This window comes from Streptomyces sp. NPDC014801, from assembly GCF_043082085.1.
GTDB lineage: Bacteria > Actinomycetota > Actinomycetes > Streptomycetales > Streptomycetaceae > Streptomyces.
This window is the reverse complement of the sequence record NZ_JBIBXG010000004.1, coordinates 398,518-454,842: the sequence shown is the minus strand read 5'-3', so window position 1 is coordinate 454,842 and position 56,325 is coordinate 398,518. Positions and strand designations below refer to the sequence as shown.

Here is a 56,325-nt window from a genome sequence, read left to right as displayed (position 1 = left end):
CCCGCGTCACCTGCCGAGCGCCGTGAGCGCCTTGCGCAGCAGCGCCGCCCGGCCGGCCGCCGAGGGCACGTGCTCCAGGCCGAAGCCGAGCAGCACGGTGTCGTCCGTCGTGACCGCGCCGTAGGTCCTGAAGAGCGTCCCGGTCCGGGCCCAGTCCTTCAGCACGGCCGGGCTGCCCGCAGGCGGCCCCGCGACCCGCCAGGCGCCGAGCGACGTCTCGAAGCCCTCGGTCTCCTGTACCCCGCCCTTGGCGACGAGCTGCACGTCGTCGGCGAGGACGCCGTGGCCGCCGGTGCCGGGGTCGGTGACGTAGGCGAGCGAGATCTCGACCTGCTTCCCGGCGTAGCGGGAGAGGTCGAACGTCACCTGCTGCCAGCCGCTGGAGGAGCCGGTGAGGCTGTTCCACGCGCCGGAGGTGCCGGTCGCGGTGCAGCCGTTCGCCGTGAGGGTCAGGTAGTGGCGCAGCCACGGGTGCTCGTTGACGTAGAACCCGGCCCCGCACTCCTCCGGCACGGCCGTGCCGGTCGCGCCGCCGGCCTCGGGGAGCGTCGTCCAGTCGTCGGCGCCGGCGGTGTGCGCCTCGACGAGTGCGTGGTCGTAGCCCGGCTCGGTGTCCCACAGCAGCCTCAGGCGCAGCGCCGGCTGGTCGGCCGCGGTGACACCGGTGAGGTCGACGGTGCGGGTGAGCCGCTTGTAGGCGTCGTCGGTGTGCACGGCGGCCGCCATGGAGGCGCCCGCGTACGGTCCGTACGGGTTGACGGTCCCGTCGAAGCGGCCCGCCCCGGCGCTGCGGAACTGCGGGTAGGTGGCGACCGGCAGTTCCTCGGAGGTCACGCCGTAGGTCCCCGCCTTGTCGAGCGGGTTGCCGGGCGCGCCGGCCAGGGCACCGGCGAAGCCGTCCAGCGCGCCGGACCCGGTGAAGCCGGTGGCGCCGGGCGTGGAGGTGCGGGAGTAGGCGCCCAGGTAGTACTGGCTGAAGTCGTCGGACAGGGTGCCGCCGCCGAGGTCGACGCTGCCGCCGGCCCGTTCGCCGGCCTCGATCAGCCTGCCGCCCTCGTTGAGGTAGGCGCGCAGCTGCAGCTGGGTGGCGTTGCCGGGCAGGGAGGCGCCCGTGTAGTGCACGACCGTGCGGAAGTGCTTCAGCACGCCCAGCGCGTCGGGCGCGCCCTGGGTGGCCACGTCCCACACGGCGGCCCGGTGCCCGGCGGCCTGGAGCGCGTCCACGTACGTCTGCGTCAGGGCGGCCGGGGCACCCTCCTCGGCGACGACGAGGGTGTCGGCCCGGGGCCGCTCGGCGACGGTGTAGGTGAAGTGCGCGCTGGAGAGCTTGCGTCCGCGCCTGCCGTCGGCGGACTCACCGGTGAACCACACCTCGACCCGGTCGCCGGGGCCGCCGTCCCGAACCGTGGCCCGGTACTCGTCGAAGTACAGGTGGTCGGCGCCGCCGTAGCGCTCGCCGCCCTTCCAGGGCCGCAGGGCCACGGTGTGCACCCGGCCGCCGTCGACGCGGTACTTCAGCTCCTTGTGCCGCACCGCCTTGCGGACGACGACGGAGACCTCCTGGTCCGCGCCGCGCGAGTACGACGTGGTGAACGGCGCCGGCGTGAAGTCGGCGGCGCTCAGGCCCACGGAGGACGACGGGCGGTCGGGGTGCGCGGCCGTCTCGGCGACGGACAGCGCGAAGGGGACGTTCTTGGCGAACTCCTGCTGGATCAGCTTCTCGTCGTCGGGGAAGGTGAACACCGAGCGGCAGTCGGCCGCGTTCCAGGCGTCGTCCGGGTCGGCGTTCGAGGCGGTCTGGCAGGTCGACATCTCCGGGGTGAACATCGCCGTGCCGTTGACGTTGCCCGCGTGGCCGTCGGCCTCGCCGTTGGTGGTGTACAGCTCCGAGGAGACCTGCGGGTGGTAGCCGGGGATCGCGGAGTGCTCCGGTGTGCCCGCGAGCGCCTTGTAGAGCACGTCGTCCGGGGTCGGGGTGGCGACCTGCCAGCCGACGCCGTAGAGCAGCAGCTCGGCGGCGGAGTGGTAGTTGATCGCGTAGCGGAAGCCGACGCGCTTCTCGAAGGCGTCCAGCGCCCGGGTCTCGGGCTCGGAGGCCGGGGCGGGGCCGCGGTAGGTCTCGCTGGTCGGGTTCGGGGACGAGCCCTCGTCGTCGTAGCCCCACTTGTAGGGGAAGTTGCGGTTGAGGTCGACGCCGTCGCCGGTGGAGATGACGCCGTCGCCGTTGACGTCCCGCAGGTTCTTGCGCCACAGGCGCGTGCTGGCGTCCTTGAAGGTGTAGTCGTAGCCGTCGGGGTTGGCGGAGACCAGGAACCACAGCTCGGTGGTGTCGACGATCCTGCGGACGCGCCGGTCGGTGCCGTAGTGGTCGAGGTAGTAGTGGAGCAGCCGCCGGGTCATCTCGGGCGTGATCCACTCGCGCGCGTGCTGGTTGGACATGTAGAGCACGGAGGGCTTGGAACCGTCCCTGCTCCGCTGCGCGTTCCTGGTGAGCTTGAGCGCGAGGATGTCCTGGCCCTCGACCGTCCTGCCGATCGAGACCACCTTGGTCAGCCCCGGGTGCTGCCGGGCGGTCCGCAGGATCTCCTCCTGCAGGCCGCCGGCCCCGCTGTACGGCCGGAAGACCCCCTGGGCGGCCTTCTCGACGCGTTGCTCGGAGCGGGCGGACAGGTCGTGCTCGGTGAGGGAGACGCCCTGCGCGCGCAGCTTCTTGGCCTGCTCGCCGGTGAGGTACACCTCGACGGCGGTCCTGCCCTTCTTCGCGGTGCGCGTGCCGAGTTCGTGGGCGTCCTGCCCGGCCGCCAGCAGCAGGGGTACCTGCTCCTGGGTGACCTCGGCGTGGAAGACCCTGACCTCGTCCGGGTCGTGTCCGGGTGAGGGCTGTGCCTGGGCGATGGGTGCGAGGCCCGCTCCGCCGAGCAGGAGCGCGCCGACAGCGAGGATCGATCTCGCTCTGGGTCTCATGAACCCCCCTAGCAGTGGTTCGCCACAGCGACGAATGGTTGCCAGGCTCATGTCACTGCATGATCGAGTCAAGAGCGCCTCAAAGACACCGAAACGCCGGTGGCTTGGACCTGAACGGCCCAAGCCACCGGCGTCGGTGAGGGTGTGTCAGCCCGCCAGGTTGTCGGCCAGCTCCTCGCTGAGGTTGGCCTCCGTGCCCGGGATGCCGAGGTCGGAGGCGCGCTTGTCGGCCATGGCGAGCAGCCGGCGGATACGGCCCGCCACGGCGTCCTTGGTCAGCGGCGGGTCGGCGAGCGCGCCCAGCTCCTCCAGGGAGGCCTGCTTGTGCTCCATGCGCAGCCGGCCGGCGGCCGCGAGGTGCTCGGGCACGTCGTCGCCGAGGATCTCCAGGGCGCGCTGCACCCGGGCCCCGGCGGCGACCGCGGCGCGGGCGGAGCGGCGCAGATTGGCGTCGTCGAAGTTGGCCAGCCGGTTGGCCGTGGCGCGCACCTCGCGGCGCATCCGGCGCTCCTCCCAGGCCAGCACCGACTCGTGCGCGCCGAGCCGGGTCAGCAGCGCGCCGATCGCGTCGCCGTCGCGGACCACGACCCGGTCGACGCCGCGCACCTCGCGGGCCTTCGCCGCGATCGACAGCCGGCGCGCGGCGCCGACCAGGGCGAGCGCGGCCTCGGGGCCCGGGCAGGTCACCTCCAGGGAGGAGGAGCGGCCGGGCTCGGTGAGCGAGCCGTGCGCGAGGAAGGCGCCGCGCCAGGCCGCCTCGGCGTCGCAGGTGGCGCCGGAGACGACCTGCGGGGGCAGCCCGCGGATCGGGCGGCCCCGTCCGTCCACCAGGCCGGTCTGGCGGGCCAGCTGGTCACCGCCCGCGACGACCCGCACCACGTAGCGCGAGCCGCGGCGCAGCCCGCCCGGGGCCATCACGATCAGCTCCGAGCTGTGGCCGAAGATCTCCAGGATGTCCCGCTTGAGCCGGCGCGCCGCCATCGCGGTGTCCAGCTCGGCCTCGATCACAATGCGCCCGCTCACCAGGTGGAGGCCGCCGGCGAACCGCAGAATGGCGGAGACCTCCGCCTTCCTGCAGCAGGTCCGGGTGACGGGAAGCCGGGAGATCTCGTCCTTCACCGCTGCCGTCATCGCCATGGGCCGATCCTTCCATGCATCCGAAAAATACGGTCGTACGCGGCGGCCAGCAGCTCGGGGTCGTGCCGGGGAGTTCCGTCCGTCCGCGCGACCGGCGCCAGCTCGACCGCGGCACCCAGCCGCTTGGCGGCCTCGGTGAGCGAGTCGCGGTCGGGCACGGCGGCCTCGTCGGCCAGCACCACGTCGAGGGCGAGTTTAGGGGCGTGTCGCCCCAAAACCTCCAAATGACGCTGCGGGGAGAAGCCTTCGGTTTCGCCGGGCTGGGGCGCGAGGTTCAGCGACAGCACCCGGCGCGCCTTGGTCTGGGTGAGCGCGTCCAGCAGTTCGGGCACGAGCAGGTGCGGGATGACCGAGGAGAACCACGAGCCGGGACCGAGGACCACCCAGTCCGCGTCCAGGACCGCCTCGACGGCCTCCGGCACGGCCGGCGGGTCGTGCGGCACCAGGTGCACCGACTGCACCTCGCCCGGCGTCAGCGCCACCGTGGCCTGCCCGCGCACCGTGTCCACGGCGTCGGGACGCTCCGGATCGTGCCCCTTGACCAGCGCCTGCAGCTCCAGCGGGACGGCGGACATGGGCAGCACCCGCCCGTGCGCGCCGAGCAGCCGGCCGACCAGGTCGAGCGCCTTGACGTGGTCGCCGAGCTGCTCCCACAGGGCGACGATCAGCAGGTTGCCGACCGCGTGCTCGTGCAGCTCGCCGCGGGACTGGAAGCGGTGCTGGATGACCCGGGCCCAGGTCTGCCCCCACTCGTCGTCCCCGCACAGCGCGGCCAGCGCCTTGCGCAGGTCACCCGGCGGCAGCACGCCCAGCTCGTCGCGCAGGCGCCCGCTGGAGCCGCCGTCGTCGGCGACGGTGACGACGGCCGTGAGGTCGCCGGTGATCCGGCGCAGGGCGGCGAGCGAAGCCGACAGGCCCATGCCGCCGCCGAGGGCGACGACCTTGGGCTGGGCGCCGCGGCGGCGCGGCCGGGCGCCGCGGGCCTCGACGGGCCGGCTCGCACGCCCTTCCGGCACGACCCGGCGCAGCCGGCTCAGCCGGGGAGTACGTCGCGTCATTCCCGTCCCATGTCCCGGTGGACGACCACCGTCTCCACACCCTCGGCTGCGAGCCGCGCGGCGAGCTTCTCCGACATGGCGACCGAGCGGTGCTTGCCGCCCGTGCAGCCGACCGCGATGGTCACATAGCGCTTGCCCTCGCGCCGGTAGCCGGCGGCGACCAGCTGCAGCAGCTCGGTGTAGCGGTCCAGGAACTCCTTGGCGCCGGGCTGGTTGAAGACGTACCCGGCGACCTCCTCGTTCAGCCCGGTGTACGGCCGCAGCTCCGGCACCCAGTGCGGGTTGGGCAGGAACCGCATGTCGACGACCAGGTCGGCGTCGACCGGCAGGCCGTACTTGAAGCCGAACGACATCACGGTGGCCCGCAGCTCCGGCTCCTCCTCGCCGGCGAACTGGGCGTCCATCTTGGCGCGCAGCTCGTGGACGTTGAGGCTGGAGGTGTCGATCACCAGGTCGGCGTCGCCACGCAGCTCGCGCAGCAGCTCCCGCTCGGCGGCGATGCCGTCCACGATCCGCCCGTCGCCCTGCAGCGGGTGCGGGCGGCGCACCGACTCGAAGCGGCGCACCAGCGCCTCGTCGGAGGACTCCAGGAAGACGATCCGCCGGGTGACGCCCTTGCTGTCGAGGTCGGCGAGCGACTCGCGCAGATTGTCGAAGAACCGCCGGCCGCGGACGTCGACGACGACGGCGATCCGCGCGACGTTGCCCTGCGAGCGCGCGCCGAGCTCCACCATCGTGGGGATCAGCGCGGGCGGCAGGTTGTCCACGACGAACCAGCCGAGGTCCTCCAGACACTTGGCCGCGGTGGAGCGGCCCGCTCCGGACATGCCGGAGATGATCACCAGCTCGGGGATGGCCGCGTCGGGAACCCCGGGCGTCTCGCTGCTCGTGCCCGTACTCACCTGTGCTCCGTCTCCGCCTTGGCCCTGTTGCCCGTCGTGCTTGTTCACGCTCATGTCTCCTGCCCCCGTCGTTCGTGCGGGGCCCCCGTCGTCACGGGTTCCCCATCGGAACCCATCGTGCCGGGTTCCTCCTCCTCCATGATCTCTCCGGTCGCCGTGTTGACGGCGGGTGCGGCCGGGGACGCCTGCGCGAGGGCCACGGCGACCGTCTCGGCCGTCTTGCGGCCTATGCCGGGGACCTCGCAGATCTGGTCGATGGTGGCGGCGCGCAGCTTCTTCAGCGAACCGAAGTGCTTCAGCAGCGCCTGCTTGCGCGTCTCGCCGAGGCCCGGCACGTCGTCCAGGGGGCTGGCGCGGAAGCGCTTGGCGCGCTTGGTGCGCTGATAGGTGATCGCGAAGCGGTGCGCCTCGTCGCGGACGCGCTGCAGCAGGTACAGGCCCTCGCTGGTACGGGGCAGGACCACCGGGTCGTCGTCCTCCGGCAGCCACACCTCCTCCAGGCGCTTGGCGAGGCCGCACACGGCGACGTCGTCGATGCCGAGCTCGTCGAGGGCCTTCTTGGCGGCCGCGACCTGCGGCTGCCCGCCGTCCACGACGACGAGCTGGGGCGGGTAGGCGAACTTCTTGGGGCGGCCTTCCTCGTCCTTGAGGCCGTTCGCCTCACCGGGACTCTCGGGCAGGCCGTCCCCGAGCACCCCGTCGGGCGGGCCGGCGCCGTCCTCGCCGGCCCACTCGCCGGTGCGCTCCTTCTCGGCGAGGTAGCGCCGGAAGCGGCGGGTGATCACCTCGTGCATGGACCGGACGTCGTCCTGGCCCTCGAAGCCCTTGATCTGGAAGCGGCGGTACTCGCTCTTGCGGGCCAGGCCGTCCTCGAAGACCACCATGGACGCGACGACGTCCTGTCCCTGCAGGTGGGAGATGTCGTAGCACTCGATCCGCAGCGGGGCACTGTCCAGGTCCAGCGCGTCGGCGATCTCCTCCAGGGCGCGCGAGCGCGTGGTGAGGTCGGAGGCGCGCTTGGTCTTGTGCAGCACGAGCGCCTGCTGCGCGTTGCGCTGCACCGTCTCCATCAGCGCCTTCTTGTCACCGCGCTGGGGGATGCGCAGCGAGACGTTCGCCCCGCGGCGCCCGGTCAGCCACTCCTGCACCGGCTCCACCGGGTCGGGCAGCGCCGGGACGAGGACCTCCTTGGGCACGGCGTCCCCGCTCTCCTCGCCGTACAGCTGCTGCAGGGCGTGCTCGACCAGGGCACCGGTGGTGATCTCCTCCACCTTGTCGGTGACCCAGCCGCGCTGGCCGCGCACCCGGCCGCCGCGCACGTGGAAGATCTGCACGGCCGCCTCCAGTTCGTCCTCGGCGACGGCGATGAGGTCGGCGTCGGTCGCGTCGGCGAGCACGACGGCGTTCTTCTCCATGGCCTTCTTCAAGGCCCCTATGTCGTCGCGCAGGCGGGCGGCCCGCTCGTACTCCATCTCCTCGGCCGCCTCCATCATCTGCTTCTCCAGACGACGCAGGTAGGTGCCGGTGCGGCCGGCCATGAAGTCGCAGAACTCCTCGGCCAGCTCCGCGTGGTCCTCGGCGGTGATCCGGCCGACGCAGGGGGCGGAGCACTTGCCGATGTAGCCGAGCAGGCAGGGGCGGCCGGTGCGGGCGGCGTTCTTGAACACACCGGCCGAGCAGGTGCGCACCGGGAAGACGCGCAGCAGCAGGTCGACGGTGTCGCGGATGGCCCACGCGTGCGCGTACGGCCCGAAGTACCGCACGCCCTTCTTCTTGTGACCGCGCATCACCTGGACGCGCGGGAACTCCTCGTTCATCGTCACCGCGAGGTAGGGGTAACTCTTGTCGTCGCGGTACTTCACGTTGAAGCGCGGGTCGTACTCCTTGATCCAGGAGTACTCCAGCTGCAGCGCCTCGACCTCCGTGGACACCACCGTCCACTCCACGGACGCGGCCGTGGTCACCATGGAACGGGTGCGCGGGTGCAGGTTCGCCAGGTCCTGGAAGTAGTTCGCCAGGCGCTGGCGCAGGCTTTTCGCCTTTCCGACGTAGATCACCCGGCGGTGCTCGTCGCGGAACCGGTACACCCCCGGGGAGTCCGGGATCTCACCCGGCCTGGGGCGGTAGCTGGAGGGGTCGGCCATGTCTCACACCCTACTGGCGCCCGCTGACAGCGCGGCGCGGCTGTGGACGACGGCGGGCGGGTGTCCCGGGCGGCTCAGGCGGAGGGGACGGGCGGAAGGGGCCCGAGGCCTCATGCGGTGGGAACGGGCGGAAGGGGCCCGCGGCCTCAGGCGATCGGGTGCGGGAGGCTCACGCGGACCCGTTCGCCACGATCCGGCCGTTCTTGACCTGGACCGGCAGCTCCTTGAGCGGCTCGGTGGCCGGGGAGCGCAGCACCTTGCCCGTGGTGGCGTCGAACTGGCTGCCGTGGCAGTTGCAGGTCAGTCTGGTGCCCTCCAGCTGGGCGATGGGGCACCCCGCGTGCGTGCAGATCGTGCTGAAGGCCTTGAGCGTGCCGGCCGTATCCCGGCTCACCACCACATTGTTCTTGCGGTCCAGCTTCGCCCCGCCCTTGGGCACTTCGCCCTCGGGGCCCACGTCGACGGGGCCGGAGGACCCGGAATCCCCGGAGGAACACGCCGCGAGGCCGAGCCCGGCGGCCGGGACGGCGGCGGCGCCCTTCAGAAGCGTGCGGCGACTGGGGACCTGGCTGCCGGACATGACGTGCTCCACGGGTGCGAAAGGGGCTGCGTGCGGCACGATACCGCCCCCGATCACACCGTTCCGCACCGGCTTCCGGTCCGCTCCCGGTCCGCTCGCGGTCCACTCCCGGTCCGCTCCCGGTCCGCTCCCGGTCCGCTCCCGGGGACGTAAACGCTTGCGCAAGCGTTTACGTCCGGCCCGGAATGGGATAGCTTCCGGCCGGGGCCGCCCGGCCAGTACCGGACGCGGACCCGTTCCACCCGTCCGGAAGGGGGACCGCCCGCATGCCCACCATGGCCGACGTCGCGCGCTCGGCCGGTGTGTCCGTCGCGACCGTCTCGCACGTCCTGAACGGCACCCGGCCGGTGCTCCCGCACACCCGCCAGGCCGTCCTCGACGCCGTCGACGAGCTGGGCTACACCCCGAACACCCTGGCCCGCTCCCTGGTGACCTCACGCACCCGGTCCATCGGGCTGGCGGTCTCCGCGATCAGCAACCCCTACTTCACCGAGATTCTCCAGGGCGTCGAGGCGGCCGCCCGGGAGGAGGGCTACGGCCTGCTGATCGCCGATCCGCACGACGACCCCGTCCACGAGCAGCGGGTGGTGCGGCTGCTGCACGAGCGCCGGGTCGACGGCGTGATCGTCGCCCCGTCCGCCCACCCGGAGGACCTGGTCGCCTACCTCACCCGCCACGCCGTCCCCACCGTCCTGCTGGACCGTGCGGTCGACACCACGGCGGGCACCACCCCCCGCTTCGACCAGGTGTGCGCCGAGAACGCGGACCCGACCGCCCGGCTCGTCACCCACCTCGCCGAGCTCGGCCACCGCCGCATCGGACTGGTCGCCGGGCTGCCCGGACTCAGCACCACCGGCGAGCGGATCAACGGTTACCGGTACGGTCTCGCGGCCGCCGGCCTGCCGTACGACGAACGGCTCGTCGTGCACGGCGACTCCGACGCCGGCGGCGCCGAGCGGGCCACCGCGCGCCTGCTGTCGCTCGCCGCGCCGCCCACCGCGCTGGTCAGCGCCAACAACGCGATGACCATCGGCGCGCTGCGCACCCTGCGCTCCCGCGGCCTGACCGTGCCCGGCGACATCGCGCTGTGCTGCTTCGACGACTTCGCCTGGGCGGACCTGTTCTCGCCCCGGCTCACCGCCGTCGCCCAGCCCAGCAGGGAGCTGGGCGCCACCGCCGTCCGCGTGCTGCTGGAGCGGCTGGCCGAGCCCGAGCGGCCCGCGCGGACCCTGCGGCTGCCCTGTTCGTTCGTCCACCGCACCTCCTGCGGCTGCCCCGAAGAGCCCGAGAAAGGAACCGTCGCATGATCGTCGTCGCCGGTGAGGCCCTGATCGACCTGGTACCGCAGGGCACGGGAGCCCTCGCCGCCCTCCGGCCGGCGCTGGGCGGCGGCCCGTACAACACGGCGGTCGCGCTCGGGCGCCTCGGCTCCCCCACCGCGTTCTGCTCCCGGGTGTCGCGGGACGCGTTCGGCGAGGCGCTGCTCGACGGGCTGCGCGCGGCCGGGGTGGACGTCTCGGCCGTCCAGCGCGGGCCCGAGCCGACCACGCTCGCCGTCGCCACGATCGACCCGGGCGGCTCGGCCGCCTACTCCTTCTACGTGGACGGCACGGCCGACCGGCTCTTCTCCGCGCCGGCCGTACTGCCCGCCGGGACGACGGCGGTGTCCTTCGGCACGTGCTCGCTGGTGCTGGAGCCCGGGGCGAGCGCCTACGAGGAGCTGATGCGCACTGCGGCCGCGCAGGGCGTGTTCACCGCCCTGGACCCGAACATCCGGCCCGGGCTGATCGCCGACGCGGACGCCTACCGGGCGCGCTTCAAGAGCTGGCTGCCGTCGGTGACGCTGCTGAAGCTGTCCGAGGAGGACGCGCTGTGGCTCGGCGGCACCCCGCAGGAGTGGCTGGCCGCAGGTCCCTCGGCCGTGGTGATCACCCAAGGCGGTGACGGTCTGACCGCGTTCACCGCGGACGGCGCGGTGCACTCCGTGCCCGGCGAGCCGGTGGATGTCGTGGACACGATCGGCGCGGGCGACACGGTGAACGCGGCCCTGCTGCACGGCCTGGCCACCCGCGGCGCCCTCTCCCCCACCGCGCTGACGGCCCTGGGCCCCGCCGGCTGGCAGGACCTGCTGCGCTTCGCGGCCCGCGCGGCGGCACTCACCTGCTCCCGCGCCGGCGCGGAACCGCCGTACGCCCGGGAACTGGAGGCCTGACCGCGGCATCCCGCCGGGCGCGGGGCGCGGGGCCCCTGCCGGGGCGGCCGGGGGGCGAGGCGGCACGCGCGCGTGGCGTGCGGGGCTCAGCCGAAGCCGGCCACCACGCGCGCGTGGCGTGCGGGGCTCAGCCGATGCTGGCCACCCCCCGGAGGCTCAGCCTGTGTCGGCCACCGCGCGCAGGGCGCCTGGGCGGCGGCCGGTCAGGCGGTCCAGGGCCGTCGCTGTGGCCTCGTCGGCGGGCAGGTGGACCACCAGCCGCTGACCGTCCTCCGGCAGCGCCAGCGTCTCGTACAGCAGCCTCAGCGGCCCCGCCTCCGGGTGGGTGACGCGGCGCGAGCCGACCCGGCGCGGGGTCGCCCCCAGGTCGGCGAAGCGGTCGGCGAACTCCGCGCCCGCGGTGACCGTCAGCTCCTCGGCGAGCTCGGCGACGTACGGGTCGCGCAGCGGGACCTCGTGCCGCAGCTGGGCGACCAGTTCGTCGGCCTCGCGCTCCCAGTCGGGGTAGGCCTCGCGGGCCCGCGGGTCGGTGAACAGATGGCGCACCAGGTTCGGCGCGTCGCCGTCGAGGACGCCGAGCGGCCCGAAGAGCTGCGCGTAGCCGTGGGTGTGGGCGATCACGTCGCCGACCCAGTTGACCACCACGGCGGGCGTCGGCTCCAGGCGGTCCAGTACGGCCCGCACGGTGGGCCGCGCGGTGCGGCTGAGCGGCGGTGCCGCGGCGCACACCAGCGGGTCCCCGTCGGGTGCCTCCTTGGTCAGGCGGCGCAGCAGCAGCCGGTCGTGCAGGGTCAGCTGCAGCGCGTCGGCGAGCGCGCCCAGCACCTGCGCGGACGGGTTGCGGTCCCGGCCCTGCTCCAGCCGGGTCAGGTACTCGACGCTGATGCCGGCGAGGGTCGCGAGCTCGGCGCGCCGCAGTCCCGGTGTGCGCCGGCGAAGGCCCGCCGGCAGCCCGGCCTGCTCGGGGCCGACCGCTTCGCGCCGCCCCCGCAGGAACCTGCCCAGCTCGTTGTCGCTCACGTTCGCGAACGTACCAACGCCGGGCCCCGAAAGGGTGGCCCTGCCACTACCAGGCTTCGGCCGGTCTCCCTCCCCGGCCGCGCGCCGCGCAGGGTGGGGGCATGACGAACGAGACCGCCACCACCGCCACCGCTCTGCCGCTCGCCCCCGGAAACTGGGCGCTCGACCCGCTGCACTCCGCCGTGAACTTCACCATCCGCCACCTTGGCATCGCGAAGGTGCGGGGCCGCTTCAACGGGGTGCGGGCCGAGCTGTACGTCGGCGAGCGCGTCGAGGACGTCCGGGTGTCCGCGACCATCGACCTCGCGACGATCGACACCGGCAACCCGGACCGGGACGCACATGTGCGCGCGTCCGACCTGCTGGACGTCGCACAGCGCCCGACCATGGATTTCCGCTCCACCCGGATCGCCGGCGAGGGCGAGGACTGGACGATGGAGGGCGAGCTGACCATCGGGGAGGTGACCCGCCCGGTGACGCTGGCCGTGGAGTTCGGCGGCCTGGTGGACGTGCCGGTCGACGGCAGCCGGCATGCCGGGTTCGAGGCCACCGGGGAGATCCGGCGCGGCGACTTCGGGCTGGACTTCGCCCCCGGGCTGCTCGGCGAGGTCGTGAAGATCCAGCTGGACATGCAGTTCGTGGAGCCGAAGGGCGCCTGAGCACCCGTCGAGCCGTGTCGCCCGCCAGGGCGGCGACGCGAAGAGCCGTGCCCTGATGAGGGCACGGCTCTTCGTGGGTACGGCGCGGGGTCAGGCCTTGCGCGCCCGCGTCGTCTTCTTCGCGGCCGTCGTCTTGCCCGTGGCCTTCTTCGCGGCGGCGCCGTCGACCGCCCTGGTGGCCGTCTTGCGGGTGCCGGACGCGGCCGCCACGGCCTTCGCCGGGGACTTGCGGCGCGCCGCGGGCACGGTGGCGTCGCTGATCCGGTCGGCGCCGAGGATCTCCCGCAGGAACTTGCCGGTATGGCTGGCCGGGACCGCGGCGACCTCCTCGGGCGTGCCCTCGGCGACCACCAGACCGCCGCCGGCACCGCCCTCGGGGCCCATGTCGACGATCCAGTCGGCGGTCTTGATCACATCGAGGTTGTGCTCGATGACGATGACCGTGTTGCCCTTCTCCACCAGGCCGGAGAGCACCTTCAGCAGCTTGCTGATGTCCTCGAAGTGCAGACCGGTGGTCGGCTCGTCCAGGACGTAGACCGTGCGGCCGGTGGAGCGCTTCTGCAGCTCGCTGGCGAGCTTGACGCGCTGCGCCTCACCGCCGGACAGGGTGGTCGCGGACTGGCCGAGGCGGACGTAGCCGAGGCCGACGTCGTTGAGCGTCTTGAGGTGACGGTTGATCGCCGGGACCGCCTCGAAGAAGTGCATGGCCTCCTCGATCGGCATGTTCAGGACCTCGGCGATGGACTTGCCCTTGTAGTGGACCTCCAGGGTCTCCCGGTTGTACCGGGCGCCGTGGCAGACCTCGCACGGGACATAGACGTCCGGGAGGAAGTTCATCTCGATCTTGATCGTGCCGTCGCCGGCGCAGTTCTCGCAGCGGCCGCCCTTGACGTTGAAGGAGAACCGTCCGGGCAGGTAGCCGCGGACCTTCGCCTCGGTGGTCTCGGCGAACAGCCTGCGGATGTGGTCGAAGACGCCGGTGTACGTCGCCGGGTTCGAGCGCGGGGTGCGGCCGATCGGCGACTGGTCGACGTGCACGACCTTGTCGACGAGGTCGTCGCCCTCCACGCGCGTGTGCCGCCCGGGGACGTTCCGCGCGCCGTTCAGCTCGCGCGCCAGGTGCGTGTACAGGATGTCGTTGACCAGCGTCGACTTGCCGGAGCCGGAGACCCCGGTGACCGCCGTGAACAGCCCCAGCGGGAAGGACACGTCGATGTCCTGGAGGTTGTTCTCGCGGGCACCGTGCACGGTGAGCTGCCGGGACGGGTCGCGGGGGCGGCGCACGTCGGGCAGCGGGATCGCCTTGCGGCCGGACAGGTACTGACCGGTCTGCGACTCCTCGTTGGCGAGCAGCTCCTTCAGGGAGCCGCTGTGCACCACCTTGCCGCCGTGCTCGCCGGCGCCGGGGCCGATGTCGACGATCCAGTCGGCGACCTTGATGGTGTCCTCGTCGTGCTCGACGACGATGAGCGTGTTGCCCATGTCGCGCAGCCGGACCAGGGTCTCGATGAGGCGGTGGTTGTCGCGCTGGTGCAGGCCGATGGACGGCTCGTCGAGGACGTACAGGACGCCGACGAGGCCGGAGCCGATCTGCGTGGCCAGGCGGATGCGCTGGGCCTCGCCGCCGGAGAGGGTGCCGGCCGCGCGGTTGAGCGAGAGGTAGTCCAGGCCGACGTCGACCAGGAACCGCAGCCGCTCGTTGACCTCCTTCAGCACCCGCTCGGCGATCTTCTTGTCGCGGGCGGTCAGCTTGAGCCGGCCGAGGAAGTCCGCGCAGTCGCTGATCGACATCGCGGAGACCTCGGCGATCGACTTGTCCATGATCGTGACCGCGAGGACGACCGGCTTGAGGCGCGTGCCCTCACAGGAGGGACAGGGCACCTCGCGCATGTAGCCCTCGAAGCGCTCACGGCTGGCGTCGGACTCCGCCTCGCTGTGCCGCCGCTTGACGAAGGGCACCGCACCCTCGAAGGGCGTGGTGTAGACCCGCTCGCGCCCGTAGCGGTTGCGGTAGCGGACCTCGATCTGCGTCTTGTGGCCGTGCAGCAGGGCCTTCTTGGCGCGCTGTGGCAGGCCCGCGAAGGGGATGTCGGTGCGGAAGCCGAGGGCGTCGGCGAGCGCGCCGATCAGGCGGTCGAAGTAGTCCTTGGTGTGGCCGTGCGACCACGGGTGGATGGCGCCCTCGTCCAGGCTCTTGTCCGGGTCCGGGACGATCAGCTCCGGGTCCACCTCCATGCGCGTGCCGATGCCCGTGCACTCGGGGCAGGCGCCGAAGGGCGAGTTGAAGGAGAAGGAGCGCGGCTCCAGCTCCTCGAAGGACAGGTCGTCGTACGGGCAGTACAGGTGCTCGGAGTACATCCGCTCGCGCTCGGGGTCGTCCTCGGGGAGGTCGACGAAGTCGAGCACGACCATGCCGCCGGACAGGCCGAGGGCGGTCTCGACGGAGTCGGTGAGGCGGCGCTTGGCGCTGTCCTTCACGGTGAGGCGGTCGACGACCACCTCGATGGTGTGCTTCTCCTGCTTCTTCAGCGTGGGCGGGCTGGAGAGCTGGACGGTCTCGCCGTCCACGCGGGCGCGGGAGTAGCCCTTGGCCTGGAGGTCGGCGAAGAGGTCGACGAACTCGCCCTTGCGCTCGCGCACCAGCGGGGAGAGCACCTGGAAGCGGCTGCCCTCCGGCAGTTCCAGGACCCTGTCGACGATGGCCTGCGGCGACTGGCGCGAGATGGGGCGGCCGCACTCGGGACAGTGCGGCTTGCCGATGCGCGCGAAGAGCAGCCGCAGGTAGTCGTAGACCTCGGTGATGGTGCCGACCGTGGAGCGCGGGTTGCGCGAGGTCGACTTCTGGTCGATCGAGACGGCCGGCGACAGGCCCTCGATGAAGTCGACGTCCGGCTTGTCCATCTGGCCGAGGAACTGGCGGGCGTACGAGGAGAGCGATTCCACGTAGCGCCGCTGGCCCTCGGCGAAGATCGTGTCGAAGGCCAGGGAGGACTTGCCCGACCCGGACAGGCCCGTGAAGACGATGAGCGAGTCCCTGGGCAGGTCGAGCGAGACGTTCTTCAGGTTGTGCTCGCGCGCGCCACGGACGATGAGACGGTCGGCCACGCCGGTCCGCACCTTTCTTGAGAGAAGTGACAGGGGCGGGGCCCCCGTCTTTCTCAGACTAGGGGGAGCCACTGACAACGCCGGTCGGATTCATGAGTTGCAACAAACCCCGGCTATCCAGCATGCCCGACGCCACGTCCGACCATATAGCACGCGCATTCGATTTACGGCACTCCTTCACCACCTTCACCCGAAGGTGTGGCGCGGCTAATGTCAGCAGCATGATTGATCACGCGCATGACCTGGCCTGTGTACGTGACGCCACCGACCGGCTGCTCACCGCAGTCGCCGAACTGGACAACGCGTCGGTGGCCGAGCCGTCACGGCTGCCCGGCTGGAGCCGCGGACATGTCCTGGCTCACATCGCCCGCAACGCCGACGCCCTCGTGAACGTCCTCGAGGGGCGTCCCATGTACGTCTCCGGCGACGCCCGGGACGCCGACATCGAGCGGGACGCCCCGCGCCCGCTGGACGCCCAGCTCGCCGACGTGCGCGAGAGCGCGGAGCGGTTCCAGGCGGCCGGGGCCGCGCCGCAGGACTGGTCGCGGACCGTCGAGCTGCGCAACGGCGTGACCGACGTAGCGGCCCGGGTGCCGTTCCGGCGCTGGGCCGAGGTCGACCTGCACCACGTGGACCTCGGCATCGGCTACGAGCTCGAGGACCTGCCGGCCGACTTCACCGAGCGGGAGATCGACTTCCTGGCCGCCCGGTTCAGCGGGCACCCGCAGGTACCGGCGACCCGGATCACGGACGGCACGCGCGTGTGGCGCACCGGCCAAGACGGCGGGAGCACCGCGGGCGAGGACGCCGCGATCACCGTCTCGGGACGGCCGGCCGATCTGCTGGGCTGGCTGGCCGGGCGCCGTCCCGGGGACGCGCTCAGCGTCGAGGGGGGCCCGCTGCCGACCCTGCCGCCGCTCTAGACACGGACCGGCCCGGTGGCGCCGGTGTGCACTCCCTCCGGGGCTCGCTGGGCGCCACCCGCGCGTGGGCGGCTCCGGATTACCGCCGGCCGTCCCGGCGCTAGGCTGACGCTCATGACGTACAGCGGACAGGTGACGGTCGGCGGCCCGGCGGACGTGCACGAGCTGAAGGACCTGATGATCACCAAGATCGCGGTCGGCCCCATGGACAACAACGCCTATCTGCTGCGCTGCCGGGCCACCGACGAGCAGTTGCTGATCGACGCGGCCAGCGACGCGCACACGCTGCTCGGCATGATCGGGGACGACGGCATCGCGTCCGTCGTCACCACCCACCAGCACGGCGACCACTGGCAGGCGCTCGCCGAGGTCGTGGCCGCCACCGGCGCCCGCACCTACGCCGGGCGGGAGGACGCGGACGGCATCCCCGTCCCGACGGATGTCCTGGTGGACGACGGCGACACCCTCCGGGTGGGGCAGGTGGAGCTGACCGCGCGGCACCTCGTCGGGCACACGCCGGGCTCGATCGCCCTCGTCTACGACGACCCGCACGGCCATCCGCACGTCTTCACCGGCGACTGCCTCTTCCCCGGCGGCGTGGGCAACACCCGCAAGGACCCGAAGGCGTTCGCCCGTCTGATCCACGACGTCGAGACGAAGATCTTCGACGTGCTGCCCGACGAGACCTGGGTCTACCCGGGCCACGGCAACGACACGACGCTGGGCGCGGAGCGGCCGCATCTGCCGGAGTGGCACGCACGGGGCTGGTGACGGCACGGCGTGCGCCGCTTCCCGGCGCGCGCCCCGTGTGAATCCCGCGCACGCACCGGTCGTTCGCGCGCGCTCCCGGCGTACCCCCGTACGCGGTCCACTGGGGTGGCCCCGTGCGGGAGGACCGCTCCCGCGCGGTACGGGCCGCCGGTCGTCCTTTCCCGCCCTCGAACCGGCGGCCCGGGCCCGCCCGTCGCCCGTGCGGGTCCGTCCGCCGCGCCCGAGCGGCACGGCGAAATGGGCGCCCCGGCCAGGGTGTTCACGAAAATGCAACACCCGTTCCCACCATGCGGACAGATGGTGGTGTGACCTCGACAAACGCGGTTTTCGCTGCCACTCTCCCGCCATGCCTTCCGCCCTCCACGCCCTGCGCGGCGTCGTCGCCGCCGCGTCCGTCGCCTTCCTCGCCACCACCGTCGGCTGCGCGCCGCAGCCGGAGGGGGACACCGCGGCCAAGCCCACCGGGTCGGCCGCCGCGGCCTCCTGCGCCCCGGGCAAGCTGGCCACGAAGACCTCGGGCAAGCTGACCGTCGCCACCGACGAGCCCGCCTACGCACCGTGGTTCAAGGACGGCAAGCCCGCCGACGGCCAGGGCTTCGAGTCGGCGGTCGCCTACGCCGTGGCGCAGCGCCTCGGGTACGGCAAGGACGCCGTGGTGTGGCAGAGCGTTCCCTTCAACAAGGCGTTCGCGCCCGGTGAGAAGACCTTCGACTTCGACATCAACCAGGTCTCCATCAGCGCCGAACGCAAGAAGGCCGTGGACTTCTCCAGCGGCTACTACGACGTGCGCCAGGCGGTCGTCGCGCTCAAGGGCGGCAAGGCCGCGAAGGCGGCGAGCATCGCCGACCTGAAGGGCCTGAAGCTGGGCGCCCAGGTCGGCACGACCAGCCTCGAGTACATCGACGACGTGGTGCACCCGGCCCAGGAGCCCGCCGCGTTCGCCAAGAACGACCAGGCCAAGTCCGCGCTGAAGAACGGTCAGGTGGACGCCATCGTGGTGGACCTGCCCACCGCCTTCTACATCACCTCCGCCGAGGTGACGGACGCGAAAATCGTCGGCCAGTTCGAGAACCAGGGCGCGGCGCCGGAGCAGTTCGGGCTCGTGCTCGACAAGGGCAGCGCGCTCACCGGGTGCGTGACCACCGCCGTGGACTCCCTGCGCAAGGACGGCACGCTCGCGAAGCTGGAGAAGCAGTGGCTCTCCGACGCCGTCGACGCGCCCGTGCTGAAGTGACGGAGCGGCGATGACCGTCATGAAGGAGGAGTCGGGAGAGGACTCCGGCAAGGACGACCCGCGCGAGGCCTACACCCCCTCGGAGCGCCGGCTGGAGCGGGAGCGGTTCAAGCGCGCCCGCGCCCGGCGCGCCACCGCCGTCGCGGCGCTCTCCACGCTCGTCACGGGCGTCGTGCTGTATCTGGTCGTCGTCAGCGCGCCGGGCTGGCCGCGCACCAAGGAGACGTTCTTCAGCGGGCGGTACGCGCGTGAGGCGCTGCCGAAGGTCCTCGACGGTCTGTGGCTGAACGTGCGGCTGCTGTTCGTGTGCGGCGTGGCGGTGCTGGTTCTCGGCATGCTGATCGCCATCGCCCGCACGCTGCGCGGGCCGGTGTTCTTCCCGCTGCGGGTGCTGGCGGCGGCGTACACGGACTTCTTCCGCGGGCTGCCGCTCATCATCAACCTCATGATCGTGGTCCTGGGCGTGCCCGCGCTGCGGCTGCAGGGTGTCACCGTCGACCCGGTCCTGCTCGGCGGTACGGCACTGACGCTGACGTACTCCGCCTACGTGGCCGAGGTGTTCCGCGCCGGCATCGAGTCCGTGCACCCCTCGCAGCGCGCCGCCGCCCGCTCCCTGGGCCTGACCAACCGTCAGGCGCTGCGCCACGTGGTGCTGCCGCAGGCGGTGCGCCGTCAGGTGCCGCCGCTGCTGAACGACCTGGTGTCCCTGCAGAAGGACACCGGCCTGGTGTCGATCGGCGGTGCCGTGGACGCCGTGCGGGCCGCGGACATCATCGTGGGCCGCAGCCTGAACTACACGCCGTACATCGTCGCGGGGCTGGTCTTCGTGGCGCTGACCATCCCGATGACCCGCCTGACGGACTGGGTGACGGCCCGGATGGACCGGCAGCGGGCGCAAGGAGGTTCCCTGTGAGCGAGGCGCCCGTGCTGCGCATGGAGGCCGTCCGCAAGACCTTCGGCGGCTCGGTGGTCCTGCGGGACGTCGACCTGGAGGTCGCGCCGCACACGGTCACCGCCCTGATCGGCGCCTCCGGCTCCGGCAAGTCGACGCTGCTGCGCTGCGCCAACCTGCTGGAGGAGATCGACGACGGCGCGATCTGGCTGGACGGCGAGGAGATCACCGACCCGCGGGTGGACCAGGACGCGGTGCGCCGCCGGATCGGCGTGGTCTTCCAGGCGTACAACCTCTTTCCGCACATGACCGTGCTGGAGAACATCACGCTGGCGCCGCGCCGCGTGCACGGGGTCTCCCGCGCGGACGCCGAGGCACACGCGCGTGAGCTGCTGGAGCGGCTCGGGCTCGGCGACAAGGCCGGTGCCTACCCGGACCGGCTCAGCGGCGGCCAGCAGCAGCGCGTCGCCATCGTGCGCGCCCTGGCCGTACGGCCCCGGCTGCTGCTGCTCGACGAGATCACCGCCGCGCTCGACCCGGAGCTGGTGGGTGAGGTGCTCGACGTGGTGCGCGGCCTGAAGGACGAGGGCATGACGATGGTCCTCGCCACTCACGAGATGGGGTTCGCGCGGGACGTCGCCGACCAGGTGTGCTTCCTGGACGGCGGGGTCGTCCTGGAGCGCGGCACCGCCGAGCAGGTCTTCGGCGACCCGCGGCAGGAGCGCACGCGGCGCTTCCTGCGGCGGATCGTGGAGGCGGGACGGCTGTGAGCCGTCCGGGGCGCTCCACCGGGGCGGGCGCGCCCGGCTGGTAAGGGGCGCACCGCCATGGCGGGCGGCCCTTACGCGTAAGGGGCTCCGACCATGGCGGGCGGGTCTTACGCGTCGGCTTGGGCGGCGCCCGCCAGCGCGGCGACCCGCTCGACGCCGAAGACGTACCCCTGCACCCCGCAGCCGGCGATGACGCCGTCGGCGCGCAGCGAGACGTAGGAATAGTGCCGGAAGGACTCGCGCCGGTGGATGTTGGAGATGTGCACCTCGATCACCGGCAGCCCGTCGCAGGTGTTGAGGGCGTCCAGGATCGCGACGGACGTGTGGGAGTAGGCGGCGGGGTTGATGACGATCCCGCAGTGGTTCTGCCGCGCCTCGTGGATCCAGTCGACCAGCTCGCCCTCGTGGTTGGACTGGCGGAAGTCGATCGTGCCCCCGTGCGCGGCCGCCGCCTTGGCGCACAGCGCCTCGATGTCGGCGAGCGTGTCGGAGCCGTAGATCTCCGGCTGGCGCTGCCCGAGCAGGTTCAGGTTGGGGCCGTTCAGGATCATGATCGGGGCGTTGGCCAGGGTGCGGGGCACGGTTCCTCCGGTCCGGTCGGGTCGCGGCCCGTCGTGGACCGCTGCTCGGTCCTCGGTTTATCACGGTGCCTCGCGCGGCAGGCAGGCCCTACCCTCCGGCCATGACGACGATCGCGTACCCGCCGAAGCCGAGCCCCGGTGACCGCATAGCCGTCCTGTCCCCGTCGGCGGGCCTGCCGGCCCTCTTCCCGCGCCCGTTCGAACTCGGCCTGCGGCGCCTGCGCGAGGACTTCGGCCTGGAACCGGTGGAGTACCCGACGACCCGCACGCTCGGCGCGACACCGCGGGAGCGGGCGGACGATCTGCACGCGGCGTTCGCCGACCCGGAGGTCAAGGCGGTCATCGCGTCGATCGGCGGCGAGGACGCGATCACCGTGCTGCCGCTGCTGGACCGCGAGCTCGTCCGGGCCCACCCCAAGCCGTTCTTCGGGATGAGCGACAACACCAATCTGCTCGCGTTCCTGTACTCCACCGGGATCGTCGCCTTCCACGGGGCGTCCGTCATGGCCGAGCTCGGCCGGCCCGGCGCGCTGCACCCGCAGACCGCCGACTCCTTCAGGGCTGCGCTGTTCACCTCCGGCCCCTACGAACTGCGGCCCGCCGAGCGGTGGCGCGACGTCGACCGGGACTGGGCCGATCCGGCGAGCTTCGACGGGGAGCCGGAGACCCGGCCGGGCACGGGCTGGACCTGGGTGAACCCCGGCCGCGTGGTGGAGGGCCGCGCCTGGGGCGGCTGTCTGGAGATCCTCGGCTGGCTGCTGATGGCCGACCGGGAGATCTCCCACGATCTGTCCGTGTACGACGGCGGGGTGCTGTTGCTGGAGACGTCCGAGGAGATGCCGAGCGCCCGGGAGGTGTTCCGGACGCTGCGTGCCATGGGCGAGCGTGGCCTGCTCCAACGGTTCTCCGCGCTGCTGATGGGCCGCCCCAAGACATGGTCGCTGGAGCGTCCCACGACACCCGAGGAGGGCGCCCGGTACGCCGCCGAGCAGCGGGAGGCGGTCCTGCGGGCCCTGCGGGTCTACGCTCCTCACCTCCCGGTCGTCTTCGATGTCGACTTCGGCCACACCGACCCGCAGCTCGTCCTGCCGTACGGCGGCGTGATCCGCGTCGACGGGCCGGCCCGGCGCATCACCGTCACCTACTGAGAGACCCGTGCCCCCGCGCGCCCCGTGACCGCGGGTGAGCTGGGGCGGTTGACGCGGCATGCACGACGTACGCGGCGTCAAGACGCCGCCCATGCCGCGGATCGCGGCCGCCTCGCTCGCCGGAACGGCCATCGAGTTCTACGACTTCTTCGTCTACGGCACCGCGGCCGCGCTGGTCCTCGGACGGCTCTTCTTTCCGGCGTTCTCGCCGCTCGCGGGCACGCTGGCCGCGTTCGCCACGTTCGGCGTGGGCTTCGTCGCCCGCCCGCTGGGCTCGGTGCTCTTCGGGCACCTCGGGGACCGGCGCGGACGGCGGCCGGTGCTGGTCGGCTCGCTGCTGTTGACGGGGGCGGCGACGGTCGCGGTGGGGTGTGTGCCCGCCTATGGCACGATCGGCGCCGCCGCTCCCCTGCTGCTGGTCGTCCTGCGGTTCCTGCAGGGGCTGGGGCTGGGCGGCGAGTGGGGCGGAGCGGTGCTGATCACCGCCGAGCACGCGCCGGCCGGGCAGCGCGCGCTGTGGTCGAGCTTTCCGCAGATCGGGCCCGCGGTCGGGTTCGTACTCGCCAACGCGACGGTGCTGGCCCCCGCGGCGCTGCTCAGCGATGCCGAGTTCGCCGCGTGGGGGTGGCGGGTGCCGTTCTGGGCGGCGGGGGTGCTCGCGCTGGCCGGGCTGTGGCTGCGTTCGTCGCTCACCGAGAGTCCGCGCTTCCTGGAGCTCGACGACCACGCGCGCGTGCCGCTCGCCGAGGTCGTGCGCCACCACGGGCGGCTGGTCCTGCTGACGGCCGGTGCGCTCGCCGCCGGGTATGCGATCTTCTACGCGGTGACGACCTGGTCGCTGGCCTACGCGACGCAGCGGCTCGGCGTCAGCCGCTCCGTGATGCTGGGCTGCATCATGGCGGCCGTGGTGCTCAAGGGGGCTCTGACGCCGGTGGCGGCGCTGCTCGGTGACCGTTTCGGGCGGCGGCCGCTGTGCCTGACGGGCTGTACGGCGGCCGCGCTGTGGATGTTCCCCATGGTCGCGCTGCTCGCCACGGGTGAGCCGCTGCCGATGTTCCTCGGCATCGCCGGCGCCCTGATCGCGTTCGTCACGATGTTCGCCGTCATCGCCGCCTACCTGCCCGAACTGTACGAGCCGCGGGTGCGCTGCACGGGCGCGGCCGTCGGCTACAACCTCGGCGGGGTGCTCGGCGGCGCGCTCACCCCGATCGCGGCGACGGCGCTCGCCGAGCACGGCGGGCGCATCCCGTGGGGCGTGGGTGCCTACCTGACCGGCATCTCCCTGCTGAGCCTCGGCTGCTTCGCGCTGCTGCCGGAGACCCGTCCGGCGCCGGTGCCGGTCGTACAGCCGGCCGTGGAGTGACCACCGGACCCCGCGAGACACCGCCGCCCGGACGGACACCATCTGCCGGGCAGGCACCGCCTCCTTAGGAGACCCCGCCTAGGGATTGATCGCCAGTTCCAGGTAGGCCGCGAACAGCACCAGGTGCACGCCGCCCTGCAGGGGTGTGGCCCGGCCCGGCACGACGGTCAGCGAACCGACCACCACGGTCAGGGCGAGCAGCACCATGTGCAGCGGGCCGAGGCCGAGGACGAGCGGCCCGGACAGCCACACGGACGCGAGGGCCACCGCGGGGATGGTCAGGCCGATGCTGGCCATGGCGGAGCCGAGGGCCAGGTTCAGGCTGGTCTGCACCCGGTCCCGTCGGGCGGAGCGCAGCGCGGCGATGGTCTCGGGCAGCAGCACCAGCAGCGCGATGATCACACCGACGACGGCCTGGTGCAGCCCCGCGGCCTCCACGCCCTTCTCGATGGTCGGCGACACACCCTTGGCCAGGCCGACCACTCCGATCAGGGCGAGGCCCAGCAGGCCGAGGCTGATCAGCGCGGTGCGGGCGGACGGGGCGTCGGCGTGGTCGTCCTGCGTGATCACCCGGCCCTCACGGGTGAGGGGCAGGAAGTAGTCCCGGTGTCTGACGGTCTGGGTCGCGACGAACAGGCCGTACAGGATCAGCGAGGACAGCGCGGCGAAGGTGAGCTGCGCCGTGGAGAACTCCGGTCCCGGCTTGCTGGTGGTGAACGTCGGCAGCACCAGGCTGAGCGTGGCCAGGGTCGCCACCGTGGCGAGGGCGGCACCGGTGCCCTCCGGGTTGAAGATGGCGGTGCCGTGGCGCAGTGAGCCCACGAGCAGGCTCAGTCCCACGACGCCGTTACAGGTGATCATCACGGCGGCGAACACCGTGTCCCGGGCGAGCGTGGAGGTCTTGTCGCCTCCGTCGGCCATCAAGGTGACGATCAGCGCCACTTCGATGATCGTGACGGCGACGGCGAGGACGAGGGATCCGAAGGGCTCGCCGACCCGGTGGGCCACCACCTCCGCGTGGTGCACGGCGGCCAGAACGGACCCGGCGAGCACCAGCGTCACCACCGCGACGACCGCGCCGGGCAGGTCGCGCCCCCAGGTGAAGATCAGCAGCACGACCGCGAGCACCGGCACGAGGAGCGTCCACTGGGTGGTGAGCGACCTGAGCCGAGCGATCATGGGCCGATCGTCGCAGAGAGCGACGGGCTCCGCATTCCGGTGGCCGGGCGTGGGAGGGGGTCCGGTGTCCTCGGGGATCCGGGCCTCGGGGGCCGGGTTCTTGCTGTGCGGGATAGGGCGTCTCCTCTCGGTCGTGGTCGGTGAGGGTCGGAGGGCCGCCGGCCGGGACCGGGGGCGCGGTGCGCCCGCTCCCGGTGTCCTGCGGGTCGCGCCCGGGATCTCCGCGTGAGGTCCCGGGCGCGACGTCCGTACGTAGTCGCGGTGGCCGTCAGGCCTGGACGTCGGCCTTGCGGTCCGCCTCGTCCCGCTGCTCCGGCGTTTCCAGGGCGGCCTGCTTGCGGGTGGCCCGCAGGCTGGTGAGCGTCGTGACGACCAGGACGGCGCAGATGACGCCGAGCGAGACCGGGATGCTGATCTCCGGGACGTGGACGCCGGACTCGTGCAGGGCGTGCAGCACGAGCTTCACGCCGATGAAGCCGAGGATGATCGACAGGCCGTAGCTGAGGTGGACCAGCTTCTTCAGCAGGCCGCCGATGAGGAAGTACAGCTGCCTGAGACCCATCAGCGCGAAGGCGTTGGCGGTGAAGACGATGTACGGGTCCTGCGTGAGGCCGAAGATCGCGGGGATGGAGTCCAGGGCGAACAGCACATCGGTGGTGCCGATCGCGAGCATGACCACGAGCATCGGGGTCATGACCCGCTTGCCGTTCTGCTGGATCCACAGCTTGGTGCCGTGGTAGCGGTCCGCGACGCCGAACCTGCGCTCGGCGGCCTTGAGGAGCTTGTTCTCCTCGAACTCCTCGTCCTCCTCGTCGGCGCGCGCCTCCTGGATGAGCTTCCAGGCGGTCCAGATCAGGAAGGCGCCGAAGAGGTAGAAGACCCAGGAGAAGCTGGCGAGGATCGCGGCGCCCGCGGCGATGAAGACGGCCCGCAGGACCAGGGCTATGAGCACGCCCACGAGGAGCACGCGCTGCTGGTACTGCGAGGGCACCGCGAACTTCGCCATGATCAGGACGAAGACGAAGAGGTTGTCGACGCTCAGCGACTTCTCGGTGATGAATCCGGCGAAGAACTCGCCGGCGGGCTGGCCGCCGCCGAAGACGAGCAAGCCGAGCCCGAAGAGCGCGGCGAGGGCGATCCAGACGACCGTCCAGATGCCGGCTTCCTTGATCGACACGTCGTGCGGCTTGCGGCCGATGAAGAAGTCGACCGCGATCAGGGCGGCCAACCCCAGGATGGTCAGGACCCACAGGGTCATGGAAACGTCCACTGCACCTCCGGCAGTCGTAACGGAACGTAGTCAGCGTCATCGCTACCGGAGGTCTCTTCCACCCGCGGACGGGCCGGCGCCCCGGGATCTCGGTGATCCGTATTGACGGGTACGCCGCAGCGACAGGGAGTACTCCCCTCCGTGCCACTCCAGACTACCCAATCACCAAGGAAAGGTAAAGCAGTCGGTAAAGAAAGATCCAAGTTACCTGGTCAGGGGCACTTTACGCGTACTTGGAACGCTCGGTCGCGACCTGGGTGAGGACCTGCCGGAGCACCTGACTGCCGGGCGGAACCAGTGCGGGCAGATAGGTCCAGGCGTGCCCGACCCACGGGTCGGCCAGGTGGTCGTCGGGCACCGGGGTCAGCCGGAGCAGGGCGCGCCACAGCGGGTCGAGCAACGGACCGTAACCGGCGGCGTCCTCACGGTCGGCGACCATCATCAGGTGGACGCCGACGGACGGTCCCTCGTCCGCGAGATAGCGCAGCTGGGTCACGGCACGGTCGTCGAAGCCGTGGGGGAAGTCGTTGACCAGGAGCAGCTGCTGGGCGGTGTCGAAGCCGGGCGGGAGCGAGTCGGCGGCGCCCCCGCGCACCGCCATCTGCACCAGGTCCACGCGCTGGGTCAGCCGGCCCAGCACGTCCGCCACCCCCGCGGCGCCCACGCCGGGCGGCCCGGCGAGCACGCCGGTGTCCGTGAGCGGCGCGAGGGCCTGCGCGGCGGAGCCGGCCGGGTCGATCACATGGACGGAGAACTCCCCCACCGGGTGCACGGCGAGCAGCCGCGCCGCGTGCGCGACCGCCGCCTCCATCGCCAGCCGCCGCCGCTCATGGGCGTCGGTGAACAGGCCGGCCTCCGCGGCCACGCGCCCGCTGTCGATCCACAGGCCGCGCTCCAGCGGCAGCCGCACCAGCATGGGAACGCGCAGCCGCTCGCTCTCGGGCAGCGCGAGATCGCCCAGCCGCAGCGCCATCGGCATCTCCATCGGCACCCGGTAGCCGTGCCAGACCGGGCTGTCCCAGCGGGCGTACGCGGGCGGAAGGGCGGGTTCCACGACGTCCGCCTCGGCGACCAGCTGCGACACGTCCCGATCGAAGGCCTGGCGCGCCTGCTCGACGAGCGCCTCGTAGCGGGCGCGTGCCTCCGCGCGGGCCGCGTCGCCCTGGCCGCCGATCCGGCTGCGCGGGTCGGACAGGACCGCGTCGAGCTCCTTCTCCTGCCGCGAGTCGGCGAAGTCGACCGCGCTGCGGTAGGCGGCGGCCGTGCGGGCGAAGTCCTCGAACATGCCCCACACCTGGTTGTACAGCCGCTCGTCCAGGGTCCAGCCGGTCGCGTCCCCGGCGACCGGCTGAGCCGGCTGCCCCGGCGGCGGCGCGGGAGCGCTCGGCGCGGGGGGCGGCGGGGCAGTGTGCCGGCGACCCGGGTGGGTGTAGTCGACGGGGCCGCCGGAGGCCGGCGGGGACGAGGGGGTCGGATGGGGCGGCTGGGTCGGCGGAGTCGGCCGGGCCGATGCGGGGGACGGTTCGCCCACGGAGGCAGGTTCGCCTACGGATGCCGGTTCGCCCACGGGGGCCGCGGCGCCCGAGGTGTGCGGGGGGAAGGGCGCGGTGGCCGGCTCCGGCGGTACGGCTCCCGTCCCGGCCGCCGACGGGGCGGCTGCCGTCCGGTGTGACGCGGCGCCGTCCGTCCGGCGGGGTGCGGTGTCGTCCGTCCGGTGTGACGCGGTGTCGTCCGTCCGGCGGGGTGCCTGGACGGAGCGGGTGAGTCCCCGGGCCACCGCCTCGTCGATGCCGTCGGCCAACTGTCGGGCGTCGGTCATCCCCTGGTCGGCGAAGAGCTCCGCCAGACCGCCGGCGTACCCCTGGCCGACCGCGCGCATCTTCCACGCGCCCTGCCGGCGGTACAGCTCCAGGGCGATCACGGCCGACTCTGCGTCCAGCCCGGTGAGGGTGAACGTGGCGATCTCCGTCCCGTCGAGGCCGGTGACCGCCACGAACGGCGCGGCGACCGCACCGAAGCGGACGGGTCCGCCGGTGCCCGTGGGCAGGGCGAGCAGCACGTTGACCCGGTGCACGGCGTCCGGCATGGCATCCAGGTCGACCGCGAGGCGGTGCGCGCCGGCCGCCTGCCGGGGCACCTCCAGGCCGGGCAGCGCGGGCGCGCCGGGGTGGGCCACCGACGCCGGCCCGTGTGCCCGGCCGGCGTCGTCCACGAGCGTGGCGGCGGCCACGACCGGGGTTGCGGCCGAGACCCGGATCTCCAGGCGTGCCTGGTCCAGCGGGTGGTTCTGCCCCCGCACCAGCTCGGCCGTCATCGCTCAAGTCCCCCTCGGTGTCACCGTGTCGTGTGCCGTGCCGCCCGCCCGGGTCGCCGCGGCCGCCCGCGCCGCCGGGCAGCCCGGGCTGCCCACGCTGCCCGGGCTGTCGCCACTGTCCGCCGCTGTCGCTGCCGGGCGCGGCTAGAGCAGCGGCCAGATGGCCGGCATCAGGTCCTGGAAGGTACGGCCGTTGGCCGGGGCCCCCAGGGCGGTCATCGTCCAGCCGCTGCCCGCGCGGTGCACCTTGGCCATGATCTGGGCCGTGTAGGCGCCGCCGCCCGCGAGCGTGTACCGGGCGAGCTCCTGGCCGTTGGTCTCGTCGACGAGGCGGCAGAACGCGTTCTGCACCTCCTGGAAGGTCTGGCCGGTGAAGGAGTTCACCGTGAAGACGATCTGGTCGATGTGGACGGGGACGCGCTGCAGGTCGACGAGGATGGCCTCGTCGTCGCCGCCCTGGCCGACGCCGCCGACGAGGTTGTCGCCGGTGTGGCGCACGGAGCCGTCGTCGCTCACCAGGTGGCGGAAGAAGACGACGTCGACCGGCTGTTTGTCCGCGAAGAGGACGGCGGAGGCGTCGAGGTCGATCTCGCGGGTGCGGGAGCCGAACAGGCCGCGGCGGGGGGCCGCCTGCCAGCCGAGGCCCATGCGCACCGCGCTCAGGCTGCCACCGTCGTTCTTCTGCAGACTGATGGCCTGACCCTTGGTCAAGTTGACGGTCACGCGCTGATTCCCCTCTCGAGCAGTCCCCTGTTGCCGCACGGTTCGCGGTTGATCAGAACCCTACGCAGCGGCGCTGACACTGCCGAACCCCGGCGCATGCTTTGTGTCGGTCTTGCAACACACTGCGTGCACACCGGGGTCCGGTCGAGGAGCGCGGCTACGGCCGTCAGGCCAGGCCCGCCTCCTTCATCTGGCGGAGCTCCTTCTTCATCTCGGCGACCTCGTCGCGCAGCCGGGCCGCGATCTCGAACTGCAGGTCCGCGGCGGCGGCCCGCATCCGCTCGGTGAGCTCCTCGATCTGCCCGGCGAGTTCGGCGGCCGGCCGGTCGGTGGGCACGGTCTCCTTCGCCTTGCCCTTGGCGGCCTTCGTGCCCTTGGCGTTCTTGGCACCCTTGACCGCGTGCTCGGCGAGGGAGGGCACCGGCGCCTTGGTGCCGCGGCCGTCCTTCTTCGCCCGGTAGCCGGTGCCGAGCAACTGCTCGGTGTCGACGTCCTCGCGGGCGATCTGCGCGACGATGTCGTTGATCTTCTTGCGCAGCGGCTGCGGGTCGATGCCCTTGGCCTTGTTGTAGGCGACCTGCTTCTCCCGGCGGCGGTTGGTCTCGTCGATGGCCTTCTCCATCGCCGGGGTGATCTTGTCGGCGTACATGTGGACCTGGCCGGAGACATTGCGCGCGGCGCGGCCGATGGTCTGGATCAGCGAGGTGCCCGAGCGCAGGAAGCCCTCCTTGTCGGCGTCCAGGATCGCCACCAGGGAGACCTCGGGCAGGTCCAGGCCCTCACGCAGCAGGTTGATGCCGACCAGGACGTCGAACTCGCCGGCCCGCAGCTCGCGCAGCAGCTCCACGCGGCGCAGGGTGTCGACGTCGCTGTGCAGGTAGCGCACCTGGATGCCGAGCTCCAGGAAGTAGTCCGTGAGGTCCTCGGCCATCTTCTTGGTGAGCGTGGTGACCAGGACGCGCTCGTCCTTCTCGATCCGGGTGCGGATCTCGTGCACCAGGTCGTCGATCTGCCCCTCGGTGGGCTTGACGACGACCTCCGGGTCGACGAGGCCGGTGGGGCGGATGATCTGCTCGACGACGCCCTGGGAGCGGGACAGCTCGTAGGTGCCCGGGGTGGCCGACAGGTAGACGGTCTGCCCGATGCGCTCCTGGAACTCCTCCCACTTCAGCGGCCGGTTGTCCAGGGCGGAGGGCAGCCGGAAGCCGTGCTCGACGAGGGTGCGCTTGCGGGAGGCGTCGCCCTCGTACATGGCGCCGATCTGCGGCACCGTGACGTGCGACTCGTCGATGACGAGGAGGAAGTCCTCCGGGAAGTAGTCGAGCAGCGTGTTCGGCGGGGTGCCGGGCAGGCGGCCGTCGAAGTGCATCGAGTAGTTCTCGACGCCGGAGCAGGTGCCGATCTGGCGGAGCATCTCCAGGTCGTAGGTGGTGCGCATGCGCAGCCGCTGCTCCTCCAGCAGCTTGCCCTGCTTGCGCAGCTCGGCCAGGCGCTCGTCGAGCTCGGTCTCGATGCCCTTGATGGCGCGCTCCATGCGCTCGGGGCCGGCGACGTAGTGGGAGGCGGGGAAGACGTACAGCTGCTGCTCGTCGCTGATGATCTCGCCGGTGATCGGGTGCAGCGTGGTGAGCGCCTCGATCTCGTCGCCGAACATCTCGATACGGACGGCCAGCTCCTCGTAGACCGGGAAGATCTCGATGGTGTCGCCGCGGACCCGGAAGGTGCCGCGGGTGAAGGCCATGTCGTTGCGCGTGTACTGGATGTCGACGAAGCGGCGCAGCAGATCGTCGCGGTCGATCTCGTCGCCGACCCTCAGCGGGACCATCCGGTCCACGTACTCCTGCGGCGTGCCCAGGCCGTAGATGCAGGAGACCGAGGCGACCACGACGACGTCGCGCCGGGTGAGCAGCGAGTTGGTGGCCGAGTGGCGCAGCCGCTCGACCTCCTCGTTGATCGAGGAGTCCTTCTCGATGTAGGTGTCCGACTGCGGGACGTACGCCTCGGGCTGGTAGTAGTCGTAGTACGAGACGAAGTACTCGACGGCGTTGTTGGGCAGCAGCTCGCGGAACTCGTTGGCCAGCTGGGCGGCCAGCGTCTTGTTCGGCGCCATCACCAGGGTGGGGCGCTGGAGCTTCTCGATCATCCACGCGGTGGTGGCGGACTTGCCGGTGCCGGTCGCGCCGAGCAGGACGACGTCCTTCTCGCCGGCCTGGATGCGCTGCGCCAGGTCGGCGATCGCCGTCGGCTGGTCGCCGCTGGGCTGGTAGGGGCTGACGACCTCGAAGGGCGCCACCGTGCGTTCGATCTGGGAAACGGGCCGCATGACATCAACCGTACGACCCCCCACTGACAACGGGGTCCGCTCAGCGGTTCTGCGGGGCCCGCGAGCGGCGTCGGTCCAGGTCACGGCCGGGGTGCAGGGGCGCGCGGCGGCCGGGCCGGTGGCCCGTGGGGACGACGGGGACGCCGGCGCCGGGCTCGGCGGCCGCCCGCGGCGGCCGGCCCGCGACCATGAGCGGGTCGAAGATCACCACGGCGCCGGCCAGGCAGAGGAAGGCGAGCGGGCCGATCAGCATCGGGGCGAGCAGGGTCGCGGGTGAGTCGCCCTCGCCGGGCGCGGCGGTGCCGTGCAGGTGGACGCTGAGGGCGGCCATGCCGATGTAGTGCATGCCGCTGACGGCGAGTCCCATGACCAGGCTGGCCCCGACGCTCCACAGCACGCCCCGGACGCGCCCGGCGGCCCACAGCGCGGCGGTGGCGGCGGCCATGGCGATGACGACGGACGCGGCGACGGTGAGTGTGTTGTACTCCAGCCGTCCGTCGAACCGCATGCCGGCCATGCCGAGGTAGTGCATGGAGGCGATGCCGAGCCCGGTGAGGGTGCCGCCGGTGAACAGCGCGGCGCCGGTGGCTCCCTTGTAGCCGACGATGAAGATCCCGACGCCGACCATGACGACGGCGACGGCGAGGCTGGCGTACGTCGTCGGTTTGCCGTAGTGGATCGGGGCCTGGTCGATCGTGAACCCCATCATCGCGATGAAGTGCATCGTCCAGATGCCGGAACCGATCGCCGCCGACCCCAGGGCGAGCCATCCCGGCCGCCAGGAGTGGGCGACGAGCTGGGCCCGGGTGGTGCAGCGCAGACCGAGTGCGCCCCCGAGACAGGCCATGAGGTAGGCCACCACCGGTGTGACGAGTCCGTAGCTGAATCCGTCGACCGTGCCCTGCATGCGCGGCTGCCCTTCCGCCCTGTTCCGTCCGGCAATGTTCTGAAATGCGCCCCCTCCCGGGCGCACGCCTGCGGCCAGGGTTGAGGCAGAGAGTATGACCCCCACCGGAATGGTCGAACGATTTTCCGGCAAAGAAACACGGCCTCGCCGCAGATGTGCGCCCGCAGTGTGCGGACTTGGGCAACTCCATTCAATCCGTGGCCATTCTGCACTCCTCCGTCGTTGACTCTCTGCTGTCAGAGTTGAGCTGTCCGTGATCACTAGACGCGAGGAGTCCGCATGCACGCGCGCGCTCTTGCCGCCACGACCACCGCGCTCCTGGCCGGCGCCGTCCTCACGCTCGCCGCCCCGGGTGCCCACGCCGACGACGGCGGCGCGCCGCCCGTGGTCATCGCGCACCGCGGTGCCTCGGCCTACGCTCCCGAGAACACCCTGCCCGCCATCGACAAGGCGGCCGCGCTGGGATTCCGCTGGGTGGAGAACGACGTCCAGCGCACCAAGGACGGCCGGCTCGTGGTCATCCACGACGACAGTCTCAAGCGCACCACCAATGTCGAGGACGTCTTCCCCGACCGCGCCCCCTGGAAGGTCAAGGACTTCACCTACGCCGAGATCGCCCGTCTGGACGCGGGCAGCTGGTTCGGTCCCGAGTACGTCGGCACGCGCGTGCCGACGCTGGCGGAGTACATGCGCCGCGTCGAGCACAACCACCAGAACCTGCTGCTGGAGCTGAAGAACCCCGAGTTCTACCCGGGCATCGAGCAGCAGACCCTCAAGGTGCTCGCCAACACGGGCTGGCTCGACGCGCCCCACGTGGCGGGCAGGCTGGTCGTCCAGAGCTTCAACGCGGACAGCGTGCGCACGGTCCACCAGCTGAAGCCGGCCGTCAAGACCGGCTTCCTCGGCACCCCGAACCTCACGGACCTGCCCGGGTACGCCGGTTTCGTCGACCAGATCAACCCGACGTACGGCTCGATCTCGGCGTCCTACGTCAACGCGGTGCACGCCCTCGCGGGGGCGCACGGCACGCCGCTGGAGGTCTCCACCTGGACCGTCGACGACGCGGCGAGCACGAAGAAGGTCGTCGGGTACGGCGTCGACGGAATCATCAGCAACAAGCCCGACGTGGTGCGCGCCGCGCTGCAGGAGTAGGCGGACGGGCCCGCCGGGCCGCTCCACGGGGCGTTGTCAGTGGCGGGCCGTACGGTGGTCGCATGAACAGCGATGGGCGGGAAGAGCAGCGGATCGTGTGGACCGTCGTGGACACCGCGATCGGCCCGCTGCTGCTGGCGGCGACCGGTGATGGCCTGGTCAGCGTCGAATTCCACGCGACGGACGCGGTCCGTGAGCGGGCGCTGGAGCGGATCGCGCAGCGGCTGGGCACCGAACCCGTCGAGTCGCCCGGCTCGCCGCTGCTCGCCGAGGCGATACGCCAGGTCGAGGCCTACTTCGCCGGTGCCCGGCGGGACTTCGCGCTGCCCCTGGACTGGTCGCTGGTCTCCGGCTTCAACCGGCAGGTGCTGCGGGAGCTGGCCGACGGCGTGCCCTACGGCACGGTCGTCGGGTACGGCGACCTGGCCCGCCGGGTCGGGCAGCCGGGCGCGGCGCAGGCCGTGGGAATCGCGATGGGCTCCAACCCGCTGCCGGTCGTGGTGCCCTGCCACCGGGTCGTCGAGAGCGACGGCGGCATCGGGGGCTTCGGGGGCGGACTGGAGACCAAGCGCAAGCTGCTCGCCCTGGAGGGCGTGCTGCCCGAGCCGCTGTTCTGAGGACCCCGGGGGCTCATCCGGGGCCGTTCCCCGGCCGGAAGTTTGGCGGGGAACGGCGGGGGGCTTGGGCAGGGAGCGGCGGGAGGCTTGGGCAGGGGGCGGACAGGGGGCTTGGGCGGGGGGACGACCGGGGGGAGACTGCGTCGATGACCGCGATACGAAGCGATGCGTACGGCTGCGAGGCGGTGCGCCGCCCGGACCCGGCGGCTGGTGCGTGGGACCGACGTCGGCGCACGACGGCCGGTGCGTCCGGGGGCGCTCGGTGAGTGCGATCGAGCGGCGGACGGAGGCGAGCGCCGCGGCAGCGCCCGCGGCCGAGACGTTGCCCGCGCTGCGCCGCCGTGTCTCCGCTGTGCTGATCACCAGCCAGATGCTCGGCGGCCTGGGCGTGGCCACCGGCATCGCCCTCGCCGCCGTGCTGGCCCGGCAGGTCAGCGGCAGCGAGTCGCTGTCCGGCCTCGCGCCCACCGCGACGGTCGCCGGGACCGCGGTGCTGTCCGTGCCGCTCGCCGCACTGATGACCGCGCGCGGACGGCGGCCCGGCCTGATCCTCGGCTACCTCCTCGGCGCTTTGGGGGCCGCAGTCGTGGTGGTGGCCGCCACCGCGGGGAGCTTCCCGCTGCTGCTGTGCGGGATGGCCGGGTTCGGCGCGGCCTCCTCGGCGAACCTCCAGGCGCGGTTCGCCGCCGCCGACCTCGCCGAGCCCGAGCGGCGGGCCCGGGCCATCTCGCACGTGGTGTGGGCGACCACCGTGGGGGCGGTGCTCGGGCCGAACATCGCCGCACCGGCGGGGCGCAGTGTCGCGGGCCTCGGGATACCCGAGGCGGCGGGCCCGTTCCTGTGGGCGGGCGGGATCTTCCTGGTCTCCGCCGTCGTCGTGGCCGTACGGCTGCGTCCGGACCCGCTGCTGACGGCCCGTGCGCTGGCGCCGGCCGAGGAGCACTCCCCCGCCGGGCGCTCGCTGCGCGCCGGGCTGGCCGCCGTCGCGGCCTCCCCGCGCGCCCGGCTGGCCCTGGTGACGGTGGCCGTGGCGCACACCGCGATGGTGTCGGTGATGTCGATGACGCCGCTCGACCTCACGCACCACGGGGCGAGCATCGACCTGATCGGGCTGGTGATCAGCGGGCACATCGCGGGCATGTACGCGTTCTCGCCGCTGATGGGGCGGCTGGCCGACCGGCTGGGCCGGCTGGCCGTGACCGGTCTGGCGGTGGGTCTGCTGGCGGTGGCGCTGTTCCTCGCGGGAACGGCCGGCGGCAGCCACGGGCAGACGGCCGCCGGGCTGTTCGTCCTGGGCCTGGGCTGGTCGGCCGGGCTCGTGTCCGGCTCGGCGCTGCTGACCGACTCGGTGCCGCCGCCCGCCCGGGCGGCCGCGCAGGGCCTGTCCGACCTGACCATGAACACCTCGGCCGGGATCGGCGGGGCCGTCGCCGGCCTGGTGGTGGCGCAGGCGAGCTACGCCTGGCTGAATCTGGCCGCCGCCTGCCTGCTCCTCCCCCTGGCGGCGCTCGCGCTGTTCACCCGGGCCGGCAGACAAGGACCGACACCGGCGGCGGAGTGAGGCGGCACCGCCGCGTCGCGGCCCGGCCATCTGGTCGAACGGGCGCCTCAACCCCGCGGTGAGCCACTCCTCAGTCGTAGTGGCGGGCCTCGAAGACGTTGCCGTCCAGGTCACGGAAGTAGAAACTGCGCCGGGCCGCGCCGCGGGCGCCGAAGGAGTCGTGGGACAGCTCGGAGACCGGGACGGCGCCTTCCTGGAGGCGGGCGCGCAGGGCGTCGAAGGCGTCCCGGGCGAGGGACAGGCAGACGTGGTTGACCGGATGGCCCGCGCTGTCCGTGGATCCGGGCAGCATCGTCATCCGCTCCGCCATGGCCAGCGGCATCAGGTCGATGATCGTGTCGTCGTTGACCCGCACCGAGGGAAACGGCGCCCGGCCCGCGGCGAACTCGGCGAGCCGCACCGGTGCCAGCCCCACGGCCTTCTCGTAGAAGTCGGCGGAGGCGACCGGGTCGCGCACCCACACGACGACATGGTCGAGACGTGGCGAGTTGTCCGTCATGCCCTCAGGCTGGTCCGAGTCCTCGGGGCGCCGCAAGGGTTTGACGGGGGTCGCCGCCCGCCAGAGTTGAGGCAGGGACCGACAGACAGGAGGCTCGTCCGTGGTGCTGGTGGTGTCCGAAGAGGTGCGGGAGGCGCTCGCCGCGCGTCGGCCGGTCGTGGCCCTGGAGTCGACGATCATCGCGCACGGGCTGCCAAGGCCGCGCAATCTGCAGGTGGCGCTGGAGCTGGAGGCCGTCGTACGGCAGGAGGGCGCGGTCCCGGCGACGATCGCCGTCCTGGACGGGACCCCGTATGTCGGCCTGGACAAGGACCAGGTGGAGCGGGTCGCCAACGAGGACGGCATCCGCAAGCTGGGCCACCGTGATCTGCCGCTCGCGGTGGCGGCCGGGGCGAGCGGGGCGACCACGGTGTCGGCGACCGCACAGCTCGCGGCGCTGGCCGGCGTGCGGGTGTTCGCCACCGGCGGGCTCGGCGGCGTGCACCGGCAGTGGACGGTCACCCAGGACGAGTCGGCCGACCTGGGGCTGCTCGCCCGTACCCGGATCACGGTGGTGTGCGCGGGCGTGAAGTCGATCCTGGACGTGCCGGCGACCTTGCAACGGCTGGAGACGCTGGGGGTCGCGGTGGCCGGGTACGGCACGGACCGCTTCCCGGGCTTCTACCTGTCCGACTCCGGTCATCCCGTGGACTGGCGACTGGACACGCCGGAGCAGGTGGCCGCGGTGATGCGGGCGCAGGACGCGCTGGACGCGCCGGAATCGGCGCTGATCGTCGCCCATCCGGTGCCCGAGGCGGAGCAACTGGATCCGGAGCTGCACGCGCGCGTGCTCGCCGAGGCGCTGCACGCGTGCGAGAGGGAGGGCGTCACCGGGCAGGCCGTCACACCGTTCCTGCTCGACTACCTCGTACGGCACACCGACGGCGCCTCGCTCCGCGCCAACCTGGCGGCGGTGCGCGGCAACGTACGGCTGGCGGCGCGGATCGCGGCGGCGTGGACCCGGGCGTGAGCCGGACGGGGAGCGAGGCCGGGCACGGCGGGGCGGACCGCTCCGGAAAGGGCGGTGCCGATACGGGCGGTGCCGGTGCGGGCGGTACCGATCCGGGCGGTGCCAAGACGGGTGCGCTGCTGGTTGTGGGCGACGTCGTGACGGACGTCGTGGCCCGGCACCACGGGACGCCGGTCCGGGGCACGGACACGGCCGCGGCGATCCGGATCGTGCCCGGCGGCGCGGGCGCCAACGTGGCGTGCTGGGCGGCCCGTCGGGGCTGCCGTGACGTTCGGCTGCTGGGGCGGGTGGGGGCGGACACGGCCGACTGGCACGCACGGGAGCTTGAGGCGTCCGGGGTACGGCCGCTGCTGGTCGTCGACCCGGAGGCGCCGACGGGAACGGTGATCTGCCTGGTCGACACGGGTGCCGCGGCCGAGCGCACCTTCCTCACCGACAGCGGCGCCTCCCTGCGCCTGGACCGCGATGACTGGTCGGAGGACCTGCTGGACGGCGTGGCGTGGCTGCACCTGTCGGGCTATCTGCTGTTCTCGGAGCCGAGCCGCGCTCTGGTGGCGACGGCCCTGTCCGCGGCACGCGCGCGTGGCGTGCCCGTCAGCGTCGACCCGGCGTCGGCCGGCTTCCTGCGGGAACTGGGCGCGGACCGCTTCCTGGCCCTGGTGGAGGGGGTCGAGGTCCTGCTGCCCAGCCGCGACGAGGCGTGCCTGCTCACCGGGTTGCCCGAGGTGGACGACGCGGCGGCGAGGCTCAGCCGCCGTATCCCACTGGTGGTGGCCACGGCGGGTGGCGAGGGCGCGGTGGTGGCCAGATCCGGCGCCGTGTGCGCCCGGGTCCCGGCGCCACCGGCGCAGGCCCGCGACACCACCGGCGCCGGGGACGCCTTCACCGGCGCCTTCCTGGCCGCGCTGCTGGCCGGCGCCGCCCCGCCGGAGGCGGCGGCGGAGGGTTGCCGGGCGGGCGCGCTGGCGGTGACCCGGGTGGGCGGACGGCCCGCGCGCGACAGCTGACGGTGCTCCAGGCCTTTGACGGAGGGGCGGGCGCCGGTGCTACGCCTTGCGCCCCCATGCCGAGATCATCGGTGCCGTGGCGAGGTCCATGTCGCCGGAGGCCACATGGGACAGATGGCGGTCGATGTCCTCGTCCGTCGCGAGTCCGGCCTCGACGAGCCGGGAGCGGATCTGCCGTACCGTGGCGGCCTCCAGCGCGGCGCAGGCCGGCGAGGTGAGCGGGAAGTAGGCATCCGCCTCCACCCGGTCGAGGCCCGCCTCGCGCAGCAGGCGCGGGAGGGTGCGGCCATAGGCCAGGTCGGCGCCGCGGTCGGCGAGCAGGGAGCGGAACCCTTGGCGCAGCCGGTTGGCCAGCCGCTGCTCCGGGCCGTGCTCGTCGGGGCAGGCCAAGGGCTGCAGGGCCGGATCGGCATCCTCGACGAGGAGCCACCCGCCGGGGCGCAGCGCCCGCACCATCGACGCCAACGCCCGCTCCCTGTCGGGGACATGGACGAGGACGAGTCGGGCGTGGACGAGGTCGAAGCCCTCGCCCGGCGGTTCCTCGGTGCCGACGTCGTGCACCAGCACCTCCACCGGCGGTCGGGCCGCGGCGGTGAGCCGGGTGGTGTCGATGTCGGTCGCGACGACCTTGCCGGTCGGGCCGACCCTCTCGGCCAGCCAGGACACCACCGAGGTGCCGCCCGCGCCGACCTCCCAGCAGCGTGCGCCGGGTTCGATGCCGAGCCGCTCCAGGTGCCGGAAGGTGACGGGGTCGAAGAGGTCGGTGAAGGCGTCGAAGCGTTCCGCCGCCTCGCTCTGCCGGTTGTCGAGGAGATAGCCGTCGTCGGTTCGCTTCATGACCCGATCATCCCAGTTGTCCGGTGCGCGGGGAGCGGTTGCCCGAGGGGAAGCGGTTGCCCGGCTCATGTCGGGCCGATGCACGTGCGGCCGGTCGTCCACAGGCGGGAACCAAGCGGAGTTTCGTCCTCCCACAGGCCCGCCCACCCGTCGCGGCGTCCTGGCACACTGGCGGCTCCGGCACGGTTCTCCGCGCCGGACAGGGCGCGGCGATGCGGCGCGGGGAGACCCCTACGAGGAGATCCGTATGTCGATGGCAGGGAATCTGCGGAAGGTCACCGAACTGGGCAGGGTCGGCGGGCTGCGCAGAGTCGCACGGCTGGCCCGGCGGCGGCCGCGGGTCGACCTGAGCCATCCCGCGCGCTCCCCGCTCGGATCCTCCGTGGTCAACTGCGTGACCTACCACGGCGGTGTGCGGGGGCCGGCCGCCACGGATCTGGTGGAGGCCGTGCGGCAGGTGCGCAAGAGCGGGGACGGCTTCGTCTGGCTCGGTCTGCACGAGCCGACGGACCAGGAGTTCGCGGGCATCGCCGAGTTGTTCGACCTGCACCCGCTGGCGGTGGAGGACGCGATCGAGGCGCACCAGCGCCCGAAGGTGGAGCGGTACGGCGATGTGCTGTTCGCCGTGTTCAAGACGGTCTGCTACGTCGAGCACGAGGAGCTCACGGCGACGAGCGAGGTGGTGAACACGGGCGAACTCATGGCGTTCGTGGGCCAGGACTTCGTCATCACGGTGCGGCACGGGCGGCACGGCTCGCTGGGTCCGGTGCGCGAGGGACTGGAGGCCGATCCGCAGCAGTTGGCCAAGGGGCCGTCGGCGGTGCTGCACGCGATAGCGGATCACGTGGTCGACGACTACCTGGAGGTCATCGACTCCGTGCAGGCGGACATCGACCAGGTGGAGACGGATGTGTTCGCCGAGACCGGTGCGCGGGTCGACCCCGGACGTATCTACCAGCTCAAGCGGGAACTGCTGGAGCTGAAGCGGGCCGTGGTGCCGCTCGGCCGGCCGCTGCTGGAACTCTCCGACCGGCCGATGCGGGTGATCGAACCGGAGATACAGGCCTACTTCCGGGACGTCTCCGACCATCTGCTGCGCGCCACGGAGCAGATCGCCGCGTTCGACGAGCTGCTGAACTCGATCCTCCAGGCCCACCTCGCGCAGGTCACCGTCGCGCAGAACGAGGACATGCGGAAGATCACGGCATGGGCCGCGGTGATCGCCGTACCGACGATGGTGTGCGGGGTGTACGGCATGAACTTCGACAACATGCCGGAGCTGCACTGGAGGTTCGGTTACGGACTGGTCATCGGGGTGATAGCCGTGGCCTGCCTGGCCCTGTACCGGGGTTTTCGGCGCAACGGCTGGCTGTGAACGGCGGACGGTGAACGCCGGGCTGTGAGCGCAGCGGCTCAGGCGGGGCCGTAGACCCGCTCGGCCCAGGAGGCGATCTGTCCCTCGCTGAGGTGCCGGACCAGGTCGGCTTCGCTGATCATGCCGACCAGCCGTTTGTCCTGGATGACCGGGAGCCGGCGGATCTGGTGCTGCTGCATCTCGCTCAGGACCTCGCTGATGTCCGCGTCGGCGTCGATCCAGCGCGGGGTGCCCTTGGCGAGGTCGCCGGCCGTGACGCGGGCGGGGTCGTGGCCCATGGCCACACAGCCGACGACAATGTCGCGGTCGGTGAGGATGCCGCACAGCCGCTCGTTCTCGTCGCTGATGGGCAGGGCGCCGACGTTGAGTTCGCGCATCAGCTGGGCGGCGCGGTCGAGGGTTTCGTGGGCGGGGATCCACTGCGCACCGCGGTGCATGATGTCTCCGGCAGTGGTCATGGAGTACCTCCCTGAGCCGGACGGCCGGCGCGGCGCAGGACGCACCGCAATCCCGGCGTCGTCCCATTCTGACCGCGCCCGCCGTGAGCCGCACCTCCGCCCGACCCCGGGGGGCGGCCGCCCTCACTTCCTGCGCGGGGCCCGTCCGGACCGCTGCGACTCCGGCCGAGTCGTCACCCGCTCCACGCAGGGTGGCGGGGGTCGTCGGCACGGACCAGGACGTCGGCGGTGCCGGCCGGGTCGGTCTCCTCGGCGTAGCGGTCGTACGCGGGCAGGGTCCAGTGCTCGGCATCGGGCGTACGGCGGCGCAGCGCACCCGGGGAGAGGAGGACGTGGACGCTCAGATCGAAGGGGAACCAGTGCCGAAGAAGGAGGGGGCCGTGCATCAACAGCAAGCCACCGGGCGGGAGTTGCACGTAGGAGCTACGGGTGGCGCGGTCGGCGACCGGGTCCCACAGGTCGGGCAGGACGCGGCCGTTCCCGCCGGGCCCCAGCGGCCCGAACACCTCCCGCCACAGGGCGCCGGTGTCGAACCAGCCGTCGTAGTAGGCCTCCACGTCCTGGCGGCCGTGCTCCAGGCGCAGGGACGCGGGGCGCAGGAAGCCCTCGGTGCCGACGACGAGGGAGGGGCGGCCACGGATCCGCAGCGCCTCACTCACCCGCTCGGCCAGGTCGCCCGGGCGCGCGGCCGGCGCGCCGTCGAACGCGATCCGCGGCCAGGCGCCGCCGTCGGCGGGCGACAGGTCGAGCAGCCGCTCCGCGAGCAGGTCGGCGAGCCGGTCCCAGGTGATCGCTTCGAGTCGCACACGGCCCATGATGCGTCACCCGTCACCCGGCGTGCGCCGCGCCCCCGGGCGCGCCCGCTCACACCGAGCACCGGCCGGCGCTCGGCCACTCACGCGAGGCCCGGCCCCAACCTCTCGGTGGCCGGCAAGGACGGGACATCTCGGTGGCGGGCAGGTAACGGGACATCTCGGTGGCGGGCGGTCAACGGGACATCCCGGTCGCGGCCATGTAACCGGACATCCCGTTGGCGGGCATGTACCGGGTATGGCTCCCGCGACTCTCCCGTCCGGTACCGGTCTCCTCGTCGTGCAGCCGTTGCGGCGCAAGCGCTGTGCGGCGTGCCGGCGTGGGCCGCTGCCGATGCTCGTCCTGGAGGGCGGCGTACCGCGCTGCCTGGACTGCGCCGACCTGGGGCACCTGGTGTTCCTGCCGCGCGGGGACACGGCGCTGACCCGTCGGTCCCGGGAGGAGAGCAGCCTGTCGGCCGTGGTCGTGCGGTTCAACCGGCGCAAGGCGCGCTACGAGCGGCAGGGCGTCCTGGTGGAGGAGGCGGCGCTGGCCCGGGCCGAGGAGCGGTGCCTGGCGGACGCGGAGGCGCGGCGGCGGCGCCGGGCGCGGGACGCCCGCAGGCGGGCGGCCGAGGACGAGCGGTTCACGGAGGCGTTCGCTGCACAGATCCGGCGTCTGTTCCCCGGCTGCCCGCAGGAGCGGGCGCAGGCCATCGCCGCGCACGCCTCGGTGCGCGGCAGTGGGAGGGTGGGCCGGAGTGCGGCGGGACGGTCGCTGTCGGAGGAGGCGGTGGTCGTGGCGGTGCGGGCGGCCGTGCGGCATCGGGACACGCCCTACGACCGGCTGCTGATGAGCGGTGTGCCGCGCCACGAGGCGCGGCGGCGGATCGCGCCCCGGCTGGAGGCGGTGCTCGCCTCGTGGCGGCACGGAGAGCTGCCGTCGGCGGGCTGAGCCGCCGTAGGGGGCCGCCGGGCCGTGGACGCTCGCGCGTGTCCGAGCGCGGCTCGGCCATGGGCCGCTGCCCGCCCTGCGGCTGCACTGGGGGGTGACGACGGGCGCGCGCCCGGGCAGGATCTACGGCGTTCGCGGTGCGAGGGCGGGAGTGGGCGGAGCCATGATCGAGGGACCGTATCTGGTGCTGGCGGTGGCGGGGGTGCTGGCGACGGGGCTGATGGCCGGTGTCTTCTGCGCCTTCTCCGTGCTCGTGATGCGCGCACTGGGCGCGCTGCCGCCCGCGCAGGGCGTCGCCGCGATGAACGCGATCAACCGGGCGGCGATGACACCGGCGTTCATGGTGGTGTTCGTCGGGGCGGCCGTGGTGTGTGCGGTGATCGCGGTGGTGACGTTCGTGCTGTGGCCCGAGGACGGCGCCGTGGCGTTGCTGGTGGGCAGCGCGCTGTACCTGTTCGGCTCGTTCGGGGTGACGGCGGCGGCGAACGTGCCGCGCAACGACACGCTGCTGAAGCTGACGCCGGACAGCCCGGAGGCGGCGGCGTACTGGCCGTCCTACCTGCGGGAGTGGACGCGCTGGAACCACGTCCGGACGGTGGCGTCGGGCGCGGCGGCACTGGCGTACGTGGTGGCGCTCGTCTGACCGCCTCGGGCCCGAGCGGTTCGGGGACCGGCGGGTCGGGGACCGGCGGGTCGGGGTCGGCGCCCCTCGCCCGTTCCGGCCGCGTCTGAAAGCGCTGTCCGCCGCCCTGCGCCCGCGCGTGCCCGGACGTATCGTGGCCGGAAGGTGTGCCGCCGATGACGCACGGCCTGTCGTACGCGGACGCGAGGAAGACGGCCATGGCCGATCCCAAGGGATTCATGACGACCCCCCGCCAGGACTGGCCGCGGCGGCCGGTCGAGGAGCGGGTGCGGGACTGGGACGAGGTGTACGTCCCGGGGGCGCTGCTGCCGATCATCAGCAAGCAGGCCGACCGGTGCATGGACTGCGGGGTTCCGTTCTGCCATCACGCCTGTCCGCTCGGCAATCTCATCCCGGAGTGGAACGACCTGGTCTCCCGGGAGGACTGGCGGGCGGCGAGCGACCGGCTGCACGCGACGAACAACTTCCCCGAGTTCACCGGCCGGCTCTGCCCCGCGCCGTGCGAGGCGGGCTGTGTGCTGGCCATCAACCAGCCCGCCGTCACGATCAAGAACGTCGAGTGCGCGATCGCCGACCGGGCCTGGGAGGAGGGGTTCACCCCGCCGCGGCCGCCGGACCGGCTGTCCGGCAGGACGGTCGCCGTGATCGGGTCCGGCCCCACCGGCCTCGCCGCGGCGCAGCAGCTGACCCGGGCGGGGCACACGGTCGCCGTGTACGAGCGGGACGACCGGCCGGGCGGGCTGATGCGGTACGGGATCCCTGCGTTCAAGATGGAGAAGCGTCATCTGGAGCGCCGGCTGGAGCAGATGCGGGCGGAGGGCACGAAGTTCCGCACCTCGACGGCCGTCGGCCGGGACGTACGGGCCGACGAGCTGCGGACGCGGTACGACGCGGTCGTGGTCGCCACCGGCGCGACCGCCTGGCGGGAACTTCCGGTGCCGGGACGGGAGTTGGCCGGGATCCACCAGGCCATGGAGTACCTTCCGCCGGCCAACCGGGTCGGTGAGGGCGACCTGGAGCGCTCCCCTGTGTCGGCCGCCGGCCGGCACGTCGTGATCGTCGGCGGCGGGGACACGGGCGCGGACTGCCTGGGCACCGCGGTCCGGGAGGGCGCCGCGTCCGTCACCCAGCTGGACATCTACGGTCTGCCCGGCGCGGAGCGCGACGAGGACACCGAGCCGTGGCCGACGTACCCGAAGATCTACCGGCTGTCCGCGGCGCACGAGGAGGCCCGTGACCTGGGTACGGCACCGTCCGCGAACGCGGACGCGCGGCTGTTCGCGGCGTCGACGCTGCGGTTCACCGGGGACGCGGACGGGCGGGTGCGGGCGCTGCACCTGGTCGAGGTCGACGCGCTGCGCCGCCCGCTGCCGGGCACCGAGCGGACGCTGCCCGCCGAGCTCGTCCTGCTCGCGCTCGGCTTCACCGGTCCGGACCGGCACGACGGCCTGATCGACCAGCTCGGCCTGGCGATGGACCCGCGCGGCACGATCGCCCGCGACGCCGGCTTCGCGACGAACGTCCCCGGGGTGTTCGCCGCCGGGGACGCGGCGCGCGGCCAGTCCCTGATCGTGTGGGCGATCGCGGAGGGCCGGGCGGTGGCGGCCGCGGTCGACCGCCATCTGACGGGCGGCACCCGCCTGCACGCACCGATCGGCCCGTACGACCGGCCGATGACCGCGTGACCAAGGCCGATGTACGCGGCGCCGGGAGCGATGAGCGCGTGGCCGGGAGCGAGGAGCGCGCGGCCGGCCGACGCCCCTGCCCGGTTCCAACTGGCCATCCCCGGATCCACTGGCCACTGGCCGACGCCCCCTGCCGGAGCCGGGTGACGGTCAGGCGCGTTCGTCCGTGCCCGCGACCTTGCCGGTCGCCAGGGCCACCCGGTTCCAGGTGTTGATCGTGCAGACGAGGGCGATGAGCTGGGCCAGTTCCGCCTCCGCGAAGTGCGTGGCGGCCTCGGCGTAGACCTCGTCGGGCACACCGCCGTCGGCGACCAGCGTCAGCGCCTCGGTCAGGGCGAGGGCCGCCTGCTCCTTGGGCGTGTAGAAGTGCCGTGCCTCCCGCCACACGGCGACCAGGTGCAGCCGGTCCTCGCTCTCGCCGGCCTTGCGGGCGTCGTTGGTGTGCATGTGCAGGCAGTAGGCGCAGTGGTTGAGCAGGGAGGAGCGGATCTGGACGAGTTCGACCAGCGCCGGGTCGAGGCCCTCGCGGGCGGCGGCGTCGAAACCGATCAGGGCGCGGAAGGCCTTGCGGGCCGACCGGGCGAAGTCGAGGCGGGTGCGGCCGGCCTCGGCCGCGGCGATGGCACCGACGGTTCCGGGGGCGACGGAGGGGGCGGGAGCGGTGTGCGGGGTCTGCGTCGTCGTCATGTCCTCCAACCTAGGGGCCCGTGCGACCGGCGATAGGGTGCATTTTCATGGCGGATTCATGGGTCAATTCGGCTGAGCGCATCGGCGCCGACCTGCATCTGGAGCTGTCCGGCCCGGGCGGGCGCCGGGCCGCGCTGACCCGGGCGCTGCGCGAGGCCGTGCGCAGCGGCCGGCTCGCTCCCGGCACGCGGCTGCCGCCGTACCGCTCGCTCGCCGCCGACCTAGGCCTCGCCCGCAACACGGTGGCCGACGCCTATGCGGAACTCGTCGCGGAAGGATGGCTGACGGCGCGTCAAGGGTCGGGCACACGGGTGGCCGAACGTGCGCGGCTCCTGCGGGACACCCCGCGCGTGCCCCGGACGTCGCCGCCACGCGCGCGTGGCCCGCTGCACGATCTGCGGCAGGGCACGCCGGACGCGTCGGCGTTCCCGCGGACGGCATGGGTCGCCTCCTACCGGCGGGCCGTGCAGCGGGCGCCGCGGGAGGTGTTCGGGCCGGGCGATCCCGCGGGTCGCGTGGAGCTGCGGCAGGCGCTCACCGAGTACCTGGCCCGCGCGCGGGGCGTGCGCACCGACCCGGACCGCGTGGTCGTCTGCTCCGGCTTCGCGCACGCGCTGCGCCTGCTGTTCGCGCCCGGCACCGGCGTGCTGCGCGGTCCGCTGGCCGTGGAGGCGTACGGCCTCGGCTTCCACCGGGAGCTGCTGAAGGCGGCCGGAGTCCGGACGGTTCCGCTGCCGCTCGACGAAGAGGGGGCGCGTGTGGCGGAGTTGGGGCGCGAGCGGGCCGTACTGCTCACGCCGGCGCATCAGTTCCCCACCGGAGGGTCGCTGCACGCCGCGCGCCGGGCCGCCGTGGTCGACTGGGCACGCGCGCGTGGCGGGGTGATCATCGAGGACGACTACGACGGCGAGTTCCGCTACGACCGCAAGCCGGTCGGAGCCCTCCAGGGGCTCGACCCCGAGCAGGTGATCCACATCGGCTCGGTCAGCAAGAGCCTCACGCCGGCGCTGCGCCTCGGCTGGATGGCCCTGCCGGAGCGCTACGTCGACGGGGTGCTCGCGGCCAAGGGGGAACGCGAGGGCTGGGCCGGCGCCCTGGAACAGCTGGCCCTGGCCGACTTCCTGGCCTGCGGGTCGTACGACCGGCATGTGCGCCGGATGCGGCAGCACTACCGCGGCCGCCGGGACCGGCTCGTGGCGGCGCTCGCTGCGCACGCGCCGCACGTCGAGGTGACCGGGATCGCGGCCGGGCTGCACGCCGTACTGCGGCTGCCGCCGGGCACCGAGCGGTCCACGGTCAAGGCCGCGCGGTGGCAGGGCATCGCCCTCGACGGCCTCGCCGCGTTCCGGCACCCGGCGACGGACATGCCGGCCCGCGACGGACTCGTCGTCGGCTACGCGACCCCCTCCGAGCACGCGTACGGCGCGGCACTGGACGCGCTGTGCGGGGTGCTGCCACCGCCGTAGACCACCGCCGGCCCCCGGCCCCCTCAGGCCGGCGTGCCGATCTTCGGGCCGGTGTCCCTGTCACGTCCCTCGGCCCAGTGTCACGATCTTCGGGCCGGTGTCACGCCCCTCGGCCCGGTGTCACGACCTTCGGGCCGGATTCATGGCCGGTGGCCGACATCACGGCTTCGCCGCCGGTGTCATGGCCGGCGGCCGACATCACGGCTTCGCCGCCGGTGTCACGGCTTGCGGGCCACCGCCCCGTATCCCGGGATGACGCCGTCGTCCTGGCCCGGCACCGGCTCGCCGAGTTCCGGACGCCAGCGGTGGGCGATCTCGATGCCCGGTTCGACGAGTTCCAGCCCGTCGAAGAACCGGCTGAACTCCTCGCGGGAGCGCAGCGCCAGGGTGACGCCGGCGGCCTTGAGCTTCGCGGTGGCCTCGGCGGACTCCTCGGGGGTGAAGTCGGCAGTGGCGTGGGTCATCATCAGGTAGCTGCCGGAGGGCAGTTCGGCCAGCAGGCGGCGCACCAGCTCGTGCGCGCCGTCCTCGTCGGACACGAAGTGCAGCAGCGCGATCAGGGAGAGCGCCACCGGGCGGGTGAGGTCGAGGACCTTGGCCGCCCCCTCGACGATGGTGGCCGGATCCCGTACATCGGCCTGAAGGTACTCCGTGACCCCCTCGGGTGTGCTGCGCAGCAGGGCGGCAGCGTGGGCCAGCACGATCGGGTCGTTGTCGCAGTAGACGACGCGGGCCTCGGGGGCGATGCCCTGGGCGACTTGGTGGAGGTTGGGCTCGGTCGGTATGCCGGTGCCGATGTCGAGGAACTGGCGGACGCCCTGCCCGGCCAGCCACCGGGTGGCGCGGTGCATGAAGGCGCGGTTGACCCGGGCCATCACCGGCACCCGGGGCTCCAGGGCCAGCATCTGCCGGCCCATCTCCTCGTCGACCGGGTAGTTGTCCTTGCCGCCGAGATACCAGTCGTACATCCGTGCGGGATGCGGCTTGCTGGTGTCGATCTCGACGGAGCCCTTGTGGTCCTGCCCGGTCATGCGGAACTCCATAAGCGTCCGGCGCGTTGAGGCGGAGAGAGTCGGGAAGAGAGTGCGGTGATCAACCGAGTATCAGGATTAGGTAGTTGAAGGAAAAATCAGCAGGCGTTTTCAGGACAGCAGGAAGTCCGCCACCCCCGCCTTCGCGCCCTCGATGAACGCGGTCATCTCGTCGGAGGTGTAGATCAGGGCCGGCCCGTCGGGGTCGGTGGACTGGCGCACGGCGATGCGCCCGTCGGCGAGCTTCATGGCCTCCAGGCAGTTGCCCCCGTTGCCGCCGCTCCACGGCTTGTGCCAGCCCTCGCTGCCCAGGTCCCGGGCGGGCATGCCGTTGTAGATCCGCTCGGCGCGGACCCGCGGGCGGGACGGGGACGTGGTGTGATCCATTCACAGCTCCTTGCGGAGATCCTCGAGGATCTCCTTCGTGCGATGTGCCGTTGCGGCGTGTGCCGCCATGCGGTCCATGACCTCGAGGTGGGCGGCCACCTCAGGACGCGCGTCCAGATAGACGGCGCCGGTCAGGTACTCGCTGTAGACCATGTCCGGGAGTTCCGGCATGGCGAACCGGAAGAGCACGAACGGCCCATAGGTGCCGGGGTGCGGGCCGGCCGAGAACTCGGCGACCTGCAGCGTCACATGGGGCAGTTGCGTGGCGTCGAGCAGCTTCTCGATCTGGGCGCGCATCACCTCGGGTCCGCCGACCGCGCGGCGCAGCACGGTCTCGTCCATGACGACCCACAGCCGGGGCGCGTCCTCGCGGGTGAGCAGTTCCTGGCGTTGCATGCGCAGCGCGACGTGCCGTTCGATGTCCTCGGGGCGGGTCTGGCCGATGGCGCCCGAGCGCAGCACCCCGCGCGCGTACTCCTCGGTCTGCAGCAGCCCCGGCACGAAGTGCGGCTCGTACTGGCGGATCAGGGACGCCGCGCCCTCCAGGCTGACGTGCATCGAGAACCAGCCGGGCAGGATGTCGTGGAAGCGCTGCCACCAGCCGGGCCGGTTGGCCTCCTCCGCGAGCTGCACGAAGGCGTCGGCCTCGTCGTCGGCGACGCCGTAGGCCTTCAGCAGCAGCTGCAGGTAGGGGATCTTCAGCGCGACCTCGGCCATCTCCATACGACGGACGGTGGCGGGGGCGACACGCAGGATCCGGGCGGCCTCCTCACGCTTGAGCCCGGCGCGTTCCCGCAGGTCCAGCAGGCGCCGGCCGAGGATCACCTGACCCACGGTCGGCGCGGACCGCGGCTCGCTCACGCTCCACCTCCAGGAAGCGACTCACCCGACATCTGCATGCTGACAGCCCGGCATCTGCTTGCCGACAGCCCTGCGGCGCCATTCGAAGATCTTTTCGAAGGTCCGGGCGGACCTCCGCCGATCCGAACTGGCGCCGCTTCGACGTGCTGATGCGAGCAGTGTGCCATGACGGTTCCAGGGAGCACACAGCACTCTGCAACTTTCAGAGTGACACTTGCCAAGTGTTCACGGCGGGGAGATAGTGGCAAGCGTGATTCCGTCCGCGCCCTTAGGAACAGACGCCGCCGCAGACCCGATCGGTCTCGGTGCCGCCACGGGAGTGAACCCTCCGGGGAACGCTGCCGCGCGCCGGTTCCGGTTCGAGCTGGCGGCGCATCCGGCTTCCCCGGCGCGCGCCAGACGGCTGACGCGGGCCCGGCTCACCGGCTGGTCGGTGGGCGAGGACACCTGTGACACCGCCGCGCTCGTCATATCCGAGCTGGTCACCAACGCGATCGTGCACACGGCGAGCAGCCGCGTGGTCTGCGAGCTGCACGACCACGACGACACCGTGCGGATAGCCGTGCGCGACGAGGGCTGCGCGCCCGGCGATCCCCGTCCGGCCGCCCAGCGGGGCGAGGCCGAGCACGGCCGGGGTCTGCTGCTGGTCGACGCGGTGTGCCAGGCCTGGGGAGCCCAGGAACACGGCCCCGGGCTGCTGGTGTGGGCGGACCTGTCCCGCCAGGCCGACACCCCCGGGACCCCGTCGGAGCCGTGCAACGACCTGGGCTGGGGCACCCGCCCCAAGCCCGGCCCGGCCGACGGCACCGGCGAGGGCGACGACGAGGGGAAGGGCGACGCCGGCGAACTGAGCGCCGCCGCGCCGGCCGACTGGGGAGTGATCCTGGCCCCGGAGGAGATCCACGGACCGACCGCCCCGCAGTGGGGCCCGGCAGCGGCCGGACACCAGCCGGGCCTGGGGACGACCCAGCGGACCGGACAGCAGCCGGACCCAGGGACGACCCAGCGACACCGGGGCCCGGGCGCGGCCCCGCAGCAGGGGGACCCACGAGTGTCCGCGCCGGGGCGCGAAAGGGGGCGGCCGTGAACACCGGACACGGTCACGGCCAGGTACTTTCCATGAACACACTCGTCCAGCTCACGCGCCGGCTGCATCGGCCCGCGGCACCTCGCCGCCTCGCCGTCCCGGAGGGCATGACCGCCCCGCTCGGCTGCGACGCCGTGGCCGTGCCCGCCCGCTTCGGCCCGCTGCTCCTGCCCCGCCTGCCGCGCGTCGGATGCGTCTACGCCGACGAGGCGCGCTGGTGGTGGATCGTCCCGTCCGACTCCGACTACGCCCTGGAGTGGCCGGCCCCCGCGCACTACGCCACCGGCGCGATCCTCCCCGACTCCGGCCCCCCCGCCCATACGCCGGGCCTCATCCACCGCCCGGACGACACCGTTCCGTACACCCCGCCGATCCCCCTCTATCTGGCCCTGTGCCGGCTGACGGGCACGACGCCGACGTGGTCGCGTCCGGTCAGCGCGTGACGTCTTCCGGCCTGGTCGGCACGTGACGTCGTCGGCCCGGTCGGCACGTGACATCGTCGGCCCGGTTGGCACCTGACCTGGCCTCGCCCGGTCGACGCGTGACGCCCGCGGTGGCGGGTCGCAGCGGTCGCGGCGGCCCGTAACGCCGGGACGAGCCGGCCTCGGTCTCGACCACCGCCCCCGCCTCGCGCGCACCCGGACACGCACACCACCGCGCCGCGCTCCCGCACCCCACCCCCACCCCGCGCACGCCCGCGCTCCCGCATCCCGCTCCGCGTACGCCCGCGCACCCGCACACCTCGCCCCGCGCGCGCCCCGCTCCCCCACCCCCCGCTCTGCGCCCTCCCCCGCGGCCCGTCGGCCCCGCGATAGTGGGCCCTTGGCCGGAATCGGGGGAGGTCACGTGGGCGGCGGCGAGCAGGACGCGGACCGGCGGGAGGTGTCGGAGTCGGAGCGGCTGCTGTTCGGCGGGCCGCTGCGCTACGACATGGGCTGGAACCGGCACGGGGACGCGTTCCTGGAGCTGAACCTGCGCGCGATGGTCACCCGGCTGCCCGCCCTGCTCGGCTCCAGCCTCCGACTCGCCCGTCAGGCCGACCGCCGGGCCACGCGTACGGTGCTGCTCGCCGAGACCGGGCGCGGCCTCGGGCAGGCGGTCGGCCTCCTCGCGGTCAACAGCGTGCTCGGCCGCCTGCTCGGCGAGGGCCCCTTGGAGGCGCGGCTGCGGGGCGCCGCCCCGGCGCTGGTCGCGCTGTCCGCCGTACTGCTGCTCTCGGCGCTGCTGCACGCGGCGTCGACGTATGCCACCGGGCGGCTGGAGCCGAAGGTGGAGCGGGTGGCGACGGAGCTGTACCTGGAGCGGGCCGCGAACGTCGAGCTGGCGGCGATCGAGGACCACGCCTTCCACAAACTGCTGGACACGGCTCAGTACGGTGCCTCGTCGGCCCGCCGGATGATCATGTACGGCACGCGCGTGGTGAACGCGGTGATCTCGCTGGTCGCGGCGGCCGGCGTGCTCACCGTGCTGCACCCGGCGCTGCTGCCACTGCTGGTCACCATGACCCTGCCGAGCGCGTGGAGCTCGCTGACCAACGCGCGGCGCCGGTACGCGTCGTTCCACACCTGGGTGCAGCACGCCCGCGCCGGGCACCTGCTCAGCAGCCTGCTGACCGAGCCGCAGGCCGCGCCGGAGATCCGGGTGCACGGGGTAGGCCCGTTCCTGCTGCGTCACTTCCGGGCGATGTCGGAGACGGCGGAGGCCGAGCAGGCCCGTCTCGCCCGGCTCGCCGCCCGTACCGGGCTGATCGCGGCGTCCTGGACGGGCCTGGCGACGGTGGCCACCTACGCCACCCTCGGCGGACTGCTGCTGACCGGGGCGATGGCGCTGTCGGTGGCCGGCACGGCGGTGGTCGCGATCCGCAGCGGCTCGACCAGCCTGAACACGCTCGTGCTGGAGATCAACGAGCTGCACGAGGAGGCCCTGTTCGTCGGGGACCTGGAGAAGCTGTACGAGGAGGCCGCCGAACGGGCCATTCCGGTGGGCGGCGATCCCCTGCCGGAGGATCCGCGGGAGATCCGCTTCGAGAACGTCACCTTCCGCTACCCGGGCGACGCGGCGCGCCCGGCACTGGACGACGTCACGCTCACGCTTCCGCTGGGCCGGATCATCGCGCTCGTCGGGGAGAACGGTTCCGGCAAGACGACGCTGGTCAAGCTGCTCGCGGGGCTGTACCGGCCGGACGGCGGCCGGATCCTGTGGGACGGCGTCGACGCGGCCCGGGCCGACCGGCGGCTGCTGGCCGAGCGGGTGGCGATGGTCGCGCAGGACTTCAAACGGTGGCCGTTCACCGCCCGCGTGAACGTGGCGATCGGCCGCTCGTCGGCCCCGCTGACCGAGGAGCGGCTGACGGCGTCGATCAGGCAGGCCGGCGCCGAGGACGTGGTCGCGGACCTGCCGCGCGGCCTGGACACCCTGCTGGCCAAGCACTTCTCCGGCGGCCACGAGCTGTCCGGAGGGCAGTGGCAGCGTCTCGGGATCGCCCGGGCGGCCTACCGGCGCGGGCGCATCCTGATCGTGGACGAGCCGACGGCGGCCCTGGACGCCCGGGCCGAGGTCGAGGTCTTCGACAAGATCCGCGCGCTCGCCGCCGCGGGGCAGACGGTCGTCCTGATCACGCACCGCCTGGCGTCGGTGCGCCACGCGGACCTGGTGCACGTGCTGGCCCAGGGCCGCCTGGTGGAGACCGGCACCCCGGAGGAGCTCCTGGCCAAGGGCGGGCTCTACGCGGAGCTGTACGCGCTCCAGGCGGAACAGTTCACGCTGAGGGTGGGCGGCAGGGAGACGCCGGGGGCAGGGGCGCGACGGGAGGACCCGGCCACTGCCCGGAAGGACGCCGAGGACAAGGTCGCCGGGCGAGAGGACGCCGTGCACAAGGTCGCTGTCCGGGAGGACTCCGGGGCCCTGGCCGCCGCCCGGGAGGACGCCGAGGACAAGGCTGCCGTCCAGGATGGCCAGGGGGCCTTCACGGCACCGTGCGCGGGGCCAGAGGACCCGGCGGTGAAGACGGCGGTGCCCGCCCCGAGAGGTTCGGCGGCGGGCTGACCTGCGGCGCGCGACGCGCGCATCACTCCGTGGAGTCCCCGCTCCGGACGATCACGAGGAACGTGTCGCTCGCGAGGTCCATGACAACCTCGGCGGGCAGACCCTCCTGTCGCCGCGCATGCGCGAACTCCTCCGCGGGCCACGATCCGCGCGGCCCGCCTGCGGGAAAGCGTTCGAGCACCGTTCGCCCGTTCACCATCTCGCACCTCCACAAAGCGTTGTCCGTGTAGGAGTTAACGCCCTGCGGAGGTCTTACGGCTCGCTCAGTGACCCGACTGAGACGTAGTTGACACTCGTTCACCGCGAAGGGTGAGGTTCCGCATACGGAACGCACCCGTCCGGCACGAAGCGTGTCAGTCCTCGTACTCGTCGTGATAGCGCACCGGCACCCTTGTCGCCTGCCGTCCGAGCACCGTCAGATCCAGCAGACCGCCGATCGAACCGAGGCCGTCGAGCTCCCCGTCGTACGCCGCATAGGTGTGGAAGACGCGGTCGCGCTCCCGCAGGAAGCAGCTCAGAGCGGGTCGCTCGGTGAGAGAGCCGTCACTCTGCTCGAGGGTCACCTCGAAGTCCTGGTTGAAATCGGTCTCGTACGACGAGTACCAGGGCAGCGTCCATCCCATCCGCGCCTTGAACGGCAGGATGCGGGTGAACGGCGCCCGGGAGACCGCCGCGAACGACGTTCCCCTGGCGTGGAGATGGGCGAGATGCCCCACTTGGTCCAGAAAAGCGGAGCAGTGGCGGCAGCCGCCCTCCCACTCCGGGGCGAACATGAAGTGGTAGACGACGAGTTGCTCCCGCCCCTCGAAGAGGTCGAGCAGCGTGGCCTTGCCGTCGCCGCCCTCGAAGACGTACTCCTTGTCGACCTCCACCATCGGCAGCCGGCGCCGCTCCGCGATGAGCGCGTCCCGCGCGCGGGTGACCGCCCTCTCCTTGACCAGCAGTTCCTCCCGCGCCGCGCGCCACTGCTCGCGCGAGACGACCTCCGGAAGCGACATGAACCCTCCTGTGACAACGGTCCGTTCCCAGGAGGTGACCGGCGGCCGGCGCGGAACTCATCGGCGCAGCGGAAAAATTTCCCCGGCCGCGGGGGCGGACGAGAGGTGGCCGAGGAGTTCGGCGAGGCGCCGCTCGTGCCGCGGACTGAGGCGTCCGGTGTCGTCGAGCTGGACCGCGCACGCGGTGGCGGTGTCGACGAGCTCTTCGAGCACGGCGGCGACCTGACCGCTGCCGGCCGAGTGCCGTGCGAGCGGGGGCAGTTCGGCGGCGGCGAGCGCGCTGGCCGCACGGGCCTCGGCGAGGGTGCGGTAGGCCTCGCGCCGCAGCACCCAGCGGACGGGGCGCGAGCCGGGACCACCGGGGCCAGGAGGAGACGGAGCGGCCCCCTTCCCGGATCCGGGTCCGGCCGCGGTGAGGACGTGCGTGAGGTAGGCGTCCGCCGCCCCGGCCGCCACGGCGAGCCGGTCCCGTACGCCACCGCCGCGCTGCCCCGGCACCGGCAGATGCCCGACGACCAGCACGATGGCGCAGGCCAGCAGCGTCTCCCCGAGCCGGCTCCACGACGCCTGCGGCTCGCCGCCCACCATGACGAGCGCGAGCACCAGGACGGTGACGACGGCGGTCTGCGCGGCGAAGTGCCGGGTGGCGACGGGCACGAGCGCACCGCACACGGCGACCAGGACCACGAGCCCGGCGGGCCGGGGCAGTACGGCGGCGAGCGCGGCGAAGACGACGGCCCCGAGCACGGTCCCGGCGGCCCGGCACAGCACGCGGGAGGCGAGCGGGCCGAGGTCGGGCTTGACGAGGAAGACGGCGGTGGCGGGCAGCCAGTACCAGTGACTGTGCGGCCCGTACCACCTGAGATGGTGCAACGCCTGCGCCACGGCGACCGCGACCCCGAAGGAGAGCGCCACGCGCACGCCGTACTCGCGCCCACCGCTCCCGAGGACGAGGCGCAGCACCTGGCGGGTGCTTCGCCGCGGGGTGGGCACGGGGGTGCCGTGCCCACGGTCGAAGACCTCGGCGGCGCGCAGGAGTGCGTCGTCGAGGGCGCGCAGGGCGGGTGCGGTGCGGCCCGGTGCGGGCACGGGCCCGACGGGGACGTTGTCCCGCACGGCGGCGGCGAGCCGCCGGACCCCGTCACCGGCCCGGTCCGCGACCGGCTCCCCGGCCCACGCCAGCGCGGTGGCGGCCTCGGCGAGCGGCAGGGCGGCGCCGTACTGCGCATGCAGCCGTCGCTCGGCGGCGGAGGAGGCGTACCTCCGGACCCGCGGCCCGGACAGGCAGTCCTCCGCATGGTCGAGGGCGGCGGTGAGCGCGATGCGCCGCGCGGTGGCCGACGGCCCCCCGGCGGCGTCGAGCAGTGCGGCGACGGCGTCGTAGACCCGGGCGACGGCGTCCCGCTCCCCGTCGAACCGGAAGTCGAGCCGCCCCACCGGCCGCCGCGTCTCGCAGCGGATTTCCCGGCCGAGGAACCCGAACAGGCCCTTCCGGCCCGCAGACCGCAACCGTCCCTCCCCCGCGACGGCCCCGGGCGAGGGCAGCGCGAGCCGCAGCACCAGCAGCCACCCCGCCCCGCCGAGAAAGCCGAGCCCGCGCAGCCACCCGCTCTCCGCCAACGGCATTCCCGCCCCGACGGCCGACGCGACCAGCAGCTGGGTCCCTGCCGCCGATGCGACCGGCCCCACGGCGCCGACTCCACCGGCGACCAGCCCGAGCGCGGCGAGCCCGAGGGTGAGCAGGACGGCCTCGGCGTACTGGGCGCTGTACGTCCCGACCACGAGCCCCATGGCTCCGGCGAGCGCGGGCACCCCGATCCGCCGCACGGCCGCCCGCCGGCTCCCGGGCCGGTCGTTGATGCCGGCGAACATCGCCCCGATGGCGGCGACGACCCCCAGACCCGTACGTCCGAGGCCCAGCGCCACGACCAGCAGCGGACCGGCGGCCAACGCCCCGCGCACCACGGCATTCCACGGCACGGGCCCCCGCTGCCC

The 56,325-nt window shown here is 72.9% G+C and carries 48 protein-coding genes (1 of these 48 only partly in view); 23 read left to right on the top strand and 25 right to left on the bottom strand.

Annotated features, from left to right (window positions below):
* Window positions 1-6 precede the first annotated feature (6 nt).
* The 6 genes from ACF1AL_RS11470 to ACF1AL_RS11445 form a co-directional block, all read right to left on the bottom strand.
* Entirely contained in the window at window positions 7-2,964 is a 2,958-nt protein-coding gene (locus tag ACF1AL_RS11470) for a M14 family zinc carboxypeptidase (RefSeq protein ID WP_391820639.1), read from the bottom strand.
* A 147-nt stretch (window positions 2,965-3,111) separates the two neighbouring features.
* Window positions 3,112-4,101, bottom strand: coding sequence for a DNA-binding protein WhiA (gene whiA, locus ACF1AL_RS11465; RefSeq protein ID WP_366835784.1), 990 nt, complete (start codon window positions 4,099-4,101; stop codon window positions 3,112-3,114).
* Complete coding sequence (gene yvcK, locus ACF1AL_RS11460; RefSeq protein WP_366835785.1) at window positions 4,092-5,159, bottom strand: uridine diphosphate-N-acetylglucosamine-binding protein YvcK; 1,068 nt, start codon at window positions 5,157-5,159, stop codon at window positions 4,092-4,094. Before yvcK ends, whiA begins: the two co-directional genes overlap by 10 nt.
* Entirely contained in the window at window positions 5,156-6,115 is a 960-nt protein-coding gene (gene rapZ, locus ACF1AL_RS11455; RefSeq protein WP_366835786.1) for an RNase adapter RapZ, read from the bottom strand. Before rapZ ends, yvcK begins: the two co-directional genes overlap by 4 nt.
* Window positions 6,112-8,205, bottom strand: a complete 2,094-nt coding sequence (gene uvrC, locus ACF1AL_RS11450) for an excinuclease ABC subunit UvrC (RefSeq protein ID WP_391697315.1) — start codon at window positions 8,203-8,205, stop codon at window positions 6,112-6,114. Before uvrC ends, rapZ begins: the two co-directional genes overlap by 4 nt.
* A gap of 169 nt (window positions 8,206-8,374) precedes the next feature.
* Window positions 8,375-8,785 (bottom strand): Rieske (2Fe-2S) protein, encoded by a 411-nt coding sequence (locus ACF1AL_RS11445; protein ID WP_391697318.1) that lies wholly within the window; start codon window positions 8,783-8,785, stop codon window positions 8,375-8,377.
* 266 nt (window positions 8,786-9,051) lie between these two features.
* On the opposite strand from ACF1AL_RS11445, the gene ACF1AL_RS11440 reads away from it, so the two are divergent.
* Window positions 9,052-10,092, top strand: coding sequence for a LacI family DNA-binding transcriptional regulator (locus ACF1AL_RS11440; protein ID WP_391825838.1), 1,041 nt, complete (start codon window positions 9,052-9,054; stop codon window positions 10,090-10,092).
* On the top strand, window positions 10,089-10,997 hold the full coding sequence (locus ACF1AL_RS11435) for a carbohydrate kinase (RefSeq protein ID WP_391820637.1): 909 nt from the start codon (window positions 10,089-10,091) through the stop codon (window positions 10,995-10,997). Before ACF1AL_RS11440 ends, ACF1AL_RS11435 begins: the two co-directional genes overlap by 4 nt.
* 156 nt (window positions 10,998-11,153) lie before the next feature.
* Here ACF1AL_RS11435 and ACF1AL_RS11430 read toward each other — a convergent pair whose 3' ends face one another.
* Window positions 11,154-12,017, bottom strand: a complete 864-nt coding sequence (locus ACF1AL_RS11430; RefSeq protein WP_391778736.1) for a helix-turn-helix domain-containing protein — start codon at window positions 12,015-12,017, stop codon at window positions 11,154-11,156.
* A 101-nt stretch (window positions 12,018-12,118) separates the two neighbouring features.
* Here ACF1AL_RS11430 and ACF1AL_RS11425 point away from each other — a divergent pair, with 101 nt between their 5' ends.
* Window positions 12,119-12,676, top strand: a complete 558-nt coding sequence (locus ACF1AL_RS11425) for a YceI family protein (RefSeq protein ID WP_391697330.1) — start codon at window positions 12,119-12,121, stop codon at window positions 12,674-12,676.
* A gap of 90 nt (window positions 12,677-12,766) precedes the next feature.
* Here the strand turns inward: ACF1AL_RS11425 and uvrA are convergent, their stop codons facing one another.
* Window positions 12,767-15,781 (bottom strand): excinuclease ABC subunit UvrA, encoded by a 3,015-nt coding sequence (gene uvrA / locus ACF1AL_RS11420; RefSeq protein ID WP_366835793.1) that lies wholly within the window; start codon window positions 15,779-15,781, stop codon window positions 12,767-12,769.
* A gap of 221 nt (window positions 15,782-16,002) precedes the next feature.
* Here uvrA and ACF1AL_RS11415 point away from each other — a divergent pair, with 221 nt between their 5' ends.
* From ACF1AL_RS11415 to ACF1AL_RS11395, 5 genes are all read left to right on the top strand, one after another.
* Complete coding sequence (locus ACF1AL_RS11415; protein WP_391778738.1) at window positions 16,003-16,704, top strand: maleylpyruvate isomerase family mycothiol-dependent enzyme; 702 nt, start codon at window positions 16,003-16,005, stop codon at window positions 16,702-16,704.
* A gap of 114 nt (window positions 16,705-16,818) precedes the next feature.
* Entirely contained in the window at window positions 16,819-17,475 is a 657-nt protein-coding gene (locus ACF1AL_RS11410) for an MBL fold metallo-hydrolase (RefSeq protein WP_366835795.1), read from the top strand.
* Between the two features lie 346 nt (window positions 17,476-17,821).
* The gene (locus ACF1AL_RS11405; RefSeq protein ID WP_391825837.1) at window positions 17,822-18,709 is read left to right on the top strand and encodes an ABC transporter substrate-binding protein; all 888 of its coding nucleotides are present in this window, start codon (window positions 17,822-17,824) and stop codon (window positions 18,707-18,709) included.
* Window positions 18,710-18,719: 10 nt separating this feature from the next.
* Window positions 18,720-19,622 carry an amino acid ABC transporter permease gene (locus ACF1AL_RS11400; protein WP_366835797.1) on the top strand — a complete coding sequence of 301 codons (903 nt, stop codon included), beginning with the start codon at window positions 18,720-18,722 and terminating at the stop codon, window positions 19,620-19,622.
* Window positions 19,623-19,642: 20 nt separating this feature from the next.
* Complete coding sequence (locus tag ACF1AL_RS11395) at window positions 19,643-20,371, top strand: amino acid ABC transporter ATP-binding protein (RefSeq protein ID WP_391660621.1); 729 nt, start codon at window positions 19,643-19,645, stop codon at window positions 20,369-20,371.
* Between the two features lie 107 nt (window positions 20,372-20,478).
* Here ACF1AL_RS11395 and aroQ read toward each other — a convergent pair whose 3' ends face one another.
* Window positions 20,479-20,952 carry a type II 3-dehydroquinate dehydratase gene (gene aroQ / locus ACF1AL_RS11390; protein WP_391825836.1) on the bottom strand — a complete coding sequence of 158 codons (474 nt, stop codon included), beginning with the start codon at window positions 20,950-20,952 and terminating at the stop codon, window positions 20,479-20,481.
* Between the two features lie 101 nt (window positions 20,953-21,053).
* On the opposite strand from aroQ, the gene ACF1AL_RS11385 reads away from it, so the two are divergent.
* Both ACF1AL_RS11385 and ACF1AL_RS11380 read left to right on the top strand, forming a co-directional pair.
* The gene (locus tag ACF1AL_RS11385) at window positions 21,054-22,100 is read left to right on the top strand and encodes a S66 peptidase family protein (RefSeq protein WP_391825835.1); all 1,047 of its coding nucleotides are present in this window, start codon (window positions 21,054-21,056) and stop codon (window positions 22,098-22,100) included.
* Window positions 22,101-22,191: 91 nt separating this feature from the next.
* Window positions 22,192-23,463: an MFS transporter gene (locus ACF1AL_RS11380; RefSeq protein WP_391825895.1), complete on the top strand. Its 1,272-nt coding sequence runs from the start codon at window positions 22,192-22,194 to the stop codon at window positions 23,461-23,463.
* Between the two features lie 78 nt (window positions 23,464-23,541).
* Here ACF1AL_RS11380 and ACF1AL_RS11375 read toward each other — a convergent pair whose 3' ends face one another.
* From ACF1AL_RS11375 to ACF1AL_RS11350, 6 genes are all read right to left on the bottom strand, one after another.
* The gene (locus ACF1AL_RS11375; RefSeq protein WP_384206980.1) at window positions 23,542-24,642 is read right to left on the bottom strand and encodes a calcium:proton antiporter; all 1,101 of its coding nucleotides are present in this window, start codon (window positions 24,640-24,642) and stop codon (window positions 23,542-23,544) included.
* Window positions 24,643-24,910: 268 nt separating this feature from the next.
* On the bottom strand, window positions 24,911-25,900 hold the full coding sequence (locus ACF1AL_RS11370) for a TerC family protein (protein ID WP_386420695.1): 990 nt from the start codon (window positions 25,898-25,900) through the stop codon (window positions 24,911-24,913).
* Window positions 25,901-26,135: 235 nt separating this feature from the next.
* A complete protein-coding gene (locus tag ACF1AL_RS11365) occupies window positions 26,136-28,226 on the bottom strand; it encodes a TerD family protein (RefSeq protein ID WP_391825834.1) in 2,091 nt (696 codons plus the stop codon).
* Between the two features lie 144 nt (window positions 28,227-28,370).
* The gene (locus tag ACF1AL_RS11360; protein WP_366835801.1) at window positions 28,371-28,949 is read right to left on the bottom strand and encodes a TerD family protein; all 579 of its coding nucleotides are present in this window, start codon (window positions 28,947-28,949) and stop codon (window positions 28,371-28,373) included.
* A gap of 166 nt (window positions 28,950-29,115) precedes the next feature.
* Window positions 29,116-31,272: an excinuclease ABC subunit UvrB gene (gene uvrB, locus ACF1AL_RS11355; RefSeq protein ID WP_366835802.1), complete on the bottom strand. Its 2,157-nt coding sequence runs from the start codon at window positions 31,270-31,272 to the stop codon at window positions 29,116-29,118.
* 40 nt (window positions 31,273-31,312) lie between these two features.
* Window positions 31,313-32,179, bottom strand: coding sequence for an MHYT domain-containing protein (locus ACF1AL_RS11350; protein ID WP_391825833.1), 867 nt, complete (start codon window positions 32,177-32,179; stop codon window positions 31,313-31,315).
* Between the two features lie 279 nt (window positions 32,180-32,458).
* Here ACF1AL_RS11350 and ACF1AL_RS11345 point away from each other — a divergent pair, with 279 nt between their 5' ends.
* From ACF1AL_RS11345 to ACF1AL_RS11335, 3 genes are all read left to right on the top strand, one after another.
* Window positions 32,459-33,331 carry a glycerophosphodiester phosphodiesterase gene (locus tag ACF1AL_RS11345; protein ID WP_391825832.1) on the top strand — a complete coding sequence of 291 codons (873 nt, stop codon included), beginning with the start codon at window positions 32,459-32,461 and terminating at the stop codon, window positions 33,329-33,331.
* 62 nt (window positions 33,332-33,393) lie between these two features.
* Entirely contained in the window at window positions 33,394-33,948 is a 555-nt protein-coding gene (locus ACF1AL_RS11340) for a methylated-DNA--[protein]-cysteine S-methyltransferase (RefSeq protein ID WP_391825831.1), read from the top strand.
* Window positions 33,949-34,210: 262 nt separating this feature from the next.
* On the top strand, window positions 34,211-35,509 hold the full coding sequence (locus tag ACF1AL_RS11335; RefSeq protein WP_391825830.1) for an MFS transporter: 1,299 nt from the start codon (window positions 34,211-34,213) through the stop codon (window positions 35,507-35,509).
* A gap of 70 nt (window positions 35,510-35,579) precedes the next feature.
* On the opposite strand, the gene ACF1AL_RS11330 is transcribed toward ACF1AL_RS11335, so the two are convergent.
* Window positions 35,580-36,008, bottom strand: a complete 429-nt coding sequence (locus ACF1AL_RS11330; protein WP_384206997.1) for a VOC family protein — start codon at window positions 36,006-36,008, stop codon at window positions 35,580-35,582.
* Between the two features lie 100 nt (window positions 36,009-36,108).
* Between ACF1AL_RS11330 and ACF1AL_RS11325 the strand changes: the two genes are divergently transcribed.
* Complete coding sequence (locus tag ACF1AL_RS11325) at window positions 36,109-37,017, top strand: pseudouridine-5'-phosphate glycosidase (RefSeq protein ID WP_391820629.1); 909 nt, start codon at window positions 36,109-36,111, stop codon at window positions 37,015-37,017.
* Window positions 37,014-38,024, top strand: coding sequence for a carbohydrate kinase family protein (locus tag ACF1AL_RS11320; protein WP_391825829.1), 1,011 nt, complete (start codon window positions 37,014-37,016; stop codon window positions 38,022-38,024). Before ACF1AL_RS11325 ends, ACF1AL_RS11320 begins: the two co-directional genes overlap by 4 nt.
* A gap of 39 nt (window positions 38,025-38,063) precedes the next feature.
* Here the strand turns inward: ACF1AL_RS11320 and ACF1AL_RS11315 are convergent, their stop codons facing one another.
* Entirely contained in the window at window positions 38,064-38,861 is a 798-nt protein-coding gene (locus ACF1AL_RS11315) for a methyltransferase domain-containing protein (RefSeq protein ID WP_391660590.1), read from the bottom strand.
* A gap of 247 nt (window positions 38,862-39,108) precedes the next feature.
* Here ACF1AL_RS11315 and ACF1AL_RS11310 point away from each other — a divergent pair, with 247 nt between their 5' ends.
* Window positions 39,109-40,236 (top strand): magnesium and cobalt transport protein CorA, encoded by a 1,128-nt coding sequence (locus tag ACF1AL_RS11310; RefSeq protein ID WP_391825828.1) that lies wholly within the window; start codon window positions 39,109-39,111, stop codon window positions 40,234-40,236.
* Between the two features lie 38 nt (window positions 40,237-40,274).
* Here the strand turns inward: ACF1AL_RS11310 and ACF1AL_RS11305 are convergent, their stop codons facing one another.
* Both ACF1AL_RS11305 and ACF1AL_RS11300 read right to left on the bottom strand, forming a co-directional pair.
* The gene (locus ACF1AL_RS11305; RefSeq protein WP_366835810.1) at window positions 40,275-40,694 is read right to left on the bottom strand and encodes a CBS domain-containing protein; all 420 of its coding nucleotides are present in this window, start codon (window positions 40,692-40,694) and stop codon (window positions 40,275-40,277) included.
* A gap of 173 nt (window positions 40,695-40,867) precedes the next feature.
* Complete coding sequence (locus tag ACF1AL_RS11300; protein WP_391825827.1) at window positions 40,868-41,500, bottom strand: uridine kinase; 633 nt, start codon at window positions 41,498-41,500, stop codon at window positions 40,868-40,870.
* 244 nt (window positions 41,501-41,744) lie between these two features.
* Here ACF1AL_RS11300 and ACF1AL_RS11295 point away from each other — a divergent pair, with 244 nt between their 5' ends.
* The 3 genes from ACF1AL_RS11295 to ACF1AL_RS11285 all read left to right on the top strand — a co-directional run bounded on the left by ACF1AL_RS11295 (window position 41,745) and on the right by ACF1AL_RS11285 (window position 44,768).
* Window positions 41,745-42,440, top strand: a complete 696-nt coding sequence (locus ACF1AL_RS11295; protein WP_391820626.1) for a DUF2293 domain-containing protein — start codon at window positions 41,745-41,747, stop codon at window positions 42,438-42,440.
* 163 nt (window positions 42,441-42,603) lie between these two features.
* On the top strand, window positions 42,604-43,083 hold the full coding sequence (locus ACF1AL_RS11290) for an anthrone oxygenase family protein (protein WP_366835813.1): 480 nt from the start codon (window positions 42,604-42,606) through the stop codon (window positions 43,081-43,083).
* 197 nt (window positions 43,084-43,280) lie between these two features.
* The gene (locus tag ACF1AL_RS11285; RefSeq protein WP_391825894.1) at window positions 43,281-44,768 is read left to right on the top strand and encodes a glutamate synthase subunit beta; all 1,488 of its coding nucleotides are present in this window, start codon (window positions 43,281-43,283) and stop codon (window positions 44,766-44,768) included.
* Between the two features lie 150 nt (window positions 44,769-44,918).
* Here ACF1AL_RS11285 and ACF1AL_RS11280 read toward each other — a convergent pair whose 3' ends face one another.
* Window positions 44,919-45,455, bottom strand: a complete 537-nt coding sequence (locus ACF1AL_RS11280) for a carboxymuconolactone decarboxylase family protein (protein ID WP_391825826.1) — start codon at window positions 45,453-45,455, stop codon at window positions 44,919-44,921.
* Window positions 45,456-45,502: 47 nt separating this feature from the next.
* Here ACF1AL_RS11280 and ACF1AL_RS11275 point away from each other — a divergent pair, with 47 nt between their 5' ends.
* Window positions 45,503-46,921 carry a PLP-dependent aminotransferase family protein gene (locus tag ACF1AL_RS11275; RefSeq protein WP_391825825.1) on the top strand — a complete coding sequence of 473 codons (1,419 nt, stop codon included), beginning with the start codon at window positions 45,503-45,505 and terminating at the stop codon, window positions 46,919-46,921.
* 218 nt (window positions 46,922-47,139) lie between these two features.
* On the opposite strand, the gene ACF1AL_RS11270 is transcribed toward ACF1AL_RS11275, so the two are convergent.
* The 3 genes from ACF1AL_RS11270 to ACF1AL_RS11260 form a co-directional block, all read right to left on the bottom strand.
* Complete coding sequence (locus ACF1AL_RS11270) at window positions 47,140-47,964, bottom strand: SAM-dependent methyltransferase (protein WP_391697382.1); 825 nt, start codon at window positions 47,962-47,964, stop codon at window positions 47,140-47,142.
* 99 nt (window positions 47,965-48,063) lie between these two features.
* Window positions 48,064-48,339: a DUF397 domain-containing protein gene (locus tag ACF1AL_RS11265; RefSeq protein WP_366835817.1), complete on the bottom strand. Its 276-nt coding sequence runs from the start codon at window positions 48,337-48,339 to the stop codon at window positions 48,064-48,066.
* A complete protein-coding gene (locus ACF1AL_RS11260; protein WP_366835818.1) occupies window positions 48,340-49,200 on the bottom strand; it encodes a helix-turn-helix transcriptional regulator in 861 nt (286 codons plus the stop codon).
* A gap of 319 nt (window positions 49,201-49,519) precedes the next feature.
* On the opposite strand from ACF1AL_RS11260, the gene ACF1AL_RS11255 reads away from it, so the two are divergent.
* The 3 genes from ACF1AL_RS11255 (at window position 49,520) to ACF1AL_RS11245 (ending at window position 53,332) form a co-directional block, all read left to right on the top strand.
* Window positions 49,520-50,287, top strand: coding sequence for an ATP-binding protein (locus tag ACF1AL_RS11255; protein WP_391825824.1), 768 nt, complete (start codon window positions 49,520-49,522; stop codon window positions 50,285-50,287).
* A 32-nt stretch (window positions 50,288-50,319) separates the two neighbouring features.
* Entirely contained in the window at window positions 50,320-50,730 is a 411-nt protein-coding gene (locus ACF1AL_RS11250) for a hypothetical protein (protein ID WP_391820622.1), read from the top strand.
* 487 nt (window positions 50,731-51,217) lie between these two features.
* A complete protein-coding gene (locus ACF1AL_RS11245; RefSeq protein WP_391820656.1) occupies window positions 51,218-53,332 on the top strand; it encodes an ABC transporter ATP-binding protein in 2,115 nt (704 codons plus the stop codon).
* Window positions 53,333-53,685: 353 nt separating this feature from the next.
* Here the strand turns inward: ACF1AL_RS11245 and ACF1AL_RS11240 are convergent, their stop codons facing one another.
* Window positions 53,686-54,330, bottom strand: coding sequence for a DUF899 domain-containing protein (locus ACF1AL_RS11240; RefSeq protein ID WP_386420710.1), 645 nt, complete (start codon window positions 54,328-54,330; stop codon window positions 53,686-53,688).
* Window positions 54,331-54,387: 57 nt separating this feature from the next.
* Window positions 54,388-56,325, bottom strand: partial view of an FUSC family protein gene (locus tag ACF1AL_RS11235; RefSeq protein ID WP_391697391.1) — the 3' portion only. It continues 60 nt past the right edge of the window; 1,938 of the gene's 1,998 nt are visible here — the last part of the coding sequence; the start codon falls outside the window, past its right edge; its stop codon occupies window positions 54,388-54,390.

Coding starts and splice junctions, on each gene's coding strand:
- ACF1AL_RS11240 (WP_386420710.1), bottom strand. CDS start 54,330: ATGTCGCTTCCGGAGGTCGTCTCGCGCGAGCAGTGGCGCGCGGCGCGG.
- whiA (WP_366835784.1), bottom strand. CDS start 4,101: ATGGCGATGACGGCAGCGGTGAAGGACGAGATCTCCCGGCTTCCCGTC.
- yvcK (WP_366835785.1), bottom strand. CDS start 5,159: ATGACGCGACGTACTCCCCGGCTGAGCCGGCTGCGCCGGGTCGTGCCG.
- ACF1AL_RS11400 (WP_366835797.1), top strand. CDS start 18,720: ATGACCGTCATGAAGGAGGAGTCGGGAGAGGACTCCGGCAAGGACGAC.
- ACF1AL_RS11385 (WP_391825835.1), top strand. CDS start 21,054: ATGACGACGATCGCGTACCCGCCGAAGCCGAGCCCCGGTGACCGCATA.
- ACF1AL_RS11345 (WP_391825832.1), top strand. CDS start 32,459: ATGCACGCGCGCGCTCTTGCCGCCACGACCACCGCGCTCCTGGCCGGC.
- ACF1AL_RS11435 (WP_391820637.1), top strand. CDS start 10,089: ATGATCGTCGTCGCCGGTGAGGCCCTGATCGACCTGGTACCGCAGGGC.
- ACF1AL_RS11425 (WP_391697330.1), top strand. CDS start 12,119: ATGACGAACGAGACCGCCACCACCGCCACCGCTCTGCCGCTCGCCCCC.
- ACF1AL_RS11395 (WP_391660621.1), top strand. CDS start 19,643: ATGGAGGCCGTCCGCAAGACCTTCGGCGGCTCGGTGGTCCTGCGGGAC.
- ACF1AL_RS11305 (WP_366835810.1), bottom strand. CDS start 40,694: ATGACCACTGCCGGAGACATCATGCACCGCGGTGCGCAGTGGATCCCC.
- ACF1AL_RS11445 (WP_391697318.1), bottom strand. CDS start 8,785: ATGTCCGGCAGCCAGGTCCCCAGTCGCCGCACGCTTCTGAAGGGCGCC.
- ACF1AL_RS11410 (WP_366835795.1), top strand. CDS start 16,819: ATGACGTACAGCGGACAGGTGACGGTCGGCGGCCCGGCGGACGTGCAC.
- ACF1AL_RS11470 (WP_391820639.1), bottom strand. CDS start 2,964: ATGAGACCCAGAGCGAGATCGATCCTCGCTGTCGGCGCGCTCCTGCTC.
- ACF1AL_RS11350 (WP_391825833.1), bottom strand. CDS start 32,179: ATGCAGGGCACGGTCGACGGATTCAGCTACGGACTCGTCACACCGGTG.
- uvrB (WP_366835802.1), bottom strand. CDS start 31,272: ATGCGGCCCGTTTCCCAGATCGAACGCACGGTGGCGCCCTTCGAGGTC.
- ACF1AL_RS11375 (WP_384206980.1), bottom strand. CDS start 24,642: ATGATCGCTCGGCTCAGGTCGCTCACCACCCAGTGGACGCTCCTCGTG.
- ACF1AL_RS11265 (WP_366835817.1), bottom strand. CDS start 48,339: ATGGATCACACCACGTCCCCGTCCCGCCCGCGGGTCCGCGCCGAGCGG.
- ACF1AL_RS11405 (WP_391825837.1), top strand. CDS start 17,822: ATGCCTTCCGCCCTCCACGCCCTGCGCGGCGTCGTCGCCGCCGCGTCC.
- rapZ (WP_366835786.1), bottom strand. CDS start 6,115: ATGAGCGTGAACAAGCACGACGGGCAACAGGGCCAAGGCGGAGACGGA.
- ACF1AL_RS11315 (WP_391660590.1), bottom strand. CDS start 38,861: ATGAAGCGAACCGACGACGGCTATCTCCTCGACAACCGGCAGAGCGAG.
- ACF1AL_RS11440 (WP_391825838.1), top strand. CDS start 9,052: ATGCCCACCATGGCCGACGTCGCGCGCTCGGCCGGTGTGTCCGTCGCG.
- ACF1AL_RS11275 (WP_391825825.1), top strand. CDS start 45,503: ATGGCGGATTCATGGGTCAATTCGGCTGAGCGCATCGGCGCCGACCTG.
- ACF1AL_RS11250 (WP_391820622.1), top strand. CDS start 50,320: ATGAACACACTCGTCCAGCTCACGCGCCGGCTGCATCGGCCCGCGGCA.
- ACF1AL_RS11370 (WP_386420695.1), bottom strand. CDS start 25,900: ATGACCCTGTGGGTCCTGACCATCCTGGGGTTGGCCGCCCTGATCGCG.
- ACF1AL_RS11415 (WP_391778738.1), top strand. CDS start 16,003: ATGATTGATCACGCGCATGACCTGGCCTGTGTACGTGACGCCACCGAC.
- uvrC (WP_391697315.1), bottom strand. CDS start 8,205: ATGGCCGACCCCTCCAGCTACCGCCCCAGGCCGGGTGAGATCCCGGAC.
- ACF1AL_RS11280 (WP_391825826.1), bottom strand. CDS start 45,455: ATGACGACGACGCAGACCCCGCACACCGCTCCCGCCCCCTCCGTCGCC.
- ACF1AL_RS11310 (WP_391825828.1), top strand. CDS start 39,109: ATGTCGATGGCAGGGAATCTGCGGAAGGTCACCGAACTGGGCAGGGTC.
- ACF1AL_RS11285 (WP_391825894.1), top strand. CDS start 43,281: ATGGCCGATCCCAAGGGATTCATGACGACCCCCCGCCAGGACTGGCCG.
- ACF1AL_RS11330 (WP_384206997.1), bottom strand. CDS start 36,008: ATGACGGACAACTCGCCACGTCTCGACCATGTCGTCGTGTGGGTGCGC.
- ACF1AL_RS11270 (WP_391697382.1), bottom strand. CDS start 47,964: ATGGAGTTCCGCATGACCGGGCAGGACCACAAGGGCTCCGTCGAGATC.
- ACF1AL_RS11245 (WP_391820656.1), top strand. CDS start 51,218: ATGGGCTGGAACCGGCACGGGGACGCGTTCCTGGAGCTGAACCTGCGC.
- ACF1AL_RS11340 (WP_391825831.1), top strand. CDS start 33,394: ATGAACAGCGATGGGCGGGAAGAGCAGCGGATCGTGTGGACCGTCGTG.
- ACF1AL_RS11380 (WP_391825895.1), top strand. CDS start 22,192: ATGCCGCGGATCGCGGCCGCCTCGCTCGCCGGAACGGCCATCGAGTTC.
- ACF1AL_RS11290 (WP_366835813.1), top strand. CDS start 42,604: ATGATCGAGGGACCGTATCTGGTGCTGGCGGTGGCGGGGGTGCTGGCG.
- ACF1AL_RS11295 (WP_391820626.1), top strand. CDS start 41,745: ATGGCTCCCGCGACTCTCCCGTCCGGTACCGGTCTCCTCGTCGTGCAG.
- ACF1AL_RS11365 (WP_391825834.1), bottom strand. CDS start 28,226: ATGACGGCCGAGCTGGTGCGGGGGCAGAACCACCCGCTGGACCAGGCA.